At 75.5% G+C, this 57671-nt stretch carries 14 protein-coding genes and 1 pseudogene (2 of these 15 cut by a window edge); 7 read left to right on the top strand and 8 right to left on the bottom strand.

Annotated elements, in window-relative coordinates; genetic code table 11:
• The 6 genes from QWJ13_RS13325 to fabD form a co-directional block, all read left to right on the top strand.
• Positions 1-13945: the 3' portion of an SDR family NAD(P)-dependent oxidoreductase gene (locus tag QWJ13_RS13325; RefSeq protein WP_316524142.1), read on the top strand. The gene continues 902 nt to the left of window position 1, outside the view; 13945 of the gene's 14847 nt are visible here — the last part of the coding sequence; its start codon lies off the left edge, out of view; the stop codon is at positions 13943-13945.
• The gene (locus QWJ13_RS13330) at positions 13942-17400 is read left to right on the top strand and encodes an amino acid adenylation domain-containing protein (protein ID WP_316524143.1); all 3459 of its coding nucleotides are present in this window, start codon (positions 13942-13944) and stop codon (positions 17398-17400) included. The genes QWJ13_RS13325 and QWJ13_RS13330 overlap by 4 nt, the downstream gene beginning before the upstream one ends.
• A gap of 56 nt (positions 17401-17456) precedes the next feature.
• Positions 17457-18590, top strand: coding sequence for an adenine nucleotide alpha hydrolase family protein (locus QWJ13_RS13335; RefSeq protein ID WP_316524144.1), 1134 nt, complete (start codon positions 17457-17459; stop codon positions 18588-18590).
• A gap of 20 nt (positions 18591-18610) precedes the next feature.
• Entirely contained in the window at positions 18611-21220 is a 2610-nt protein-coding gene (locus QWJ13_RS13340; RefSeq protein ID WP_316524145.1) for a type I polyketide synthase, read from the top strand.
• Positions 21221-21363: 143 nt separating this feature from the next.
• The gene (locus QWJ13_RS13345; RefSeq protein WP_316524147.1) at positions 21364-39282 is read left to right on the top strand and encodes a non-ribosomal peptide synthetase; all 17919 of its coding nucleotides are present in this window, start codon (positions 21364-21366) and stop codon (positions 39280-39282) included.
• On the top strand, positions 39279-42644 hold the full coding sequence (fabD, locus tag QWJ13_RS13350) for an ACP S-malonyltransferase (RefSeq protein ID WP_316524148.1): 3366 nt from the start codon (positions 39279-39281) through the stop codon (positions 42642-42644). The genes QWJ13_RS13345 and fabD overlap by 4 nt, the downstream gene beginning before the upstream one ends.
• 165 nt (positions 42645-42809) lie before the next feature.
• On the opposite strand, the gene QWJ13_RS13355 is transcribed toward fabD, so the two are convergent.
• From QWJ13_RS13355 to QWJ13_RS13390, 8 genes and pseudogenes are all read right to left on the bottom strand, one after another.
• Positions 42810-44081: a cytochrome P450 family protein gene (locus QWJ13_RS13355; RefSeq protein WP_316524150.1), complete on the bottom strand. Its 1272-nt coding sequence runs from the start codon at positions 44079-44081 to the stop codon at positions 42810-42812.
• Positions 44082-44163: 82 nt separating this feature from the next.
• Positions 44164-45081, bottom strand: a complete 918-nt coding sequence (locus QWJ13_RS13360) for an MBL fold metallo-hydrolase (protein ID WP_316524152.1) — start codon at positions 45079-45081, stop codon at positions 44164-44166.
• Positions 45082-45347: 266 nt separating this feature from the next.
• A pseudogene (locus QWJ13_RS13365) lies at positions 45348-45989 on the bottom strand (sigma-70 family RNA polymerase sigma factor); the annotation flags it as partial.
• Between the two features lie 463 nt (positions 45990-46452).
• Positions 46453-49257 (bottom strand): ATP-binding protein, encoded by a 2805-nt coding sequence (locus QWJ13_RS13370; RefSeq protein WP_316524154.1) that lies wholly within the window; start codon positions 49255-49257, stop codon positions 46453-46455.
• A 154-nt stretch (positions 49258-49411) separates the two neighbouring features.
• Positions 49412-50152: an alpha/beta fold hydrolase gene (locus QWJ13_RS13375; RefSeq protein ID WP_316524156.1), complete on the bottom strand. Its 741-nt coding sequence runs from the start codon at positions 50150-50152 to the stop codon at positions 49412-49414.
• A gap of 84 nt (positions 50153-50236) precedes the next feature.
• The gene (locus QWJ13_RS13380) at positions 50237-50623 is read right to left on the bottom strand and encodes a cupin domain-containing protein (protein ID WP_316525145.1); all 387 of its coding nucleotides are present in this window, start codon (positions 50621-50623) and stop codon (positions 50237-50239) included.
• Positions 50624-50950: 327 nt separating this feature from the next.
• Positions 50951-52096 carry a hypothetical protein gene (locus QWJ13_RS13385; RefSeq protein WP_316524158.1) on the bottom strand — a complete coding sequence of 382 codons (1146 nt, stop codon included), beginning with the start codon at positions 52094-52096 and terminating at the stop codon, positions 50951-50953.
• A 12-nt stretch (positions 52097-52108) separates the two neighbouring features.
• Positions 52109-53449: a cytochrome P450 gene (locus QWJ13_RS13390; protein ID WP_316524160.1), complete on the bottom strand. Its 1341-nt coding sequence runs from the start codon at positions 53447-53449 to the stop codon at positions 52109-52111.
• 861 nt (positions 53450-54310) lie between these two features.
• On the opposite strand from QWJ13_RS13390, the gene QWJ13_RS13395 reads away from it, so the two are divergent.
• Positions 54311-57671, top strand: partial view of a polyketide synthase gene (locus tag QWJ13_RS13395; protein ID WP_316524162.1) — the 5' portion only. It continues 1841 nt past the right edge of the window; 3361 of the gene's 5202 nt are visible here — the first part of the coding sequence; the start codon lies at positions 54311-54313; its stop codon lies off the right edge, out of view.

The raw sequence follows: 57671 nt of genomic DNA on the forward strand, positions 1-57671 counted from the left end.
GGAGGCGCACGCCGTCTCCGGCGTCGACCCGCGCACGATCGGCTACGTCGAGGCCCACGGCACCGCCACCCGGCTCGGCGACCCGGTCGAGGTCTCCGCCCTCACCAAGGCCTTCCGGGCGGGGACCCGGGACACCGGCTTCTGCGCGATCGGCTCGGTGAAGTCCAACATCGGCCACCTCGACGCCGCCGCCGGCGTGGCCGGGGTGATCAAGACCGCGCTGATGATGAAGCACCGCACCCTGGTGCCCACCCTCAACCACCGCACCGACAACCCCGCCATCGACTTCGCCGCCGGGCCGTTCCGGGTCAGCGCCGCCACCGCGCCCTGGACTGCCGAGGGGCCGCTGCGCGCCGGGGTCAGCTCCTTCGGCATCGGTGGCACCAACGCCCACGCCGTGCTGGAGGAGGCCCCGCCCGCCCCGGTCACCGGGCCGTCCCGCCCGGAACAGGTGCTGGTGGTCTCCGCGCGCACCGCGACCGCGCTGCGCGCCGCCGCGGACCGGCTCGCCGACCACCTCGACGGGGACGACCCCGCCCCGCTCGCCGACATCGCCTACACCCTGGCCGTCGGCCGGCGCGCCCACGAGTACCGGCTGGCCGTCACCGGCGGCGAGCGCGGCGAACTCGCCGCCGCCCTGCGCGCCGCCGACATCCCCGCGCAGTCCGGGCCCGTCGAGCTGTCCTTCGCCTTCGCCGAGGGGATCGCCGACGCCGGCGCGCTGGCCGAGCGGTGGTCCGCCGCCGAGCCCGCCTTCGCCGAGCGCCACCAGGAGGCCCTGGCGGCCGGCGCCGCCGAGCACGGCGAGCGCGGCAAGACCTTCGCCCTGCAGTACGCGCTGGGCCGGCTCTGGCTCGACTGGGGCCTGCGCCCGGTCGCCATCCACGGGGACGGCGTCGCCGCCCTGGCCGCCGCCTGCGTCACCGGGGCGCTCGCCCTGGCCGACGGTGCCGCCGCACTCGCCGAGGAGGCACCGGAGCCGCCCCTGGTCAAGGCCCGTGGTCCCCGGATCGCCCTGCGCACCGCCCAGGAGGAGGCCCGCGGCCTGGTGCTGGGCGCCGCCGACGGGCCGTGGCAGGGCGTCGCCCGGGTCTGGCAGGCCGGGGCCGAGGTCGACTGGGAGGCCTGGTTCGCCGCCGAGGAGCGCGGCCGGGTGCCGCTGCCGACCTACCCCTTCGAGGGCCGCCGGATCTGGATGACCGGGCCCGGCACCCCCTCCCGGCCCGCCGTCGCCGGGCCCGGCCCGCACCCGATGCTGGACGAGAACGTCTCCACCCTCGACACCCTCGCCTACCGCGGCAGCCGCACCGGCGAGGAGTTCTACCTCGCCGACCACCGGGTCGGCGGCGAGCCGGTGATGCCCGCCGTCGGCTACCTGGAGCTGGCCCGCGCCGCCGGCGAACTGTCCACCGGCCACCCGGTGCGGCTGCGCGGCGTCGCCTTCGAGCAACTGCTCTCCTACGCCGACGGGCCGCGCACCACCACCGTCCACCTCTGGCGCGAGGAGGACGCCGTCGGCTTCGAGGTCACCGCCGACGACACCGACGGCACGGTGCACGCACTCGGCGAACTGCACTCCGGGCCCACCGAGCCCGCCGCCCCGGTCGACCTGGCCGCGATCACCGATCGCTGCGCCGACGCCCTCGCCCACCAGGACTGCTACACCGAGCTGCGCTCGCGCCGCCTCGACTACGGCCCCCGGATGCGCGCCCTGGCCGAGGTGGCGCTCGGCGACGGCGAGGCCCTGGGCATGCTCGAACTCCCCGAGGGCGCCGCCCTGGACGGAGCGCTGCTCAACCCCGCCCTGCTGGACGGCGCACTGCACGCCCTGGTGGTGCTGCTCGCCCGCCGCTACGGGCCGGCCGCCACCGGCTTCCTGCCGCTGGCCCTCGGCGAACTGACCGTTCACGCCCCGGTCACCGGGCCCTGCTGGGTGCACGTCGTCCTCGACCGCACCACCGAGCGTTCGGCGACGGCCGGGCTGAGCCTGCTGGACTCCGACGGGCAGGTCCTGGCCCGGCTGGACGAGCTCGCCGTCCGGATCCTGACCGGCTCCACCGAGGGCGCCGCCCTGCTGACCCGCCGTTGGGTGGACTCCGCCGTCGAGCGGGAAGGCGCGGCGGCGCTCGGCGCCGTCACCGTCCTCGCCGCCGAGGAGGCCCGCCGCACCGAACTGGCCGCCCTCCTCGGCGCCCACGGCGCCGCGGAGGTCACCGCCTCGGCCCTCGACCCGGACGCCGTGGACGCCACCACCGCCCTGGTCGTGGACGAGCCCGAGGCCGAGCAGGCCCTGCGTCTGGTCCAGCGGCTGCTGCGGGCCCGGCCGACCGCGCCGGTGCGGGTGCTGATGCTCCACCGTCACGAGGCGGAGGGCGCCCGTCCCGAGCGCGCCGCGCTGGCGGCCTTCGCCCGTACTCTCCGGGCGGAGAACCCGCTGCTCGCCGTCCAGGTGGTGGGCCTCGCCGAGGGCGTGGACGAGTCCGTGGCGCTCGCCGAGGAACTGGCCGGGGACGGCCGGGACACCGAGGTCCGGTACACCACCGCCGGCCGTCAGGTGCCCGTGGCCGTACCCGCCGAGGCCGCCGAGCCGGTGGCCGTCCGGGACGGCGGGGTCTACGTGGTCACCGGTGGCGCGGGCGGTCTCGGCCGGGCCGTCGCGGGCCGGCTGCTGGAGCGGGCCGACGCCCGGGTGGTGGTGCTGGGCCGGAGCGGGCGACCCGCCGCCGAACTCGACGAGCGGGTTGTCTACCGGGTGGCCGACGTCACCGACGCCGAGCAGCTGAACACCCGACTCGCCTCCGTGCGCGAGGAGTTCGGGCCGATCAACGGTGTCGTGCACGCGGCCGGGGTGCTGCGCGACGGCTTCGCCCTCGGCAAGAAGGAAGAGGACTTCGCCGCCGTCCTGGCACCGAAGATCGACGGACTGCGCGCCCTGGAGGCCGCCACCGCCGAGGACGGGCTGGACTTCCTCGTCGCCTTCTCCTCCGTCGCCGCGCACTTCGGCAGCGCCGGGCAGTGCGACTACGCCTACGCCAACGCCTACCTGGAGGCGGCCGCCGAGCGCCGCCCCGGCCTGACCGCGATCGCCTGGCCGATGTGGGCCGAGGGCGGGATGAGCCAGAGCGCCGAGGCCGCCGCCGAGGTCGCCGACCGTACCGGCTTCGGCGTCATGCCCACCGCGGTCGGTCTCGACCTCCTCGACCGGGCGCTCGGCCGGCCCGGCCCACTGGTGGCCGGCTACGGCGACCTCGCCCGGATCACCACCGCGCTCTACGCTCCCGCCCCGGCCGCCGGGAGCACGGGCTCCGGCGGCACCGGCCCTGACGGCACCGGCCCTGAGGACACCGGCTCCGACGGCACCGGCCCGCGCGCCGCGGCCGTGGCGCTGCTGCGCGGGCTGATCGCCGAGCAGACCGGCCTCGCCTCGGAGGAACTCGCCGAGGAGGTGCCGTTCGACCGCTACGGCATCGACTCGCTGATGATCACCCGGCTCAACCGGGAGCTGGAACGCCGCTTCGACGGCCTGTCCAAGACCCTCTTCTTCGAGTACGCCAACCTCGGCGAACTGGCCGAGTACTTCGCCGGGCACCACGCGGCCGAACTGCGCGGCGCCGAGCCCGGACCCGCCGCCCCGCAGCCGCGGCAGGCCGGCGCCGGCCGCACCCGGCCCGCCGCCGAGCGCGCCGTCCGCACCCTCCGGCGGCCCACCCGCACCGAGGACGTCCCGGCGGAGGAACGGGACGAGGCGGTGGCGATCATCGGCCTGGCCGGCCGGTACCCGATGGCCGACGACGTCGAGGAGTTCTGGACCAACCTGGTCGAGGGGCGCGACTGCGTCACCGAGATCCCCGAGGACCGCTGGGACCGCGACCGCTGGTACGACCCGGACCCGGCCGCGCCCGGCCGCGCCCACACCCGCTGGGGCGGCTTCCTGCGCGACGTCGACCGCTTCGACCCGCTGTTCTTCGGCATCTCCCCGCGTCAGGCCGAACTGATGGACCCGCAGGAGCGGCTCTTCCTGCAGAACGCCTGGCACGTCCTGGAGGACGCCGGCTACCGGCGCGCCGACCTGGCCGGCCGCCCGGTCGGCGTCTACGTCGGCGTGATGTACGGCGAGTACCAGTTCCACGGCGCCCTGGACGCCCTGCGCGGCGGCCGCCCGCTCACCGGCTCCTCCTTCGCCACCATCGCCAACCGGGTCTCCTACGCGCTCAACCTCTCCGGGCCGAGCCTGGCGCTGGACACCATGTGCTCCTCCTCGCTCACCGCCATCCACCTGGCCTGCGAGTCGCTCCGCCGGGGCGAGAGCGAACTGGCCCTCGCCGGCGGCGTCAACGTCTCCGTCCACCCGTACAAGTACGCCTTCCTCAGCCAGGGCCGCTTCCTCTCCTCCGACGGCCGCTGCCGCGCCTTCGGGGCCGGCGGCGACGGCTACGTGCCCGGTGAGGGCGTCGGCGCCGTCCTCCTGAAGCCCTACCGGCGGGCGCTGGCCGACGGCGACCGCATCCACGGCGTGATCCTCGGCAGCGCGGTCAACCACGGCGCCCGGACCAACGGCTACACCGTGCCCAGCCCGCACGCCCAGCAGCGGGCGATCACCGACGCGATGACGCGGGCCGGCGTCCGGCCGCAGGACATCGGCTACATCGAGGCGCACGGCACCGGCACCTCGCTGGGCGACCCGATCGAACTGACCGGCCTCACCAACGCCTACCGCCCGGCCGTCGCCCAGCCGGGCCACTGGCCGATCGGCTCGGTCAAGTCCAACGTCGGCCACCTGGAGTCGGCCGCCGGCATGGCCGGACTGACCAAGGTGCTGCTCCAGTTCGCCCACCGCACGCTGGTGCCCTCGCTGCACTCCGCCGAGCTCAACCCCAACATCGACTTCGACCGCTCGCCGTTCCGGGTGCAGCGCGAACTCGCCCCCTGGCCCGGAGACGACCGGCCGCGCCGGGCCGGGCTCAGCTCCTTCGGCGCCGGCGGCGCCAACGCCCACCTGGTGCTGGAGGAGTCCCCGAACCCCGACCCGACCGACCCCGTCCCGGCAGGTGAGCAGCGCACCGTGGAACCCGTCCTGTTCCTGCTCTCCGCCCGCGACGACGAGCGGCTGCGCGCCTACGCCGACCGCGCCGCGCGGTTCGTGGCGACCGAGCACGTCCCGCTCGCCGACCTCTGCCACACCAGCCAGGTCGGCCGCGAGGCGCTGAACGCCCGGTTCGCCGTGCTGGTCACCGAGGGGGCCCAACTCCTCGCCGAGCTACGGGCGTTCGCCGACGGCGGGGCGCGGCCCGAGATCGCCGACGGCGGTCCGCTGGGTGAGCACGCCCGCCGCTGGCTGGCCGGCGCCGAGGTGGACTGGGCCGCCTGGCACGCCTCCCGCCCCGGCCCGGTGCCGCGCCGGGTCCGCGCCCCGCGCTACCCCTTCGCCGAGGAGCGCTACTGGATCCCGCTCGACCCGGACCTCGGCACCGCCGCCCCGCACCCGCTGGTGGACGCCAACGAGTCCACCGTCCGCGAGTCCCGCTTCCGCAAGACCCTGCGGGCTGGTGACCCGCTGCTGCGCGACCACGTCATCGAGGGCCGCCCGCTGCTGGCCGGTGCCGCCACCCTGGCCTTCGTCCGGGCCGCTGCCGGCCTGGCCGAACCGGGCGTGCGGCACACCCTGCGCGAGGTGGTCTGGGGCCGGGCGATCGAGCTGCCGCAGGGCGAACTCGCCCTCTACACGGCCTTGCGCCCGCAGGGCGCCGCGCTCGCCTTCGAGGTGTACAGCGAGGGACCGGACGGCCGCGCCACCCACGCCCGGGGCCTTGCCGTACCCGCGGTCGAGGGCGGGCAGCCCCCGACCGCCGACCTCGCCGCGCTGCGCGCCGCCCTGCCGGTGGTGCGGGAGCGGGCCGGCGTCTACGCCGACTACCGGGCGGCCGGCTTCGGCTACGGGCCGTCCTTCCAGGTCGTCGAGGAAGTGCGCAGCGGGGCCGGGCAGGCACTGGTGAAGCTGGTCGGCGAGGCCGGGGCGGAGCTGCCCCCGGCGCTGCTCGACGGCGCCCTGCGAGCCTGCCACTGGGCCGACCGCGGCACCGCGCCGACGCCCGGGGAGCTGGCCGTGCCGTTCAGCCTCGGCGCGCTGGAGGTGTACGGGCCGCTGACCGGCGTCTGCTGGGCGCACGCCCGGCTGGTGGGCGAGGCCGGCGGGGTGCGCCGCTTCGACCTCACCGTCCACGACGAGCAGGGGCGGGTGTTGGCGGTGCTGACGGACTTCGCCGGCCGGCTGCCGAGCGCCCCGCCCGCCGCGATCTCCGCCGCCGCCGCCACCGCTCCCGCGGTCCCGGCCCGGTTCGACGGCCCGTCACCGGCCGGGTTCGACGGCCCGTCACCGACCGCGGGCGAGGTCCGCCTCTACGAGCCCGCCTGGCGCGCCGCCGCCGAGCCTGAGCCCGGCACCGCCGCCGGGACGCTCGCCCTGCTGGGCGGCACGCCGGAGCTGGCCGCCGCGCTGACCGCTACCGGCACCTGGCGACGGGTGGTGACCCTCCCCGAGGACGCCGAGGGCCTGGCCGCGCACGCCGACCCGGCCGGCCTCGATGTGCTGCTGGCCCCCGGCCTCGGCGCGCCCGCCGCCGAGCCCGACCCCGGGACGCTGGAGCGGCTCGGCTTCACCCTGCTCGACCTGGTTCGGGCGGTGGCCGCCGAGGAACTCCCCGGTCGAATCCGCGGCCTGCTGCTCCACCCGCAGGACGACGGCGCCGACCGCCCCGAACTCGCCGCCCCGGCCGCCTTCGGGCGCTCCACCGTCGCCGTCGCCCCGCGCCTGGAACTGCTCACCCTGGGCCTGCCGGCCGGAACCCCGGCCGCCGCCCTGGCCGCCGCCGCGGCCGCGGAGCTGGTCGCCGCGCCGCGCGCCGCCGGACTGGAGGTGCGCCGCACCGCCGACGGCCGTCGCGAGGTGCGGGTGCTGCGCCCGGCCGGGGGCACCGCGCAGGCGGGCGCCGCGACCCTGCGTGAGGGCGGGGTCTACCTGCTCACCGGCGGCAGCGGCGCCATCGGGCGAGTGCTCGCCGAGTATCTGGCCCGGACTCACCGGGCCCGCCTGGTGCTGGTCGGCCGCTCCGAGCCGGACGCCGGGCAGCGGGCCTGGCACGAGCGGCTCACCGCCCTCGGGGCGCAGGTGCTCGCCGTACGGGCCGACGTGGCCGACGCGGGGCAGTCGGAGGCCGCGCTCGGCACGGCTCGGGAGCACTTCGGCGCGCTGCACGGGGTGTTCCACCTGGCCGGGGTCGTCGAGGAGGGCCACGCCACCGACGGCGACCGCGACCGCTTCGCCCGGGTGCTGTCCGCCAAGACCCGGGGGCTGGCGCACCTGGACCGGCTGACCCGTGACGACGACCTCGACCTGTTCGTGGTCTTCTCCTCGGTCTCCTCGCTGGTCGGCGACTTCGGTGCGGCCGCCTATGCGACGGCGAACCGCTTCGCCGACCTGTTCACCCTGTGGCGCGAGGCCCAGGTGCGCCGGGGTTCCCGCCGGGGCCGCAGCCTCTCGCTGGGCTGGCCGCTCTGGGCGGTCGGCGGAGTGGACGGCCTGGTCAGCGAGCAGGAGCTGGCCGCCTACGTCCGCCGCACCGGGATGCGCCCCCTCACGGCCGAGCAGGGCATGGCCGCCTTCGAGCGCGCGCTGGCCCTCGGTGCGCCCTGGCTGCTCCCGGCCTACGGCGAGCCGGCCGTCCTCGACGCGGCCCTGCTGGAGGCCGAGCCCACTGGGACCGAGCCCGCTGGTACCGGGCCCACTGGTACCGGGCCCGCCCCGGCGGCCGGGCAGCCGGCCGATCCGTCGGGCCGGGCGGTGGACACCCGGCGCGTCCGGCTGGTCGAGCACCTGAGCGGCGTGCTGTCCGGGGTGCTCAAGCTGCCCGCGGGACGGCTGGACAGCCGGGTCGCGTTGGACGACTACGGGCTGGACTCGGTGCTGGTGATGGAGTCCAACGGGCTGCTGGGCAAGGACTTCCCGGGGCTGCGCGGCACGGTGTTCTTCGAGTGCCGCACGGTGGACGAGCTGGCCGCCCACATCCTCGCCGAGCACCCGGACGCGGTCGCGCGGCTCTTCCCCGAGGCGGCACCGGCCGCCCCCGCGCAGCCCGTACCGGCACCGGCCGCCCCCGCGCGGCCCGTCGCGCCGCAGGCCCGGCCCGTCGCCGTCCGGGCGCCGGTCCGCCGGGAGCCGGCCGAGGACGAGCCGATCGCCGTCATCGGCATCAGCGGCCGCTACCCGCAGGCCCGGAACCTGGAGGAGTTCTGGCGCAACCTGGCCGAGGGCCGGGACTGCGTGACCGAGGTGCCCGCCGACCGCTGGGACGCCGAGGCGCTGTTCGACGCCGACCCGAGCGCGCCCGGCCGCAGCTACAGCCGCTGGGGCGGCTTCCTGTCCGACGTGGACTCCTTCGACTCGCTGTTCTTCCAGATCTCGCCGATGCAGGCCCGCACCATGGACCCGCAGGAGCGGCTGTTCCTGGAGACGGCCTGGTCGGCGCTGGAGAACGCCGGCTACCCGCCCTCGCGCATCCCCGCGCCGCGCTTCGGCGGTCAGGGCCACGACGTGGGCGTGTTCGTCGGTGTCATGTGGGACGACTACGCCGTCCTGGCGGCCACCGAGTCCGCGCGCGGCAACCACCAGGTGGTGCTCGCCAACCGTTCCTCGATCGCCAACCAGGTCTCCTACTTCGGGGACTTCCGCGGCCCCAGCGTGGTGGTGGACACCGCCTGTTCGGCGTCCCTGGTGGCGCTGCACCAGGCCTGTGAGAGCATCCGCCGGGGCGAGTGCTCCTACGCGGTCGCGGGTGGCGTCAACGTCGCCGCGCACCCGGACAAGTACGTCCACCTCAGCCGCAAGACCATGCTCTCCGCCGACGGCCGCTGCCGGGCCTTCGGGGCGGGCGGCAGCGGCTACGTGCCCGGCGAGGGAGTCGGCGCGGTGCTGCTCAAGCGGCTCTCCGAGGCCGTCCGGGACGGCGACACCGTGCACGCGGTGATCCGCGCGACCGCCGTCAACCACGGCGGCCGGACCAGCGGCTACACCGTGCCCAACCCACACGCCCAGCAGGCCCTGGTGGAGCAGGCGCTGGCCGCCGCCGGGGTGGACGCCCGCACGATCGGCTGCGTCGAGGCGCACGGCACCGGCACGTCGCTGGGCGACCCGATCGAGCACACCGCGCTTGCCCAGGCCTTCGCCAAGCACACGGCGGACACCGGCTTCTGCGCGCTGGGCTCGGTCAAGTCGGCCATCGGCCACCTGGAGGGCGCGGCCGGGATCGCCGGCCTCACCAAGGCGGTGCTCCAGCTGCGGCACGGCACCCTGCTGCCCACCCTGCACGCCGAGGAGCCCAACCCGAACATCGACTTCACCGGCTCGCCGTTCACCGTCCAGCGCGAGACCGCGCCCTGGCCGCAGCCGTACGACGCCGACGGCCGCCCGCTGCCGCGCCGGGCCGCCGTCAGCTCCTTCGGCGCCGGCGGGACCAACGCGCACGTGATCGTGGAGGAGTACGTCGCGCCGGAGCCGGCGCCGCACTCCGGGCCGGAACTGATCCTGCTCTCCGCCCGCGACGAGGACCGGCTGCGCGCCTACGCGGCCGAGCTGGGCGCGGCGCTGGCCGCCCCCGGGGCTCCCGGGCTCGCCGACGTCGCCTACACCCTGCGGGTCGGCCGGGAGCCGATGGCCGAGCGGCTGGCCTTCGTCGCCGCCGACCTCGCCGAGGCGGCCGCGCGGCTCACCGCCGTCGGCCGGGGCGAGCCGGGGCAGTGGCTGCACCGCGGCAACGTCCGTCAGCACCCGCCGCTGGCCGACCTGTTCACCGCGGGCGTGGGCGGCCGGGACTTCCTGACCGCCCAGGTGCTGGCCGGGGACGACGATCTGCTGGCCCGGCTCTGGGTCTCCGGCATCACCCTGGATTGGGACGTGGTGCACGGCGTCCGGGCCGCGGAGCGTCGGCGGGTGCCGCTGCCGACCTACCCGTTCCAGCGGGTCCGCCACTGGCTGGACCTCACCGCCCCCGCCGGCGTGCCCGCCGTCGCCGCGAGCGTCGCGCCGGCTGCCGACCAGGGCGCCGTGCCGGCTGGGCCCTGGCACCGCACGCTGGCGGCCGAGGCCCCGGTCCTGCGCGACCATGTGGTCGCCGGCCGCCCGATCCTGCCGGGTGTCGGGCACCTGGACCTGGTCGCCGAGGCCCTCGGCGGGCTGACCGGCCGGGCGCTCACCGAGGTGCGCTGGATCGCGCCGCTGGCCGTCGAGGGCGCCGAGGCGACCGTCGCGGTCCGCTTCGACGCGGACCGCTACGAGGTGCTCGGCGAGGACGGCGCGCCGCGTTCCTGCGGCCGCCTGGACACCGCCCCGGCCGCGCCGCCCGCGGTGGACCTCGCCGCGCTGCGCCCGACCCTGGAGGCCGGGCCCGACCGGGCCGCCTTCTACCGGCTGCTGGAGGGCCAGGGCCTGCCGTACGGGCCGTTCTTCCGCCGGGTGGAGCAGGTGTGGACGGGCGCCGACCAGGTGCTCGGCCGGATCGGCGCGGCCACCGAGGAAGCCGCCCACCCGCTGCACCCGGGCGTGCTGGACGCCGCCCTGCACACCGTCGCCGCGCTGCTGGTGCGCCGCCGGGGGCCGTTGGCCCGGCCGATGCTGCCGTTCGCGGCGGACCGGGTGGAGGTCTTCGGCCCGGTGCCCGCCACCGGCTGGTCGCACGTCCGGGAGACCGGCGCCGACCGCTGCGACGTCCTGCTGCTCGACGAGGACGGCGCGGTGCGGGTGCGCTTCACCGGCCTGACGTACCGCGAGGCGAAGCCCGCCACCGTGACCGGCTACCGCCCGGTCTGGACGGCCCGCCCCGCCGAGGGCACCGCCGGCCCGGCCCGGAAGGTCCTGCTGGTCGGCGAGCGGCTGGCCGCCGAGCCGGCCGCCGGCCTCGCGCTGGCCCACCGGGACGCCCAGCTCCGGCGGCTGCCGATCGGCCCGGGTGGGCTGACCGACGCCGAACTGGACCGCGCCCTCACCGAGGACGGCGGACCGGACCTGGTCTACTTCGTCGGCACCGGGCCCGAGCGGCAGCCCGCCGACCGCGCCGCCGTGCGGGCTCTGATGGACCGCGGGGTGGTCTCGCTCTACCGCCTGGTGCGCGCCCTGGACCGGCACGGTCTGCTGGAGCGCGAGCTGCGACTGAAGGTGGTCACCACCGACGTCCACCCGCTGGAGGCCGGGGACGACTCGGGCCCCTGGCCGGCCGCGCTGGCCGGGTTGGCGACCGTGGTCGGCAAGGAGTACCCGACGCTGCGGGTCTCGCTGGTCGACGTGCGTTCCGCCGAGGCCGCCGAGGCGGTCGCCGCGGTGGCGGCGGAGCCCTTCCCGGCCCGCCCGGTGCCGGTCTCGCTGCGCGCCGGGGTCCGCCGGGAGCGGAACCTGGAGCAGGTCGAACTGCCGCTCGCCGACACCCGGTTCCGCCGGGGCGGGGTGTACCTGGTGATCGGCGGCCTGGGTGCCGTCGGCCGCGACACCTGCCGCCACCTGGCCGAGCGCCACGGCGCCAAGCTGGTGGTGGTCGGCCGTTCCCCGCTGGACGAGCCGCGCCGCGCCACCCTGGCCGAGCTGACCGCGCTCGGCGCCGAGGTCCGCTACCTCGCGCTGGACGCCACCGACCCGGCTGCCCTCGGCGACGCGATCGCCCTTGCCAAGCGGGAGTTCGGCGCCCTGCACGGCGTGGTCAACGCCGCGATGGTGCTGGTCAACCAGGTCGTCCGGGAGCTGCCGGAGGAGCGGCTGCGCGCCGCGCTGGAGTCCAAGACCGATGCCACCTGGAGCCTGCTGGAGGCGGTGCGCCGGGAGCCGCTGGACTTCGTGCTCTTCTACTCCTCCGGGGTCGCCTTCGAGGGCAACCACGGCCAGGCCGGCTACGCGGCCGGCTGCACCTTCGCCGACGCCTACGCCCTGCACGCCGCGCGCACCCTGCCCTTCCCGGTCCGGGTGCTCAACCTGGGCTACTGGCACGCGGGCGGCGACGCCGAGCGCGAGCGGGTGCTGCGCCGCTTCGAGGCGGCCGGCATCCGGCCGATGTCCGCCGAGCAGGGCATGGCCGTGGTCGAACGGATGCTCGCCGGGGGCCTGCCGCAGCTGCTGGCCCTGGACGCCGATCAGCGCATCCTGGCCAACCTGGGCGTCGTCGCGGACCGCACCCTGGCGGTGCTGCCCGGCGCCGACCCGACCGCGCTGCCGGTGGTCCGTGCCCGGCAGGAGGGCGGCGACGACAGCGACCTGGCCGCGCACCAGCTCGCGGTGGCCGAGGTCGAGGAGCTCGCGGTGCGGCTGCTGGCGGCGGCCCTGCACCGGCTCGGGGTGTTCGAGCAGCCGGAGCGCCGCCACGGCCGCGCCGACCTGGCCGCCCGCCTGGGCGTGGTGGCCGAGCACTCCGCGCTGTTCCAGGTGCAACTGGACGTCCTGGCCGCCGCCGGCCTGCTCAAGGCCGAGGGCGACTGGGTGCGGTCGGCCGGCGCGACGATCGCGACGCAGGACCGACTCGACCGTGACGTAGCCGAACTGACGCGGCGTCAGCCCAGGGTGGAGCCGGTGGCCACACTGCTGCGGGACTGCCTGGCGGCGCTGCCCGAGGTGCTCACCGGCCGGCGCGGCGCGATGGAGGTGCTGTTCCCGGACGGCTCCTCCGAACGGGTGGCCTCCGTCTACCGGGGCGATCCGGTCACCGACCGCTGCAACGCCGAGGTGGCCCGCCTGGTGGTCGAGCAGGTCGAGGCCCGGCTGGCCGCCGAGCCCGGTGGCCGGGTGCGGATCCTGGAGGTCGGCTCCGGCACGGGCGGCACCAGTGCGACGGTGCTCGCGGCGCTGGCGCCGTACGCGGACTCGGTGGAGTACGTGTTCACCGACCTCTCTCCGGCCTTCGTCCGCAAGGGGCGCACCCGGTTCGGCGCTGACCACCCCTTCGTCCGCTTCGAGGTCCTGGACATCGAGGCCGACCTGGCCGGCCAGGGCGCGGCACTCGGCGGGTACGACGTCGTCCTCGGCACCAACGTCCTGCACGCCACCCGGTCGCTGGCCGCCACCCTGGGGCAGGCCAAGCTGCTGCTGCGCCGCGGCGGAGTGCTGCTGGCCGTCGAGGGCACCCGGCCCCGGCACCAGCTGGCGCTGATCTTCGGCCTGACCGCCGGCTGGTGGCTGTTCGAGGACGCCGAGCAGCGGATGCCCGGCTCGCCGCTGGCGAGCGAGCGGCAGTGGCGCGACGTGCTGGCGGCCTGCGGCTTCGGCGGCATCAGCGTGGGCTCGCCCACCACGGAGGCCGGACCGGCGCACCAGAGCGTGATCGCGGCGGTCAGCGACGGCCTGCTGCCGGCGCCGCGCCCGCACGCCCCGGCCCGGCCGGCCGCCCCCGCGGCGCCGGTCGACGCCCGCGCCGCGACCCCGGCGAGCGCCCCGGCCCCGGTGGTGGAGGCCCCGGCGCCGGCGGCGGAGGACGACGCCCTGGAGCAGGTGACCGCCGTCTTCGCCCGGGTGCTGGAGATGGCCCCCGAGCAGCTGGACCCCGACCTCACCTTCGAGAACTACGGCGTGGACTCGCTGGTGGTGCTGGAACTGACCCGGGGCCTGGAGGCCGTGTACGGACCGCAGCCCGCGACCCTGCTGTTCGAGCGGATCACCATGCGCCGGCTGGCCCAGCACTTCCGCGCCACCCGGCCCGGAGCACCCGCCCCGGCCACCCCGGCGCCGCCGCGGGCCGTCGCGGCGCGGACGGTCGAGCCGGCGCCGGCCGCTCCGCCCGCCCCGGCGGCCGAACCCGGCGCCGCAGCTGCCCCGCTCGGCGAGACCGAGCGCCTGGTCGCCGGACTGTCCGACGCCGCCGTCGAGGAACTGCTGGCCGAACTGCTCTCCCAGCGCGGAGAGTCCGAAGGAGGCACACGATGACCGCCGAGCCGTTCAGCTGCGTGGTGGTGGGCGAGGAGGCTCTGCTGGTGGAGTGCACCCGCGTGCTGCTGGCGCGCGGGCACACGGTGGCCGCCGTGGTGTCCCCCTCCGCCGAGCTGACCGCCTGGGCGCGGGGCGAGGGGCTGAACGCCGTCCCGTTCGGCCCCGACCTCGCCGAGCGGCTGGCCCCGCTGCGCTTCGACTACCTGTTCAGCATCGCCAACCTGCGGATGCTGCCCGACAGCGTGCTCGCCCTGCCCGCCCGGCTGCCGGTCAACTTCCACGACGGGCCGCTGCCCCGGCACGCCGGCCTGTTCGCCACCAGCTGGGCGATCCTGGACGGCGACAAGCAGCACGGCGTCACCTGGCACGTGATGACCAGCGAGGCCGACACCGGTGACGTGCTCAAGCAGCGCGAGGTGCCGGTCGACCAGGCGGCCACCGTGCACGACCTGGACGTGGCCTGCTTCGACGCCGGCATCGAGTCCTTCGCCGAACTGGTCGACGAACTGGCCCTCGGCACCGCCGTGCGCACCCCGCAGGACCTCTCGCTGCGCAGCTACCACGGCCGCTTCGACGGCCCGCCGCGCGGCGGCGTGTTCGACCTGCGCCGCCCGGCCGCCGAACTCGACGCGCTGGTGCGGGCCACCGCCTTCGGCCGGCGGCGCAACGACTTCGGCCTCCCGCTGCTGCCGCTCGGCGGGCGCCTGCTGGCCGTCCAGGGCGTGGAGCCGACCGACCGGCTCTCCACCGCCGAGCCCGGCACGGTGATCGACGCCACCCCGGAGGCGCTCACCGTCGCCACCGCCGACCGCGACCTGCGGCTGACCCGGCTGGCCGACCCGGCGGGGGAGCGGGTCGACCTGCCCGCCCTCGCCGACGCCCTGGCCCGCGCCCACGACGGGCGCTTCCCCGCGCCCACCGAGGACCAGGTCGCCGAACTCGTCGCCGCCGGCCGGGCCGCCCACCGGCAGGAGGGGCGCTGGCTGCGCGCCCTGGAGGCGCTGGAGCCCGTCCTGCCGCCACGCTTCGGGCGCCTGGCCGAACCGACCCGTCCGGCCGGCCCGGTGCCGCTGCCCGCCGCGCTGGCCGGTGGCGGCCGCGCGCCGGAGTACGCCGCCCTGGCCGCCGTGCTGGCCTTCCTGGCCCGCCTCACCCGGGACGGCGAGCGGGACGTCGCGCTGCTCGCCGCCCGCTCGCCGGTGCCCGGACTGCTGGCCTCCGAGGTGCCGCTGCGCGCCCCGGCGGACCTGCTGGAGCACACCCTGACCGGCCTGGCCGAGCTGCTCGGCAGCGAGCTGGAGACCCTGCGCGCCCGCTCGCCGTACCGGCGCGACCTGCCGCTGCGCCACCCCGCGCTGCCGGCCGTCGCCCGCGCCGCCCTGCCGGTGGCCGTCCGGCTGCCCGGCGCCGCGCCCGAGGAACGGACCGGCCGGCCGCTGACCGTCGGCATCGACGAGCGGGGCGCCGTCACCTTCCAGGGATTGACGGACCGTCAGTGCGCCTGGCTGGCAGAGCACTTCGCGCTGCTGCTCGACGGTGCGGCGGCCGACCCCGCACAACGGCTCGCCGCCCTGCCGCTGCTCGCCGCCGGGGAGCGGGAGCTGCTGGACGGCCGCTGGAACGACACCGCCGAGGAGTACCCGCGCGATCGCACGGTCAGCCGGCTGTTCGCCGACCTCGCCTGCGCCGCCCCCGACAACCCCGCGGTCCGGCACCTGGACCGCGAGCTGAGCTACGCCGAACTCGACCAGGCCGCAGACCGGTTGGCCCACCGGATGATCGAGCTGGGGGCCGGCCCCGGTACCCTGGTGGGCGTCTACCTGGAGCGGTCCGTCGAACTGGTGACCGCCCTGCTGGCCGTCATGAAGAGCGGCGCCGCCTACGTCCCGATCGACCCGATCTACCCGCCCAACCGGATCGGCCACATGCTGGCCGACTCGGGTGCCCGCCTGGTGCTCACCGACGAGAGCCTGCGCGCCACCCTCGCGGAGTTCCCGGTCACCGCCGTCCCGGTCGTCCCGGCCGAGCCCGGGGCGCCCGCCGCCGCACCGGTCGACCGCTCGGCGCCGGACGCGCCCGCCTACGTCATCTACACCTCCGGCTCCACCGGTGTCCCCAAGGGCGTCCAGGTCGGCCACCGTGCGCTGGTCAACTTCCTGTGGACGATGGCCCGCCGACCCGGCTTCGACTCCCGGGACTCGCTGCTCGCCCTCACCACCGTCTGCTTCGACATCGCCGGGCTGGAGCTCTACCTCCCGCTGGTGCGCGGCGGCACCGCGGAGGTGCTGCCCGCGGCGGTGGCCGCCGACGGCTTCGCCCTGCGCGAGCGGGTCGAGCAGGCCGCGCCGACCGTGCTGCAGGCCACGCCCACCACCTGGCAGATGCTGATCGCCGCCGGCTGGCCGGGCGACCCGGCGCTGCGCGCACTGTGCGGCGGCGAGCCGCTGCCCGCCGGGCTGGCCGGGCAACTCGCGGGCCGGGTCGGCGCGTTGTACAACATGTACGGCCCGACCGAGACCACCATCTGGTCCACCGTGGACCGGATCCGCCCCGGCGATCCGGTCACCATCGGCCGCCCGATCGGCAACACCGGCTGCCACGTCCTCGACGAGCGCGGCGAGCCCGTCCCCCCTGGCATCCCCGGTGAGCTGTACCTGTCCGGTGACGGTGTCGCCGACGGCTACCTCGGCCGCCCCGAGCTGACCGCCGAGCGCTTCGTCACCGCCCCCGCCGGGCACGGCCGCGCGTACCGCACCGGCGACCTGGTGCGCCACCTGCCGGACGGGCGCCTGGAGTACCTGGAGCGGATCGACGGTCAGATCAAGCTCAACGGCTACCGGATCGAGCTGGGAGAGGTCGAGTCGGCGCTGCGCCGGCTGCCCGGGGTGAACGCCGCGGTGGCGCTGGTGCGCGAGGACCGGCCCGGCGAGCGCCGGATGGTCGCCTACGTGACCGGCACCCCGGAGCCGGCCGGCCCGGCCGAGCTGCGCGCCGCGCTGCACGAGGGCCTGCCCGGGTACATGGTCCCCTCGGCCGTGGTGGTGCTGCCCGCGCTGCCGCTCACCCCGAACGGCAAGATCGACCGCAAGGCGCTGCCGAAGCCGGGGACGGACCGGATCGCCGGCGGCGCGGCCGCCGTCCGCACCGATCTGGAGCGCCGGATCGCCGAGGTCTGGTGCGCCGCGCTCGGCCTGGAGCAGGTGGGCGCCGAGGACAACTTCTTCGACCTGGGCGGCGACTCGCTGCGGCTCACCTCGGTGGCCGCCGCGCTGCGCGAGCGGCTCGGCCGCCCGGTCACCCGCCTGGACATGTTCGGCCACCCGACCGTCCGGGCCATGGCGGCGCACCTCACCGAGGACGCCGGGCCCGCCACCGCCCCACCCGCCGCACCGCGGCGCGGCCGGGACGTCGCCGCCCTGGCGCAACGGCGCGGCCGCAGGGGGCGCGGATGAGCGCCACCGCCGCCCACACCGGAAATCGATCCCAGACGGGTACTACAGGGGGAACCGTGTCCAGTTGCAAGGTCTGCTCGCTCAAGGCCGACCACCCCGGCGTGGTCCTCGACGACCAGCAGGTGTGCAATCTCTGCAACCTGGACTTCGCCGAGGACCTGCTGACCAACTACCGCTACACCAACGAGGTGTTCACCGAGTTCCAGCAGGCCCCGCCGGCCTCCGGCGAGTTCGACTGCCTGTTCATGTACAGCGGCGGCAAGGACAGCACCTACATGCTGGACAAGTTCGTCAACGAGTACGGCAAGCGGGTGCTCGCCTTCACCTTCGACGTGCCGTTCGAGAGCGTCCACGCGGCGCAGAACATCGCCCTCGCGCGCGAGAAGATCCCGGCCACCTTCGTGCTGGACTCCGACGACGACAACATCAAGCTGATGATGCGCGAGGTGTTCAACCGCCCCGCGCCCAAGAAGCCCGGCAAGTACCTGGACGAGAAGCTGCCCTGCGTCTCCTGCCGGACCTTCTTCGTGCTGCGGGCGATCCTGATGGCGTACCGCCAGAAGATCCCGTACATCGCGCTGTGCGCCGACCCCCAGCAGATCCTCACCATGGAGTCCAACGTCCGCGAGGTGGTCAAGGACTTCTACAAGACCTTCGGTGAGCGGCTGACCGACACCCTCTTCGGGGGGCAGCTGGAGGAGCTGCTCTTCGACGAGGACGAGAACCTGCCGAAGATCGTCTTTCCGTTCATCGCGATGCGGCACGAGTACGACCCGGACCGGATCGTCGAGGAGCTGCGCGCGAAGGGGCTCTACCAGTCCTCGCCGCTGGAGACCCACTGCACGCTCTTCCCGCTCTTGAACTACTACTCGTTCAAGAACTGGGACTGCATGTTCTACAAGCTCAACGCGGCCAGCCACGTGCGGTCGGTCCAGCGCAACGCCGACTACGACCGCAACACCTTCAGCATCAAGTTCCCGCGCTCGCTGGACCTCGCCGGCGTCGAGCAGCGGCTCGGAGAAGTGGTGATGGCGATCGCCGCGGGCGAGGGCGAGCGCGCCGACCACGAGGCCGCGCTCGTGGACCTGTTCCAGCGGATGGACGCCACCGAGGACGCCGCCCGCTTCGTCGCCCAGAGCTTCCTCGACATGCGCTCGGTCGCCGCCGACCTCGGCATCCGGCTCAGCTGAACCACAACAGGGAGACCATCGTGACCATTTCCGACTCCGACGTCGCGATCATCGGCATCAGCTGCCGCTTCCCGGGTGCCGACTCGGTCGACAAGTTCTGGGAGGTGCTGCGTGAGGGTCGCGAGACCCTGACCCGCTACACCGACGAGGAACTCCTGGCGGCAGGGGTGCCCGCCGAGCGGCTGGCCGACCCGCGCTACGTGAAGGCCGGCCAGACCATCCCGGACGTCGACCTGTTCGACTCCGAGCTGTTCCAGTTCACCCACGACGAGGCCGAGATCCTCGACCCGCAGCACCGGATCTTCCTGGAGTGCGCCCTGGAGGCCCTGGAGCGCGCCGGCTACGACCCGGACCGCCACGAGGGCCACATCGGCGTCTACGCGGGCGCCGGCATGAACACCTACCTGCTGCACAACCTGGGCGAGCGCTACCGGGCGGCCTCCTCGGTCGACCACTACCGGCTGATGCTGGCCAACGACAAGGACTTCCTGGCCACCCGCGCCTCGTACAAGCTCAACCTGCGCGGCCCCAGCATCAACATCAACACCGCTTGCTCCACCTCGCTGGTCGCGGTGCACACCGCCTGCCTGGCGCTGCTGAGCGGCGAGTGCGACCTGGCGCTCGTCGGCGCCGTGCACCTGGGCCACCCGGGGCAGGGCTACCAGTACCAAGAGGGCATGATCTTCTCGCCCGACGGGCACTGCCGCGCCTTCGACGCCGAGGCCCAGGGCACCGTCATCGGCAGCGGCGCCGGCGTGGTGGTGCTCAAGCGGCTCAAGGCGGCGCTGGCCGACGGCGACTGGATCCACGCCGTGGTCAAGGGCTCGGCGGTCAACAACGACGGCTCGCTGAAGACCGGTTACACCGCGCCGAGCATCGCCGGGCAGGCCGAGGTGATCGCCGACGCGCAGGAGGTCGCCGACGTCGACCCGGACACCATCGGCTACGTCGAGGCGCACGGCACCGGCACCCCGCTCGGCGACCCGATCGAGGTCGCCGCGCTCACCCGGGCCTTCCGCCAGGGCACCGAGCGCGCCGGCTACTGCGCGCTCGGCTCGGTGAAGACCAACATCGGCCACCTGGACACCGCCGCCGGCCTGGCCGGCCTGGTGAAGACCGCGCTGATGCTGGAGCACGGCACCCTGGTACCGAGCCTGCACTTCACCCGGCCCAACCCGGACATCGACTTCGCCGCCAGCCCGTTCTACGTCAACACCGGGACCACCGCCTGGCCGGCCGGCGACGGCCCGCGCCGGGCCGGCGTCAGCTCCTTCGGCATCGGCGGCACCAACGCCCACGTGGTGCTCCAGGAACCGCCCGTCCGCACCGCCGCGCCGCGCGGGCGTGAGCGCGAGCTGCTGGTGCTCTCCGCCCGCTCCGAGGCCGCCCTCAAGCAGGCCGCCACCGCGCTGGCCCGCCACCTCAAGCAGCACCCGGACCTGGACCTCGGCGCGGTCGCGCAGACCCTCGGCCTCGGCCGGCGCCGCCACGCCCACCGGCTGGCGCTGACCGCCCGCAGTGTCCGGGACGCCGCGATGGCCCTGGCCGTCGGCGACGAGGAGCGGCTGCACCAGGGCGTGACCGGCCCGGAGACCGGCGGTGCCGTCCTGGTGCTGACCGGGGACGGCGCGCCGGAGGAGGACACCGCCGAGCTGTACCGGACGGTCCCCGCGTACCGCGCCGCCGCCGACGCCTGCGCCGAGGCACTGGGCCGCAGCGGCCAGAGCGGGGCGGTGCTGCGCGAGCACGGCACCGTCCACGAGTACGCGCTGGCCGCCACGCTGACCGCCTGGGGCCTGGCCCCGGCCGCCCTGGCGCCGAGCGGCGCCGGCCTGGCCGTGGCCGCGGCCCTCACCGGGGCGCTGTCGCTGGGCGAGGCACTCGCCCTGGGCCGGGGCGAGGCGCCGGCCCGGCTGGAGGTGCCGCGCCTGCCGGTGCTCAACCCCGCCACCGGCCGCTGGATGACCGAGGACGAGAGCCGGCTGCCCGACAGCTGGAGCAGTGCCGCGGGGCCGGTGGCCGACCTGGACGCGCTGCTCGCCGCCGAGGGCCACCACGCCCTGCCGCTGGCCCCGGCCGAGGACGGGGCGGCGGGGCCGGCCCACCTGTTGGCGCTCGCCGGGCAGGCCTGGGTGCGCGGGGCCGAGCTGGACTTCACGGCGCTGCACGAGGGCAGTGAGCCGCGCCGGGTGCCGCTGCCCACCCACCGCTTCGAGCGGCGCCGGCACTGGGTGGAGCCGGGTGGCGCCACCGCTGCCGCCCCGGCCGGCGCGGACCGGCTGCTGGCCCGCTTCGACCAGGAGGACCCGGCGCACAACGTCGAGCTGGTCACCGACTACCTGGCCGAGGAGATCGGCAGGGTGCTGGGCGGCCGTCACCTCGCCGCTCTGGACACCAACCTGTTCGACCTGGGCCTGGATTCGCTGGTGCTGATCGAGGTCGTCGCCAAGCTGAGCGAGGAGCTGGACTTCGCCGTCCCGGCCACCTCCTTCGTCGAGTTCCCGACCATCCGCGCTTTCGTCGACAACCTCGCCGAGCTGATGGAGTTCGGCCCGGCCCAGGACGCCGCCCCGGCCGCCGCCGCCCGTACCTCCCGGCGGGCCCAGCGCGCGGCGGGCCACCGGCCGTAACCCCCCCCCGGGCCCGCCCCGGTGGATCGGCCCCGCCCGCGCCGATCCACCGGGGGCCCCGGAGTTCTCGCGCCCGCCCGGCGCAGCAGCGGTACGCACCAGGCCCGTCGCGGCCGACCGATGACCTGTGAGAGAGAGCAATTGTGGACGACAAGCGCAAGCTGCTGCTGAACCTGCTGGCCCAGGCGGGGGCCGGTGCCAAGGCCGCGACCCTGGCCGACGAGGGCGTGGCGGTGGTCGGCGTCGCCGGCCGGTACCCGCTGGCCGACACCGTCGGCGGGCTGTGGGACAACCTGGTCGCGGGCCGCAACTGCATCCGCGAGGTGCCCGCCGAGCGCTGGGACGCGGACGCCCACTGGGACCCTGCCGGAGTGCGCGGCGGCTACAGCAAGTGGGCCGGGTTCATCGACGACGTCGACAAGTTCGACCCGCTGTTCTTCCAGATCTCCCCGGCCGACGCGGAGGCGATGGACCCCCAGGAGCGGCTGTTCCTGCAGACCGCCGCGCTCACGCTGGACGACGCCGGCTACCCGGCGGCCCGGCTGGCCGCCCAGGGCCCGGTCGGCGTGTTCGTCGGCGTGATGAACGGCAACTACGAGTGGATGGGCGGAGAGGCGAGCGCCCTGGGGGTGCGGACCGACGCGCACTCCAACTACTGGTCGATCGCCAACCGGGTCTCGTACACCTTCGACTTCACCGGCCCGAGCCTCGCGGTGGACACCGCCTGCTCGGCCTCGCTGACCGCGATCCACCTGGCCTGCGAGAGCCTGCGCAACGGGGAGTGCGCCGCCGCGATCGCCGGCGGTGTCAACCTGATCCTGCACCCGATGCACCTGAAGACCCTGGCGCGGCGCGGGATGATCTCGCACGACGACAGGCTGAAGAGTTTCGGCGAAGGCGCGGACGGCTTCGTCGACGGCGAAGGCGTCGGCGCGGTGCTGCTCAAGCCGCTGCGGACGGCGATCGCCGACGGCGACCGGATCCTCGGCGTGATCCGTGGCTCGGCCATCAACTCCGGTGGCAAGACCGGTGGTTACACCGTTCCCAGCTCGGCCGCCCAGGCCGGGGTGATCCGCGGCGCGCTCGGCCGGGCCGGGGTGGCGGCCGACACCGTCGGCTATGTGGAGGCGCACGGCACCGGCACCCCGCTCGGCGACCCGATCGAGGTCTCCGGGCTGGTCGAGGCCTTCGGCGGGCGGACCGACCCGGCCCGCCGCGCCGAGCTGCCGACCGTCGCGCTCGGCTCGGTGAAGTCCAACATCGGCCACCTGGAGTCCGCCGCGGGCATCGCCGGGCTCACCAAGGTGCTGCTGCAGTTCCAGCACGGGCAGTTGGTGCCCTCGCTGAACTCCGCCCGGCTCAACCCGGAGATCGACTTCTCCACCACCCGCTTCGAGGTCCAGCAGGTCCTGCGGCCCTGGCAGCGCCAGGAGCGCACCGGCGCGGACGGCGCCCGCGAGCAGCTGCCGCTGCGCGCGGTGGTCAGCTCCTTCGGCGGCGGCGGCGCCAATGCCTGCGTGGTCGTCGAGGAGTACCTGCCGGACGGCGCGCCGGAGGAGGTCCAGGCGGGTCAGCCGCAGCTGCTGGTGCTCTCCGCCAAGGCCGAGGACCGGCTGCGCGCCGCCGCCGGTGAACTCGCGGCCTTCCTGCGCCAGGACGCCCCGGCGCGGCCCGCCGCCGACCCCGGCGCGCTGGCCGACTCCCAGCAGCTCTGCCTGCGGCTGGCCGCCGAAACCGTGGGCGTGGCACCGGAGTTCCTCGACCTCGGCAGCGAACTCGCCGACTGCGGCTTCGGGGTGGCCGAACTGGCCCGCTACCACGCCCTGCTGGCCGCCGAGACGGGCACCGAACTGCCCGCCGCCGCGATCGCCGCGGGCACCGTCGGCGCGGTCGCCGAGGCCATGGCCGGGGCGCTCCCCGCGGCCGCCCCCGAGGCCGGCGGGCCCCGGCTCGCCGATGTCGCGCACACCCTCCAGTCGGGCCGCACCGGCCACGAGTTCCGGCTTGCCCTGGTGGCCGCCGCGCCGGAGCGGGCCGTCGAACTGCTGACGGCGTACGCGGCCGGGCAGGTGCCCGCCGAGCTCGTGCTCGGCCGCGCCAAGCGCGCCCGGGTCGACCTGACGGACGATCAAGTCGCCGCGCTGGAAGGCGCTTTGGCCCGCCGTGACCTCGCGGCAGTGGCCGGGCACTGGGTGGCCGGAGCGGTCGTCGACTGGTCGCGCACCACCCCCGCCGCCGCCCGTCGGATCGCGCTGCCCGGCTACCCCTTCGCCCGCCGCCGCTACTGGATCCCGCAGCCGCCCGCCCCGGCCGCCCCCGCCGCCACGGCCGAACCCGGCCAGGACGGGCCCGCGTCCTACCGCCCGCTCTGGGTGCGCGCCCAGGCCCCGGCCGAGGCCGCCGCCCGGCCCGAGCGGATCGTCGCCCTGGTCACCGCCGCCTCCCGCCGCCTCGGCGAGGCCGTCGCCGCCGCCCGCCCGTCCGCCCGGGTCGAACTGGTGGACCTGGACGACGCCGACTGGCTGACCCGTACGGGCGGCGCGGACCTCGTGCTCCACCTCGGCGGCGCCGGACTGCGCATCGCCGAGGGCACCGGCGAACGCGAGGCCGACGAGCACCTGCGGTACGGCTCGCTCTCGCTCTTCCGGCTGCTCAACTCCGGCCGCGCCGACCGGGTCGCCGTCGTCACCACCGACGCGCAGCCGGCCGCCGGCAGCACCGTGGCCAACCCCTTCGCCGCCGGCCTCCACGGCCTGCTCCAGGTCGCGCCCAAGGAGCGCCCCGACCTGCGGGTGGTGGGCATCGACCTCGCCTCCGCCGAGACCGAGGACGACACCGCGCTGCGCGCCCTCGCCGAGGCCGTCCTCGCCGAGCCACTGGACGGCGCCGGCCGCACCGTCGCCCTGCGCGGCGGGGTGCGGTACCACCGCCGGCTCGGCCGGATCGACCTGCCCGAGGGCGGGCCGGTCTTCCGCGACGGCGGGGTCTACCTGCTGGTCGGCGGCACCGGCGGCATCGCCCAGGAACTGAGCCTGCACCTGGCCCGCCGCCACCGTGCCAAGCTCGTCTGGTTCAGCCGCGGCGCGCTGGGCGCCGAGCACGAGGCCCGCGCCGAGGAGATCCGTGCCCACGGCGGCGAGGTCGCCCACGTGCGCGGCGACGCCTGCTCCCGTGCGGACCTCGCCGCCGCCGTCGCCGAGGCCCGCCTCCGCTTCGGGGCGCTGCACGGCGTGGTGCACGCCGCCATGGCCTTCGACAACCACCTGATCGCCGACCTCGACGAGGCCGCCTTCACCGCCGCGACCCGGGTGAAGACCGCGGGCGCCGCCGCGCTCGCCGCCGCCGTCGCCGACCAGCCGCTGGACTTCCTCACCTACTTCTCCTCGGCCGGCTCCTTCGGCAGCTTCGCGGGCAACGGCGCCTACATCTGCGCCTCCGCCACCGAGGACGCCTACGCGCTGTTCCTGCGCGAGCGCCTCGACGCGCCGGTCACCGTGATCAACCAGGGCTACTGGGGCCAGGTCGGCTCCGGCACCCAGCCCGGCCTGGAGGACATCTTCGCGGGCCTGGGCATCACCCCCTTCACCGCCGCCCAGGGCCTCGCCGCGATCCGGCGCATCCTCGCCGCCGGCCTGCCGCAGGCCATGCCGATCCGGGCCAACCGCCGCGCGCTGGAGGCCATGGGACACGATCCGTCGCTCGACGGCGAGCTGCTGCCCGGAGGTCACCCGGCCGCTCTGGCCGACGCCGCCGACCGCCTGGCCGCCGCCGTGGAGCCCGACCCGGCCGCGCGCCGGGTGCTGGCCGGCTACGACGAGCTGGAAACGGTCTCCGCGGCCATGCTGCTCGGCGTCTACCAGCGGATGGGCGTCTTCCGCCGCTCCGGCGAGCGCCATCACCCGGGGGAGCTGCGCACCGCGCTGGGCATCCTGCACAAGTTCGACCGGATGCACGAGGCGCTGCTCAACATCCTCACCGCCGCCGGCTTCCTCACTCGTGACGGCGAGCGGATCACCACCCTCGCCGCCGTGGACACCGTCGACCAGGCCGAGCTGGCACCCCGCTGGGAGGCCGAGTTCGACCGGCTGGCCGCCGAGTACCCGGACATCGAGCCGACCGTCACCCTCAACCGGCTGTTCCTGCAGTCCTACCCGCAGATCCTGCGCGGCGAGGTCGGTGCCACCGAGATCATGTTCCCCGGCTCGTCGATGGAGCTGGTGCAGAACTTCTACAAGGGCAACCCGCTCACCGACTCCTTCAACCTGCTGGTGCACGAGACCGTCCGCTGCTTCCTGGACCTGCGCCTGCCGCAGCTGCCGGCCGGCCGCACCGTCGAGGTGGTCGAACTGGGCGCCGGCACCGGCGCCACCAGCGAGCGGGTGCTGCCCGCCCTGGCCGCGCACCCGGGCCGGGTCGGCTACACCTTCACCGACATCTCGCCGCGCTTCCTGGAGTACGGCCGCGAGCGCTTCGCCGACCGCTACCCGTTCACCCGCTACCAGGTGCTCAACCTGGACCGCGGCCTCGCCGAGCAGGACTTCACCCCGGCCTCGGCCGACCTGGTGCTCGCCACCAACGTGGTGCACGCCACCCGCAACCTCCGAGCCACCCTGCGCAAGGCCAAGGCGCTGCTGCGCCCCGGCGGCTGGCTGGTCCTCAACGAGCTGACCGAGGTGCGCGCGCTGCTGACCATCGGCGGCGGCGTGCTGGAAGGCTGGTGGGTCTTCGACGACGGCGAGCTGCGCATGCCCGACTCGCCGCTCGCCTCGCCCGACGGCTGGACCAGGCTGCTGCACGAGGAGGGCTTCCGCCCGGTCCGCGCGCTCGGCGCGGGCGACCTGGGCCAGACCGTGCTGGTCGCCGAGAGCGACGGCGCGGTGCTCGGCGCCGTCCCGACGGCCGCCACCCCCGCCCGTACCGGCACGGCGCCGGAAACCGCCCAGGCGGCCCCGGCGCGGGACGTCCGGGCCGATGCCGCCGGCGCGGTGGGCGAGCGACTGCGCGAGCTCGTCGAGCGGGTCCTCAAGCTGGACGAGCGGATCGACCCGGACCGCCCGCTCGCCGACTACGGCTTCGACTCGCTCAGCGGGATGAAGATCGTCACCGCGGTGGACGAAGCCTTCGGCGTCACCGTGCCGCTGGGCGACTTCTTCGAGCGGCCCACCCTGCGTGAGCTGGCCGACCACCTGGCCTCCGGCTGGCTCGCCGACGCCGTCGCCGCGGCCGCGCCGGCCGCCCGGACCGCCCCCGTCACCCCGCCCGCCGCGCCGGCCACGCCCGTCGCCCCACCCGCCGCCACGCCCGTCGGCGCCGCCGCCGAGCTGGTGCTGCGCCCGCGCGGCGACCGCGAGCTGACCACGCACCGGCTCTCCGAAGGCCAGCGCGCCCTGTGGGTGATCGAGCAGATCGCCCCCGGCAACTACGCCTACAACCTGCCGCTCGCCCTCTGGTTGGACGCCGAAGCCGACGTGCTCGCCCTGCGCGTCGTCCTCCAGGACCTGCTGGACCGCCACGAGGAGCTGCGCGCCACCGTCCGCACCGGCGAGGACGGCCCGTACGCGCGGATCGCCGCCGAACCCGAGCTGCCCTTCCAGCAGATCTGGCTCACCACCCGGAACGAGGCCGACCTGCGCGAGCGGATGCGCGAGGACCTGCGGCGCACCTTCGACCTCGCCGCCGGCCCGCTGCTGCGCGCCACCCTGTACACCCTCGGCGACGGCCGCCAGGCCCTGCTGCTGACCTTCCACCACCTGGTCTTCGACGGCCTCTCCATCGCCGGCCTGCTCACCGAACTCGAAGGCGGCTACCGCACCCTGCGCGCCGGCCGGCCGCTGCCCGCCGACCGCCCCGCCCGCAGCTACGCCGACTTCACCGCCTGGCAGCGGGACCTGCTGGCCGGCCCCGAGGGCGAGCGGCTGCGCGCCTACTGGGCGGAGCGGCTGCGCGGCCGCCGCACCACCGTGCCGCTGCCGCTGGACCGCCCCCGCCCGGCCGTCCCCGGCTTCCGGGGCGCCAGTGTCGACGGGCACATCCCCGCCGAGGTCGCCGAGCGCGCCCGCGCCCTCGCCGCGGCCGAGCAGACCTCGCTCTTCGGTGTCCTGCTGGCCGGGTACTTCGCCCTGCTGCACCGCTACACCGACCAGGCCGACCTCGCCGTGGGCACCCCCACTGCCGGCCGCCCCGCCGGCGGCTACGAGGACGTGTTCGGCTACTTCATGAACATGGTGGTCCTCGCCGAGCGGATCGACACCCGGGAGGCCTTCCGCACCCTGGTCCGACGGGTCCACCGCACCGTCCTGGACGCCCTGGACCACAGCGCCTACCCGCTGCTCAGCCTCGCCGAGGACCTGCGCCGGGAGGACCCCGCCGCTTCCGCCCCCTTCAACACCGCCTTCTACTTCCAGAACTGGACCCGGGCCGCACAGCAGGGCGGCGTCGTCCTCGGCCCGGTCGAAGGCGTCCACCAGGAGGGCGAGTTCGATCTCACCCTGGAGGTCGTCGAGCAGTCCGAGGGCTGCCGCTGGACCCTCAAGTACGACCCCGAGCTGTTCGACACCGCCACCGTCGAGCGGATCGGCGAGCACTTCACCACCCTGCTCGCCGCCGCCGTCGCGGGCCCCGAGACCGCCGTCGGCGACCTCGACCTGCTGACCGCCGACGAGCGGGCCGCCCTCGCCGCGCCCGGGGCTGCCGACTACCCGGCCGACACCCTGGTCTGGGAGCTGGTCCGCCGCCAGGCCGAGGCCCGGCCCGGACAGGTGGCCGTCCGCCACCGCGACACCGAACTGACGTACCGTCAACTCGTCGAGCAGGCCGAGGCCCTGGCCGCCCGGCTGCGCGCCGCCGGGGTCGGCCGGGGCCGCACCGTCGGCGTGCTGCTGCCGCGCGACGCCGGCCTGCCGGTCGCCCTGCTCGCCGTCCAGGCGGCCGGTGGCGCCTACGTGCCGCTCGACCCCGCCTACCCGCGGCAGCGCCTCGCCTACATGGCCGAGGACGCCGGGCTGCATCTGATGCTCACCCACTCCTCGATCCCCGGCGGGTACGGCGCGGTGCCCCGGCTGCTGGTCGACGGCGAGGAGCAGCCGCCCCAGGCCCCCTCGCCCGGTCCGGCCGAGCCCTGCGACACCGCCTACGTCCTCTACACCTCCGGCTCCACCGGGCAGCCCAAGGGCGTCGCCGTCCCGCACCGCGCGCTGGTCAACTTCCTTTGGTCGATGGCCCGCGAGCCCGGCTTCGGTCCGGGCGACACCCTGCTCGCGCTGACCACCGTCTGCTTCGACATCTCCGGCCTGGAGCTCTACCTCCCGCTGATCAGCGGCGGCACCGTCGAGGTGCTCGACACCGAGACCGCCAAGGACGGCCTGCGGCTGCGCGAGGCGCTGGAACGCTCACGGGCCACCGTCGTCCAGGCCACCCCGGCGACCTGGGGCATGCTGCTCGCCGCCGGCTGGAAGGGCGACCCGGGCCTGACCGTGCTCTGCGGCGGCGACGCGCTGCCCGCCGACACCGCCGAGGCCCTGATCGCGGGCAACCGTGCCGTGTGGAACCTGTACGGCCCCACCGAGACCACCATCTGGTCCACCGCCGCGCGGCTGCGCCGGGGCGAGAAGGTCACCATCGGCCTCCCGATCGCCAACACCCTGCTCCACGTGCTCGACAGCTCCCGTCGCCCGGTGCCCACCGGTGTGGCCGGCGAGCTGTACATCGGCGGCGACGGCGTGGCCTCCGGCTACCTGGGCCGACCCGAGCTCACCGACGAACGCTTCCTGCCCGACCCCTTCGCCGACGGCCCCGCCGCCCGGATGTACCGCACCGGCGACCTGGTCCGCCGGCTCGCCGACGGCCGGCTGGAGTACCTCGGCCGGATCGACTCCCAGGTGAAGGTGCGCGGCTTCCGGGTCGAGCTGGAGGAGATCGAGGCGACGCTGCGCCGGCTGGACGGCGTGCGCGAGGCCGTCGTGGTGGCCCGCGGCAAGGACGGCGCCCACCACTCGCTGCTGGCCTGCTACGTGCCGGTCGAGGGTGCCGTCGAGCCGACCCGTGAGCAGCTCGCCGCCTGGCTGCCCGGCCACATGCTCCCGGACCTGCTGGTCCCGGTCACCGGCTTCCCGCACACCCTCAACGAGAAGGTCGACCGGGCCGCCCTGGCCACCCTGCCGGTCGCCGAGCTGCGCGCCCGCTACGGCACCGGCACCGGCGCCGTCGACCCGGCCGCTCCGGCCGCCACTTCGGCCGCCACTCCGGCCGACCGGGTCGGGCTGCTGGTCGCCGAGCTCGCCGCCAGTGTCGCCCGGATCGCCGGGACCAGTGCCGAGGAGATCGGCCCGCGCACTCCGCTCGGCGAGGTCGGCATGAACTCGGTGAGCTTCACCGAACTCAGCACCGAGCTGCGCAAGCAGTACGGGATCGAGGTCTACCCCACGCTCTTCTACCAGCGCGGCACCCTGCTGGCGCTGGCCGAGCACCTGTGGCAGCACCACAGCGCCGAGCTGACGGCCCGCTTCGGCACCCTCCCGGCCGCGGTCGCGCAGGCGCCCGCCACCGCGCCCGCACCGGCCGCCGAGCGGGCGCGCGGCACCGGCATCGCCGTCATCGGCATGGCCGGCCGGCTGCCCGGCTCCACCGACCTCAAGGAGTTCTGGCAGCACCTCGCCGCCGGGCACGACCTGGTCGGCGAGATCCCCGCCGAGCGCTGGGACTGGCGCGACCACCCCGGCACCCGTTCCCGCTGGGGCGGCTTCGCCCCCGACGTGGACCGCTTCGACGCCGCCTTCTTCGGGATCTCCCCGCGCGAGGCCGAGCTGATGGACCCGCAGCAGCGGCTCGTCCTGGAGGTCGTCTGGTCGGCCATCGAGGACGCCGGGTACCGTCCGTCCGAGCTGGCCGGCAAGCGGGTGGGCGTCTTCATCGCCGTCACCAACTCCGACTACCTGGAAGTCCAGCGGGCCGCCGGGCGGGGCACCGAGGGCCACACCATCACCGGCGCCGCGCTGTCCATCGTCCCCAACCGGGTCTCCTACCTGCTGGACCTGCGCGGCCCCAGCATCGCGGTGGACACCGCCTGCTCCGGCTCGCTCACCGCCGTCCACCAGGCCGCCGCCGCCCTGCGCGACGGCACCTGCGAGCTCGCCATCGCGGGCGGCGTCAGCCTGATCCTGTCGCCGGGGGTGTACGAGGCGCTGAGCCGGGGCGAGATGCTCAGCCCCGACGGCCGCTGCAAGGCCTTCGACCGCCGGGCCGACGGCTACGTGCGCGGCGAGGGCGCCGGCGTGGTGCTGCTCAAGCCCGAGGACCGGGCGCAGCGCGACGGCGACGCCGTGCACGCCGTCATCCGCTCGGCGGCACTCAACCACGGCGGCCGCACCACCTCGCTCACCGCCCCCAACCCGGACGCCCAGGCCGACCTGCTGGTCGAGGCCTACCGTTGCGCCGGGGTCCCGCTGGAGAGCGTCGGCTACATCGAGGCGCACGGCACCGGGACGGCGCTCGGCGACCCGATCGAGACCACCGGGCTGAGCACCGCCTTCCGCCGGCTGCGCGCCGAGCAGGGCGGCACCGCCGCGCCCGGCTGTGCGATCGGCTCGGTCAAGACCAACATCGGCCACCTGGAGGCCGCCGCCGGCATCGCCGGGCTGTTCAAGGTCGCGCTCGCCCTGCGGCACGCCACCATCCCGGCCAGCCTGCACTTCCAGGAGCAGAACCCGTACCTGGAGCTCGACGGCGGCCCCTTCGAGGTGGCCGCCACCGCCCGACCCTGGCCGCGCCCGCGCGATGCCGCCGGGAGCGACCTGCCGCGCCGCGGCGGGGTCAGCTCCTTCGGCTTCGGCGGGGCCAACGCGCACATCGTGCTGGAGGAACCGAACGTGCCGGACACCCGCGAGGAGAGCGCGACGGAGCAGCTGTACGTGCTCTCCGCCCGCGACGAGGAAGCGCTGCGGCGGACCGCCGAGCGGCTCGCCGACCACCTGGCGCAGCAGGACGTGCACGCCGCCGACCTCGCGTACACCCTCCAGGTCGGCCGCGAGCCGATGGCCCACCGGCTCGCCGTCGTCGCCGACGGCCCGGCCGCGCTGCGCGCCGAGCTGACCGCCCACCTGGCCGGCCGCCCGTCGGCCGTGCGCACCGGGCAGGCCGAAAGGGCCGTCACCGCCCGCCCGGCCACCGGGGGCACGGACCTGACGGCGCTCGCGCGGGACTGGCTGGCCGGCGCCGAGGTCGACTGGGCGGCCCTGCACCGCGGCGCCGCCCGCCGCCGGGTCCATCTGCCGGCGTACCCGTTCGCCCGCACCCGGCACTGGGTTGCCACGGCCCTGGCCGTCCCGGTGCCCCAGGCCATGGCGGCTTCCGCGCCTTCCGCGCCTTCGGCGGGGGAGTCGGCCGGGCGCCTGCACCCGACCCTGCTGGACGCCAACCTCTCCACCTTCGGCGAGCAGCTCTTCGGCAAGACGCTGACCGGCGAGGAGTACTTCCTGCGCGACCACGTGGTCGGCGGCGAGCGGGTGCTGCCCGGCGTCGCCTACCTGGAGATGGCCCGGCTGGCCGGCGAGCTGTCCGCCGGCGGGACCCCGGTGCGCGGGGTGGACGGCCTGGTCTGGGCGAGCCCGGTCCGGCTGCCGGTCGGCACCCACGAGCACCGGCTGCTGGTCAGGCTGACCGGCGAGCGCGCCGGGAGCGCCGTCGAGCGGGCCTCCTTCGAGGTGCGCACCGCCGGGGCGGGCGCCCCGGTGCACGCCCGGGGCACCCTGCTGTTCGGCGAGGCCGGGAACCGCCCGGCCCCGGTCGACCTGGGCGCGGTGCGCGAGCGCTGCACCACCGTCCACGACGGACCGGACTGCTACCGGGCCTTCTCCCGGCTCGGCTTCGACTACGGGCCCGGCTTCCGGGTGATCGACCGGCTCGCCCAGGGCGCCGGCGAGGCCCTGGCGACGCTGCGGCTGCCCGAGGCGCTGCGCGCCGAGGCCGGCGGGTACGCCTTCCACCCCTCGCTGCTCGACGCCGCCCTGCAGACCGCCGGACGGCTCGCGCCGGGGGCGGGCGACCCGGCCGTCCCGGTGCCGTACCTGCCCTTCTCGCTGGGGGCGGTGCGGCTGTACGCCGACCTGCCCGAGCGGGTCCACGCGTACGCCACCCCCTCGGCGCGCCCCGCCCCGACGGGCACGCTCTGCTTCGACGTCGCCCTGCTGGACGAGGCCGGGGCGGTCCTCGCCTCGATCGACACCTTCACCCTGCGGGCCGTCCCGGCCGCCGCCCCGGCGGCCTCCGACACCGTCCACGCCTTCGAGCCGCTCTGGCGCCCCGCGCCCGCCGCCGCCCGGGAGCCGGCCGGCACCGTACTGGTGCTGGACGCCGGCACCCGCGGCCGGGCCGTGGCCGCCGTGCTCACCGAATCCGGGGCCGAGGCCCGGGTGGTCGCCCTCGGCACCGGCTTCGACGCCGACGCGACCGTCCGCGCCCTGCCGGCCGGCCCGGTCGACGTGGTCCACCTGGCCGACGAGGACGCCGGCACCGCCAGCGCCGTCGAGCACGGCTTCCACGGCGCCCTGGCCTTCCTGCAGGCCTGGCAGCGCGAGCGGCGCGGGGCCCTGCGCTACCTCTACGCCCACCGCGAGGCCTCGGCCTCGCCCGTCCACCCCGCGATGGCCGGCTTCGCCCGTACCGTGCGCCTGGAGCACCCCGCGGTGGACTTCGGCGTGCTGACCGTCGCCGCCGGCCCGCTCGCCGAAGCGGTGGCCGCCGAGCTGCGCGCCCAGGGCGAAGCCGAGGTGCGCACCGGGGCCGACGGCCGTACCCGCCGCGCCTGGCGGCAGGCCGAACTGCCTGCCGCCGAGCCGGCGTTCACCGGCACCGGGGCCCACCTGATCACCGGCGGCACCGGCGCCCTCGGCCTGCTGCTCGCCGAGCACCTGGCCGCCGCCCGTCGTGGCGCCGGTGCCACCGCGGGCGGGATCGTGCTCGCCGCCCGCACCGCCCCCGGCCCCGTGGCGCTCGCCAGGGCCGAGGCGGCCGGCGCCCGGGTCGTCCTGGCCGACATCGCCGACCCGGCCGGCGTACGCACCCTGATCGCCGAGGCCCGCCGGGCCCACGGCTCGGTCAGCGGTGTCCTGCACGCCGCCGGGGTGCTGCGCGACGGCCTGCTCGGGCGCAAGGAGCGGGCCGACGCCGAGGCCGTCCTGGCCGCGAAGGTGCACGGCACCGTGCTGCTCGACGACGCCACCCGGGACGAGCCGCTGGACTACTTCGTCGCCCTCTCCTCGGCGGCCGCCGCCTTCGGCAACATCGGCCAGGGCGACTACGCCTTCGCCAACGCCTTCCTCGACCACTTCGCCGAGCAGCGCGAGGAGCGGCGCCGCCAGGGCACCCGGCGGGGCCGCACCCTGGCCGCCGCCTGGCCGGTCTGGGCCGACGGCGGCATGCGGATCGACGCCGCCGCCGAGGAGTTCATGGGCCGCACCTTGGGAATGCGCCCGGTGCGCACCGCCCCGGGCGTGGCGGCCCTGGAGCGCGCGCTGAACGGCACCGCGCCCCGGCTGCTGCTCGCCCCGGGCGACCCGGCCCGGATCCTGGCCGCCCTCGACGGCCGCCGGGCCCCCGAGCCGGAGGCCGGGCCGGCCGCCTCGGACGCGCTCGCCCCGGCTTCGGCCGAGCAGGGCGGCACCGGGCGGGAACGGGCCGAGGCGCTGGTGCTGCGGCTGCTCGCCGAGGAGCTGAAGCTGCCCCAGGCCGAGATCACCGTCACCGAGCCCTTCGAGTACTACGGGGTGGACTCGCTGATCACCATGAGCCTGGTGCGGCGCCTGGAGGAACGGGTCGGGCCGCTGTCGAAGACGCTGCTCTTCGAGTATGTGACGGTCGCCCAGCTGGCGGAGCACCTGGCCACCGCACACCCGGAGGCCTTCGCCGCGCCGAGCGTGCCCGCCGTGCCCGCCGAGCCCGCCGAGCCGGTTTCGCCCGCCGAGCCCGCCGCCGCGCCCCTCGCCGTTCCCGCCGCTCCCGCCGCCCCGGCGGACGCCGCCCCCGCCGGGGACGACATCGCCATCATCGGAGTGGCCGGCCGCTACCCGCAGGCCGACGACGTGGACGAGTTCTGGCGCAACCTGCGGTCCGGCCGGGACAGCGTCGAGGAGATCCCCGGCGAGCGCTGGGACCACGCTCGCTTCTACGACGCCGACAAGTCCGTCTTCGGCAAGACCTACGGCAAGTGGGGCGGCTTCGTGCGCGGCGCCGACCGCTTCGACCCGCTGTTCTTCCGCATGTCGCAGATCGAGGCCGAGCACACCGACCCGCAGGAGCGGGTGTTCCTGGAGACCGTCTGGCACCTGCTGGAGGACGCCGGCTACACCCGCGAGCAACTGCGCGGCACCCGCACCGGCGTGTTCGTCGGCATGATGTACGGCCACTACCAGCTGTACGGCGTCCAGGAGGCGCTTCGCGGCAAGGGCTTCGCGACCTCCTCCTCCTACGCCTCGGTGGCCAACCGGGTCTCGTACTTCTTCGACTTCGCCGGGCCCAGCGTTGCCCTGGACACCATGTGCTCCTCTTCGCTGGTCACCATCCACCAGGCCTGCCTGGCCATCCGCAACGGGGACTGCGAGGTCGCCGTCGCCGGCGGCGTCAACATCTCCAGCCACCCGGTGAAGTTCCTCCAGCTCGCCCAGCGCGGCTTCCTGGCCGAGGACGGCCGCTGCCGCAGCTTCGGCGAGGGCGGCACCGGCTACGTCCCCGCCGAGGGCTCCGGCGCCGTCCTGCTCAAGCGCCTGGACGCGGCGCTGGCCGACGGCGACCGCATCCTCGCGGTGGTCAAGGCCTCCACCGTCAACCACGGCGGCGCGGGCGCCGGTTACAGCGTCCCCAACCCGCAGGCGCAGGGCGACCTGGTCCGGGTGGCGTTGGAGCGCGCCGGGCTGCGCCCCGCCGACCTCGACTACCTGGAGGCGCACGGCACCGGCACCGCGCTCGGCGACCCGGTCGAGGTCAACGGCATGCTGCGGGCCTTCAAGGGCGACCTGCCCGAGCGGCTGCCGATCGGGTCGGTGAAGTCCAACATCGGGCACGCCGAATCGGCGGCCGGCATCGCGGCGATCACCAAGGTGCTGCTCCAGCTGCGCCACGGCGAGCTCGCCCCCTCGCTCCACGCGGACCGGCTCAACCCGAACATCGACTTCGGCGCGACCCCGTTCGAGGTGCAGCGCGAGCGGGCGCCCTGGCCGCGCAGGGCCGACGCGGACGGCACCGTACGGCCGCGCACCGCGGGCGTCAGCTCCTTCGGCGCGGGCGGCACCAACGCCCACATCATCCTGCAGGAGTACCTCGGCGCGCCGCAGACCCCGGCTGCCCCGGTCGGCCCCCAGCTGGCCGTGCTCTCCGCCCGGGACGCCGACCGGCTGACCCGACAGGCCCGCCGCCTGGCCGCCCACCTGAGGGCCGCGGCCGTCGAAGGCGCCGCACCGGACGCGCAGCAGATCGCCTGGACGCTCCAGAGCGGCCGCGAGCCGATGGCCCACCGGTTCGCGGTGCTCTTCCGCGACCCGGCCGAACTCGCCGACCGCCTGGAGGAGTTCGCCGCCGGCCGCACCCCCGCCGAGAGCTGGACCGGCGCCGTCGACCCGCGCCGTCCGGCCGCCGGCGACACCCTGCCGGCCGACCCCGCAGCGTACGCCGCCGCCTGGACCACCGGCCGCAAGGTCGACTGGTCGGCCCTGCACCCGGGCACCCGGCCCGGCCGGGTCGCGCTGCCCGGCTACCCCTTCGACGGCGAGCGGATCTGGCTGGCCGCCGCCGAGGCCGAACTGGCCGCACTGGACGGCGACCGTGCCCGGCAAGGCCTGCTGCTGACCCGGCAGTGGACCCCCGCCGAGCCCGCCGCGCGGACCGCGCCGCCCGCCCGCACCGCCGTCCTGGCCGCGCCCGGCACCGAGGCGTCGGCCGCCCTGCTGGCTGCTGCGCTGCCGGCCGCCGAGGTGCTCACCGTCGACGCCCTCACCGCCGAACTCGCCGACCCGGCCACCCGCTGGGACCGCTTCGACGCGGTGGTCGACCTGGCCGGCTGCGCCGACCCGTCGCTGCCGCCCGCACACTCCGTCCTGCCCACCTGGCTGCGCTGGCTCCAGCAGCTGGTCGACCGGGGCAGCCGCGAGCTGACCGCCCTGATGGTCTCCCGGGGCGCGACGCCCGCCGCCGACGGCGGCCCGGCCGCCCTCGGCGGCGCAGCCCGCGTCGGCCTCTACCGGATGCTCCAGAGCGAGTACCGCCACCTGCGTTCCCGCCACGTCGAGCTGGAGCGCGGCACCCCGGACGAGCAGCTGGCCCACTGGGTGACCGAGGAGCTGACCTGCGGCGACGAGCCCGCTGAGACCGCCTGGCGGGCCGGTGTGCGGCACCGCGCCGAACTGCGTGAGCTGCCCGAGGGCCCGGCACGGAAGCTGCGCTTCCCGGAAGGGCACGTGCTGTGGGTCACCGGTGGCACCCGGGGCATCGGCCTGCTGACGGCGCGGCACTTCGTCGCCGAGCACGGCGTGCGCAAGCTGGTCCTCACCGGCCGCGAGGAGCTGCCGCCGCGCGGCGAGTGGCCCGGACACATCGCGGCCGACGGCCCGCTCGGGCGCAAGCTCCGCCCGCTGGCCGAACTCGCCGACCAGGGCGTGGAGCTGGAGGTCGTGGCCGTGCCGCTGGAGGAGCGCGAGGCGCTCGCCAAGACGCTCGCGGACGTCAAGCTGCGGCTCGGCCCGGTCGGCGGCGTCGTCCACAGCGCCGGTTTCACCGACTTCGAGAACCCGGCGTTCGTCCGCAAGCCGCAGACCGGCATGGCCCGGGTGATCGGCCCGAAGGTGTTCGGCGTCGACGCCCTGGTGGAGGTCTTCCGCGACGAGCCGCTGAGCTTGTTCGTGCTCTACTCCTCGGTCGCCGCCACTGTCCCCGCGCTCGCCGTCGGCCAGAGCGACTACGCGCTGGCCAACGCCTACCTGGACGCCGTTGCCGAGGCCCGCCCGTACGGGCTGCCGCTGGTCAGCGTGCAGTGGCCGAGCTGGAAGGACACCGGCATGGGGGAGGCGCGCAGCGGCGCCTACCAGGCCTCGGGCCTGGCCACGCTCACCGACCGGCAGGGTCTCGACCTGCTGGATCGGGCGCTGGCCAGCGGCGCCCGGGTGGTGCTGCCGGCGATCGCGCGGCCGGACGCGCCGTGGCACCCGGAGCGGCTGACCGACCGCCGGCTGGAGGCCGCGGCCCCCGCGGCTCCCGTCGCCGCGGCCACCCCGGCTGCGGTGGCGGCGGCCCCGGCCGCCGACGGTTCGAAGGCCCTGCGGGGAGCGGCCGCGGCGGCGTCCTCCTGGCTGCTCGACCGGCTCGCGGAGGAACTGCGCTTCGAACGGGCCAAGTTGACGGGTGACGTGCCGGTGCACGACTTCGGCATCGACTCGATCATGGTCTCCCAGCTCGTCCAGACCGTCGCCAAGCGGCTGGACGTCACCGTCGACCCCTCCGCGCTGCTGGAGCACCCCACCGCGGACGGTTTCGCGCAGTACCTCGCCGAGGAGCACCCGGCGGAGCTGTCGGCCGCCTTCGGCGAGGCCGCACCGGCAGGACCGGCCCCGGCCCCGACCGCGCCTGCCGCCGCCCCGGCTACGACCGCTCCCGCCTCCCCGGCCACCGCGCCCGCCGCCCAGGCCGTCGCCCCCGGCACGGCACCCTCCGCGCCCGCCGTCGGCACCGACATCGCCGTGGTCGGCCTGTCCTGCCGCTTCCCGGACGCCGCCTCCGCCGAGGGGTACTGGGAGCTGCTGCGCCAGGGCCGCTCGGCCCTGCACCCGATCCCCGAGCGGCGCTTCGGCCGTCCGGTCGGCTACCACGCCGGCCTGCTCCCCGAGGTGCTGCGCTTCGACCCGAAGGCCTACCTGCTCTCCGAGTCCGACGTGGCGGCCATGGACCCGCAGGCGCTCCTGCTGCTGGAGGAGGTCCACCAGGCGATCCACCACGCCGGCTACCGCCCGGCCGACCTGAAGGGCCGCAAGGTCGGCGTCTACGTCGGCGGCCGGGCCACCCACACGCCGGACGCCCTCGCCCTGGAGCAGGCCAAGAACCCGGTCGTGGTCACCGGCCAGAACTACCTCTCCGCCAACGTCTCGCAGTTCTTCGACCTCCGAGGCCCCAGTGTGGTGGTCGACACCGCCTGCTCCTCGGCGCTGGTGGCGATGGACATGGCCGTGCAGGCGCTGCGGGCCGGGAACCTGGAGGCCGCCGTGGTCGCCGGGGTCAACCTGCTCGCCGACGACCGGGCGCACCAGGTCTTCGGACAGCGCGGCCTGCTCAACCCGGGCGCCGAGTTCCACGTGTTCGACCGTCGGGCGGCCGGCCTGGTGCTGGGCGAGGGGATCGGTGTCGTCGTCCTCAAGTCGCTGGCTCGGGCCGAGGCCGACGGCGACCGGGTGCTCGCCGTCCTGCGCGGCATCGCCATCAACAACGACGGCCGGACCGCCGGCCCGGCGACCCCCAACCTCCAGGCCCAGAAGGACGTCATGGTCGAGGCGCTCGCGCGCAGCGGCCACGGCCCGCAGGACATCGGCTGGGTGGAGGCCAACGGCTCCGGCTCGACCGTCACCGACCTGCTCGAACTCAAGGCGGTGGAGTCGGTCTACCGCAAGGACTCGCGGCAGCCGGTCGCGCTCGGCTCGATCAAGCCGAACATCGGCCACCCGCTGGCGGCCGAGGGCATTGCCGCGTTCATCAAGGTGGTCCTGATGCTGCACCACGGCCGGCAGGTGCCGTTCGGCTCCGGACAGGTGCCGCTGGATCACTTCGACATGGACGCCTCGCCGCTGTACTTCCCGCGCGAGGCCCGTCCGTGGCCGGACTCGGCGCAGCTCGCCGCGCTCAACTGCTTCGCCGACGGCGGCACCAACGCCCACCTGCTGCTCGCCCCCGCCCCGGCCGGGCACCGCGGCGGCCGGGCCCCGCTGCCGCGGCCCACGCTGGACCGACGGGTGATCATCCGGGGCACCGCGGAGCCGTCGACCACCGGGGCTCCGGCCGCTCCCGCCGCCGGCCTGTTCTGGGACACCTACCGATGAGGGGGCCGACGGCCGAGCAGGCCCGCACCGCTTCCCTGCCCGTGGTGTTCATGTTCTCCGGCCAGGGCTCGCAGTACTACCGGATGGGCAAGGAGCTCTTCGACGACAACCGGGTCTTCCGCGACGAGCTGTGCCGGCTGGACGCCGAGGCCGCCGAGGCGCTCGGCGACTCCGTCCTGGCCCGGGTCTTCGACCCGGCGATGCGGAAGAACGACCTGTTCACCGACACCAGGTACACCCACCCGGCGATCGTCATGATCGAAATCGCCCTGGCGCAGACCCTGCGGACTGCGGGCGTCGAGCCCGACCACCTGCTCGGCTCCAGTCTGGGCGAGTACGCGGCGGCCGTCGTCGCGGGCAGCATCTCCTCGCGGGACTGCCTGCGGCTGCTGGTCCGCCAGGCCGACGCACTGCGGGCCGGCCCGCGCGGCGGGCTGCTCGCCGTGCTCGCCGGGCCCGAGGTGCTGGACCGGGTGCCCGCACTGCGCGCCTGTGAGGTGGCTGCCCGCAACCACCCGGGCCACTTCGTGGTCGCCGGCACCGACGCGGCGCTCGACCGCGCCGAGTCCGAGCTGCGCGCCGCCGACGTGATGCACCAGAGGGTGCAGGTCGAGTACGGATACCACTCCAGCATGATGGACGAGGTGATCGAGGCCTGCCGCGGCGCCTTTGACGGGATCGCGTTCACGCCGCCGCGCCTGCCCTGGACCTCCAGCGTGGACGGCCGCCTGGTCGAGCGGCCCGACGCCGAGCACTTCTGGCAGGTCGCCCGCCGGCCCATCGAGTTCGAGCAGGCGATGGCCGCCATGCGAGGCCGCGGGGAGTTCCTCTATCTGGACCTCGGCCCCTCCGGCACCCTCCACAACTTCGCCCGCGGCAACCTGCCGGCCGGGAGCCGTTCGGTCTCCCTACCGCTGCTGAGCCCCTTCGGGAACGACCCGGGCCTGTTCGCCAGGGTCCTCGCGGCCGCCGGCCCGAGGCCGGCTCCCGCGCCCGGGCCGGCTCCCGCGCCCGGGACGGTTCCCGTATCCGGCACGGCCCCCACTCCCGCAGCGGCACCTGCCCTTGACGTACCAGCACCGAGGAAGGCACACGGAATGAAGGTCTACGGCTTCCCTGGCCAGGGATCCCAGCAGCGGGGCATGGGCAAGGGACTGTTCGAGAAGTTCCCCGAGCAGACCGCGATCGCGGACCGGGTGCTCGGCTACTCCATCGAGGAGCTGTGCGTCGCCGACCCCGAGCGCAAGCTCGGCCGTACCGAGTACACCCAGCCGGCCCTCTACGTGGTCAGCGCGCTGACGTACCTGGACCGCCTCGCCGAGGACCCGGAGCCTGCCGACTACCTGATCGGCCACAGCCTCGGCGAGTACGTGGCCCTGTTCGCCGCCGGCGTCTTCGACTTCGAGACCGGCCTGCGCCTGGTGCAGCGCCGCGGCGCGCTGATGGCGGCGGCCGACGGCGGCGGGATGGCCGCGGTCGTCGGCTGCGACGAGGACACCATCACCCGGACCCTCGCCGACTCCGGTATCGACGGCCTCGACCTCGCCAACCACAACGCCCTGGACCAGTTCGTCCTCTCCGGCCCCCGGGACCGGATCGACGAGGCCTGCCTCGCCTTCGAGGCCGCCGGCGCCCGCGCCGTCCGCCTCAACGTCAGTGCGCCGTTCCACTCCCGCTACATGCGAGGCACGGCGGAGGAGTTCGCCGTCTTCCTGGGCGGGTTCACGCTGCGCCCGCCGACCGTCCCGGTGCTCGCCAACGTGGACGCCCAGCCGTACCGGGCGGACGCCATCGCGCCGACCCTGACCGCGCAGATCGCCTCCCCGGTCCGCTGGACGGAGACGGTGCGCCGGCTGATGGGGCACGGGGACTTCGAGTTCGTCGAGCTGGGCCCCGGCAAGGTGCTCAGCCGGCTGGTCACCAAGATCCGCGACGCCGCCGAGCCGCTCCCGGCGCCGGTGCTCCCGGCGCCGGTGCTCCCGGCGCCGGTGCCGCCGGTCGCCGCGGCCCCGGTCGAGCCGGAGCCTCAGCCGCTGTCCGCGTCCGTGTCCGTTCCCGGGGCCGTGCTTGCGCCCGCGTCCGGGCCGGTGCCCGCGGCCTCGTTCGCCGTGGACGCCGACAGCCTCGGATCGCGCGGCTTCCGCGAGCGGTACGGGCTGCGCCGCGCCTACCTGGGCGGCTCGCTCCACGGCGGCATCTCCGGCCGGGAGATGCTCCGCTCGCTCGCCAAGGCGGGCCTGCTCGGCTTCCTCGGCACCGGCGGGCTCACCCTGGCCGAGGTGGACCAGCAGCTGCGCGCCATCACCGCCGAGCTGGGCCTCGGCGGCACCTTCGGCGCGAACCTGCTCTACCGCCACGGCGCGCCCGAGGAGGAGAACGCGCTGGTCGACGTGCTTCTGCGGCACGACGTCGACCTGATCGAGGCCTCCGGCTTCCCGCTGATCACCCCGGCCCTGGTGCGCTTCCGACTCAAGGGCGGCCGGATCATCGCCAAGGTCTCCCGCACGGACGTCGCCGCCGAGTTCCTCGCCCCGCCGCCCGAGCGCGTGGTCGCCAGGCTGCTCGCGGACGGTCTGGTCACCGCGGAGGAGGCCCGCGCCGCGGCCGGCCGGCCGATGGCCGACGACCTGTGCGTCGAGGCCGACGGGGGCTGGCTGAACAGCACGGCCGACCTCCTCACCCTGCTGCCCGCGGTGCTCCGGCTGCGGGACCGGCACGCTCTGCCCGGCCACCCGGTGCACGTCGGCTGCGCGGGTGGCATCGGCACCCCGGAGGCCGCGGCCGCCGCCTTCCTGCTCGGCGCCGACTTCGTCCTGACCGGCTCGGTCAACCAGTGCTCCGTCGAGGCCGCCACCAGCCCCGAGGTGAAGGACATCCTCCAGGAGATGCGCGAGTACGACGTCGAGACCGCCCCCTGGGGCGAGATGTTCGAGCTCGGCGTCCGTGCCCGGTACGTCAAGCGAGGTCTGTTCTTCCCCGCCCGCGCCTCCCGGCTGCATGAGCTGTGGCGCCGTCACGGCTCGCTCGCCGAGCTCGACGCGGAGACCAGGAGCCAGGTGTTCGACCGATACCTCGGCGGGGAGCCCGTACCGGCCCCGGCCCCCGACGCCGATCCCAAGGCCGAGCTGGCAGCCGTCTTCCGCCGCTACTTCCAGCGCGGTTTCCGCCTCGCCGTCAGCGGCGACCAGCGCGCCCGGGTCGACTACCTGGTGCACAGCGGCCCTGCCATGGGGGCGTTCAACCAGGTCGTCGCGGGCACCGCACTGGAGCCGTGGCGAGCCCGAACCGTCGAGGCCATCGCCGATGCCCTCCTGGAGGGCGCCGCAGCCCACCTCACGGAGCGTCTGAGCACCTTCCGCTGACTTGCCGAACCGCAGGTGTAGGCCGTCTCCACCGGAGGGTGGGGACGGCCTTCCTCCGTGGGTGGTCGTTGATCGCGAACCCGGGAGAGCGGCACAATCCTGCGGGCTTGGAGCCCGGCCGTGCCCGGCCCGGGCGAGCGGGCCGGGGGCGGCCGGGGCGCTCCGTCAGGACGCCGGCGGGCCGAGTAGCACCGGCAGTTCGCGGTGCCCGTTGGAGATCAGCGAGTCGACCGGCTCCAGCCGCGCGCCCGGGGCGAACGCGAGGTCGGGGAAGCGCGCGAACAGCCGGCTCAGCGCGGTGCGCCCCTCCAGGCGGGCCAGTGGCGCGCCGAGGCAGAAGTGCGGGCCGTGCCCGAAGGCGAGGTGGTCCTTGGCCGGGCGGGTGACGTCGAAGCCGGCGCCGCTGTCGCCGTAGCGCACCGGATGGCGCCCGGCGGCCTGGTAGGCGCCCAGGATCGGCTCGCCCCGGCGGACCGTCACCCCGCCGGGCAGCTCGATGTCCTCCACCGCGAAGCGCATCGGCAGGTGCGCCAGCGGGGCGTTGCGGCGCAGCGCTTCTTCGACCACGTCGTCCCAGCCGGCCCGGCCCGCGCGTACCAGGGCGAGCTGGTCGGGGTGGGCGAGCAGGTCCGTGATGCCGTTGTCGATCAGGTTCACGGTGGTCTCGTAGCCGGCCGAGACGATCAGCAGCAGGGTGTCGCGCAGCTCCTCCTCGCTCAGCGCGGCGGGGCCGGCGCCGGACTCGGTGTCGCGGGCGGCGATCAGCAGGGAGGTCATGTCCTCCCCCGGCTCGCGGCGCTTGACGGCGATCAGCTCCTCCAGCAGGGCCTGGAACGCCACACCGTTGGCCGCCGACTCCTCGGGGGCGAGGGTGGTGGCGAAGACCTTGTCGACCATGTCCCGGAAGCCGGCCGTCACCTCCCGTGGCACGCCCAGCAGTTGGGAGATGACCTGGATCGGCAGCGGGTAGGCGAAACGTTCGCGCAGGTCCACCACCTCGCCTGGGGCACCCCCGGCCAGGTCGTCCAGCAGGGCGTCGGTCAGCTCCTCCACCCGCGCGGTCATGGCGACGACCTGGCGGGGCGTGAAGGCGCTGCTCACCAGCCGGCGCAGCCGCCGGTGGTCGGCGCCGTGGGCGTTGAACATGTTGCGCACGCTCACCCACAGCGCCAGCGGCCAGGTCCGCACCACCCGGTCGTAGTCGGGCCAGTGCCGCAGGCCGTCCTTGGACACCCGAGGGTCCTTGAGCAGTTCCTCCAGCAGCAGCGGGTCGGACACCGCCCAGGCTCGGACGCCCAGGATGTCGACCGGTGTGGCCGGACCGCGCGCGAACAGCTCGGCGGTCTCGGCTTCACGGGCACGCCCGGTCGGGTCGAGCACGATCGGGTCCGGCACGTTCGGGTCGAGCACGTTCGGGTCCAGTACGGGACGCTCCACAGGGATCCTCCAGTCGATGCGGTACGAGGGCGCGGTCGTCAGCCGCCGGGGACCCGGGCGCGACCCCGCCGGGGGCAGGCGGTCAGTAGTCCCAGACCACCGGTACGAAGCGGAAGGTGCCGCTGCCGGCATCCGCCACGTGGCAGACGGACGGGAAGGGCAGGTGGGTGGCCACCAGTTGCTCGCCGGTCGCCGCCATCTCCCGCAGGAGGCGGGTCCGGACACGGGCCGACTCCTCGGGGTCGTGATCGAAGCCGTTGTGCCAATCGGGCTTGTCGAACCCGCACTGGAACACGGCGTCGCCCGCGAACGTCAGCCGGTCACCGCCGGACTCCAGACGCACGACGCTGTGGCCGGGCGTGTGACCGCCGGTGCGGCGGACCAGGACGCCCGGCGCCACCTCGTACTCCTTCTCGAACGGCCGCAACTGGCCGCGGTACACGTCCAGGAATTGCGAGGCGGTCCTGCGGAGCACGTCCGGGACCGGTGCGGGCATGTCGGTGCGGGAGAAGTCGGGCGCTGCCCAGAACTCGGCCTCGGCCGCGGCCAGGTGGACCCGCAGGTCCGCGCGCAGCCGACCCCGGAACCCCTCGACGAGCAGCCCGCCGATGTGGTCCATGTGCAGGTGGGTGAGCACCACGTCGGTCACCGAGGCGGGGTCGATCCCGGCTGCGTCCAGTCGCGTGGCCAGCTGCCCGGCCCGCGGGAAGCCCGGGAACTCCGTCCCCAGGCCGGAGTCGATGAGCACGGTCCGGCCGCCGCTGCGCACCACGGCCACGTTCAGCGGCCAGTTCATCGACTCCAGCGGCAGGTACATGTCGCCGAGCCAGGCCTTCAGGTCGGCCGCGGGGGCGTTGGTGGCCATGGTCACCGGGGAGATCGGCAACACCCCGTCGCTGATCACCAGCACGTCGATGTCGCCGACCTTCAACGCGTAGCGCGACGGGACCGGTTCGTCGCGTCCCGGCGCATCGGGACGGGCGGGGTTGAGCTGGGTCATGGGGTTCTCCTGTCGAAGGGCGTCTACCGGAGGCCTCGACGGCGCCGCCGTGGGCTGCGCCGCCCGGTCATCCGTATAGACAGACGGGTGGTCCGGTTCGTGACAGTCGCCCCGGTCCGAAGCCGGTCTTCCTGCGGGGGAGCGGACGCCCGGCTCCCGGTACGGCTCCGCCGGCCGGGCGGTGCGGGGTCGGGCGGTGCGGGGTCGGGCGGTGCGCTCCCGGCGGTGGCCGGAACCGCGGCGGGCGGCCCCGGTCACCGCACGGCCAGCAGCGACTCCAGGGCGGCGATGTCCCCGGTCCGGGCGGCCGCGACGAAGGCCGCCAGCAGCCGCCGGTGCTCCGTCGGGTCGACGGGCCGCCGCTGCTCGGCGGCCAGGCGGCGGCGGGCCCGGCTGGAGATCTGACGGATGTTGACGACGCTGAGCCGCAGAATTCCGGCGATGTCGCCGTAGGCGTACTCGAAGGCCTCGCGCAGGATGTACACCGCCCGCTCCGTGGGCGTCAGCCGCTCCAGGACCACGAGCAGCGCGGACGCCAGCTCCTCCACCCGCTGCATGCCGGCCTCGGGGTCGCCGCCGGTGTCGACGAGCTCGGGCAGCCAGGGGCCGAGCGGGGTCTGGCAGCGCGACCGGGCGGACTGGACCACGTTCAGGGCCAGCCGGGCGGTGGCGCGGGACAGGAAGGCCACGGGGCTGATCACCGCCGAGCGGTCGGTCAACTGCCAGCGCAGCCATATGTCCTGGACCACGTCCTCCGCCTCGACCTCGCTGCCCACGATCCGGTACGCGGTGCCGAAGAGGCGCGGCCGCAGTCCCTCGAAGGCGGCGGCGGCCGCCACCAGGGTGCCGTCCCCGGCGGCCGGCCGGGTGTCCGGACGCCTGCCGGGCAGGTCTGTCAACACGCCCATCACGGCTCCGTTTCGCCTGCGGTCTCCGTCGATGCCCTCGGGAACACGCTCCCGCCGCAGCCCCCGCCGTGACGCCCCGGAGGATGCCTGGTCCGCCGCCCGGGTGCCCCTGGTCCCCTGCCCCCGGGGCCCCGGGAGGACGGCGCGTCGGGGCGTCCGAAGTCGCTCCAGTACCCCGCACTCACGGCTGCGCCCCGGTATCGGCTCCTGCGTCATGGGCCGACCTCCCTTCGGTCCCCGCCGGGCCCGGGTCCAGGGCCCGGCGGGCGGTCGCGTCCCGGCGCGGACCGCGGCGCCGTCCCCGGGGCGGCCGCGTCCGCGCGCGACGCCGGTCGGCGCCGCTCGGGCCACTCTGCCGCCGCGGCCCGCAGCCCGTCGCCCGGGAAACCCCGGGTCGACCCCCGGGTGCTGCCTCTCCCGGGGCTCCCGGGGGCCGGCCCGGGGGCCGAGGGAGGGCAGGCCGTCAGGCGTCGGCCAGGGTGGTGCGGAGCCTGGTGCGGGACGTGACGTCGAGCTTGCTGAACACCTTGCCCAGGTGCCACTCCACGGTGCGGGGGCTGATGAAGAGTTCGGCACCGATCTCGGAGTTGGTCAGACCGTCGGCGGCCAGCCGGGCGATCTGGCCCTCCTGGGCCGTCAGGGCCTCGCGTCGCGCCCCGTTCGCGTCGGCGGGGCGCGGCCGGACCGTCTCCCCGGCGGCCAGTAGTTCGCGCCGGGCGCGCTCGGCGAAGGCCGCCGCCCCGAACCCCCGCAGCAGGTCGTGGGCGGTGCGCAGGTGCCCGCGCGCGTCGCCGCGTCGGTTCTCGCGGCGCAGCCACTCGCCGTACACCAGGTGGGTGCGGGCCAACTGGACGGCGATGCGGCCGCGTTCGAGGCGGGTCAGGGCCTCGCGGTAGAGCCGCTCGGCACCCGGGCCGTCGTCCAGCAGGGCGCGCGAGCGGGCCAGCACGCCGAGGGCCCAGTCGGTGCCGGCCGCCTCCGCGCGGTCCTCCAGCCGGCGCAGCGCCGCCGCGGCCCGCTCGGGGGCGTCGGCGCGGGCGGCCGCCTCGACGAGTTCGGCGAGGGCGAAGCCGTGGACGGCCACGTCCTCGTGCGCGACGGCCCGTTCCGCGTGGGCCAGGGCGTCCTGGTAGCGGCCGAGGCCGTTGTGGAGCACGGCGACGAGGTAGTCCCCCTGGCCGATCGCGCGCCCCTCGCCCCACGAGGTCGCCTCCCGGACGGCGCCGCGGATCACCTCGGCGGCCCCCGCGTCCTCCCCGCGCCAGGCCGTCAGCAGGAGCGCGGGGTACGCCATCGGGGAGTGCCCGGTCGCCTCCGCGATGCTGTCGGCCTCGTCGACGAGCGCCGCCGCGAGGTCGAAGTCCCCGGTGTGCACGGACAGGGCGGCCCGGTAACCGAGCGCCAGGGGGAGGACGTTGAGGGCGCCGGCCTCGCGGGCCGAGCGGACCGCGTGCTCGGTCATCCAGTGCCACGCCTCGTCGTCCCACAGCTCCCCGGCGACCAGCCAGGTCAGCCAGAGCCAGCGCATGGCGTCGCTGTTTCCGTGCCCGGCCTCGCCGCTCCCGCCTGCGGTGGCCTGCCGGAAAGCCCACAGGGCGGACCGCAGCAGCGGTCCGCCCTCGGCGCGGCCGTCGAGGAACCAGGCCGCCAGGCCGTCGAGGAAGAGGTCCGTGGGCCGGGCGGGCAGCGCCCCGGGCGGCGCCATGCGGGCGGACTCGGCGACCTCCCGCACCCCGGTCCGCAGGCCCAGGCGGCCGGCGAAGACCGCCGACCCGAGGGCGTCCAGGTACGCCTCGCGCGCGGATGCGTCCCCGGCCCGCGCCAGCCGGTCGGCCGCGTCGAGCAGCAGGGGCAGCGCCTCTCCGCCGCGCCGCCGGGCGAAGGCGATCTGGGCGCGGAGCCGGGCCAGCCGGGCCCGCTGTGCCTCGTCGAGCGGGCCGAGCCGGGCCGCGGCGAGGAGTTCGAGCGCCGTGTCGGGGGAGCCGGCGTCGAAGGCGGCCTGGGCGGCGGCGCCCGCGCGTGTGCCCCGCAGGGCCGGATCGGGCGTCAGTTCGGCCGCGCGCCGCAGGAAGGCCGCCGCCGCCGCGATCCCGCCGCGGGCCTGGGCCCGGCCGGCCGACCGCTCCAGCTCGCCCGCCAGGGCCTCGTCCGGGTCCACCGCCGCGTGGGCGCGGTGCCACGCCCGACGGTCCGAGTCGACGGCGGGGTCGGTGGCTTCGGCCAGCGCGCGGTGCACGTCCCGGCGCAGGGCGGGGTCGGCGGCGCGGTAGACCGCCGAACGGACCAGTGGGTGGCGGAACCGCACCCGGGTACCGAACTCGACCAGCCCGGACGCCTCGGCCGCTCCCGCGGCGTCCGCGCCGAGGCCGAGCCGCTCGGCGACCCGCCGCAGCAGCGGCACGTCCCCCACCGGCTCCGCGGCCGCCGCCAGCAGCAGCCGCTGGGCGTCGGCGGGAAGCGCGCCGACGCGCCGCACGTAGGCCTGTTCGATCTGGCCGGCCAGCGGGCGGACGTCCGGGCGGGCGAACCCGCCGGCCAGCTCGGCCGCCGACAGCCCCCGGGTCAGTTCCAGCAGGGCCAGCGGGTTGCCACGGGTCTCGGCGACGACGCGGTCCCGGACCCGCTCGTCCAGCCGCCCGGGGACCACCGATTCCAGCAGCGCCCGCGCGTCGTCGTCGCGCAGGCCCCGGACCGCGATCTCGGGCAGCCCCCCGAAGGGGTCGCCGCCCGCGTCGGGCGCCGTGGTGCGCGCCGCGAACACCAGCGCCACCCGCTCCGCCAGCAGCCGCCGGGCGACGAAGGCCAGCGTCTGGGCGGAGACCCGGTCGAGCCAGTGGGCGTCGTCCACGACGCAGACCAGCGGCTGCTCCTCCGCCGCCTCGGCCAGCAGGCTGAGCACCGCGAGGCCGACCAGGAAACGGTCCGGCGCGCTGCCCGCGCTCGACGCGCTCAGGCCGAACGCGACGGACAGGGCGTCGCGCTGGGGGCCGGGGATGCGCTCCAGCCGCCCCAGCAGGGGTACGCAGAACTGGTGCAGTCCGGCGAACGCCAGTTCCATCTCGGACTCGGCGCCGACCGCCCGCAGGACCCGGCACCCGCTCGCCCGCTCCACCAGGCACTCCACGAGGGCGGACTTGCCGACCCCCGGTTCACCGCGCAGCACGAGGACCTGGCCCCGGCCCTCCCGGGCCCCGGCGATCACCTGGTCCAGCGCTCCGCACTCGCTGCGCCGGCCGCGCAGCCCGCGCCCCGGAGCGCCGCCCGCCATCCGCCACCACCACACAGGTCAAGGTCCGGACCCTGATCGTTCCGGGCCGAACCCATCATGCACCAGCCCGCGCGGGGCGGACAAACCCCTGCCGGGCGCGGCAGCAGCCGTCCTGACAGGCCGTCACCGCGCCTGGCGGCCCGTCACACGCGGCTCACCGGCCCGGGCCCCGGTGCGCCGTCCAGTGCGCCTCGACGGCCGCGGCGACCTCTGCCGGCCGCTGGAGCAGCGGCCAGTGGTTGCAGTCGAGCGCGACGACACCCGGGGCGCGCAGAGCGGCGGCGAGCCGCCGGCCGGACGCGATCGGGCAGGCGGGATCGCGAACCCCCCAGAACACCAGGCAGGGCGCGGTCACCCGGGCAAGGCCCGGCTCCCACTCGGCCCCCACGGTCACGGCCGAGCGGTAGAGCCCCAGGATGCTGTCCTTCATGGACTCGTCCACCCGGGAGGCCGCCTCCCCGGCCAGGTCGGCCGGCACCTCGAAGCCGGCCGCGAGGTCGGCCGCGAACGCTCCCGGCCGCAGCTCACGCATGAAGCGGTCGCCGTCGACGGGGTGCTGCCAGACCTTGGCGAGCGGGTGCCACGTGTACGCCGCGTCGACCGGGCCGTTGCCGCCGGCCCAGGTGCGGACGAGGTCGGGCCGCAGGGAGGCGACGCGCGCGGTGAGGATGCAGCCCCAGTCGTGGCCGACCAGGTCGACGGGTTCGCCGACACGCTCCAGCCGGGCGATCAGCCAGTCGACGTACTCCTCCTTGGTGGAGCGGAAGCCGTCCGGGCGCGGGGCGCCGAACCCGGGCAGGTCCCAGGCCTCGACGTCGGTGCGGGTCAGGTGGCGGCGCACGCCGTCCCACACCCGATGGGTGTCGGGAACGCCGTGGACGAGGATGGCGGGCATACGGCGGGCTCCTCCGTCGTGCGAGGGGGCCGGCGGGCGGGGCGGGGCCGTCCGCCGCGGGGTCGGTGGCCGGGCGAGGTGCGCTCACCCGGCGGGGCGCGGGGCCCGCAGGTGGGCGCGCCGGGCGAGCTCCTCCTCGGGGACGAGTTCGAGCATGGGCCTCCCGGGGGCGCACAGCATGGTCACCACGAACCGGGTCCGCGCGTCGGCCAGCGCGTTGCCGTCCTGGTAATGGATCACGTCGCCGCCCGGCTCCCAAAACGTGCCGCCGGCCTCCACGACCCGCTCCGGCTCGCCCTCCAGCTCGAAGCGGACCGCGCCCTCGACGACGTACCCGAACGCGGGCCCGGAGTGGCGGTGCGGCGGGGTACCCGGGTCGCCCGGCGCCCACTCGATGTGGACGGTCATCGCGGAGGCGCCCTCGGGGACGGTGAACGGTCCGGCGTCCTGCAGCACCTGCGCCGCGGTCATCCAGCCCGCCGGAGCCGCCGGGTCGCCGCCGGCTCCGTGCACGTGTCCTGCGTGGTGGTTCGCCACTGTGGTGCCCCTTCCTCGGGTGTCCGGATGATCGGGCGGGGGCCGTCGCCCCGCTCCCGTCCGCAGTATTGACCGGACACCCCGCCGATCTGTGACACCCGGGACAAGCGAAGGCCCGCCTCATCGAGGTGTACCGGGCCCGCGGGAACGCCCCGCAGAGGCGGCGCAAGGCGGAGCGGATCCCGAAGTACGGCCGATGCGGTTCGAGCCCTGCGTCGAGGAGTGGAAAGCCGGTCAGCGCCACCTCGGCGGTCGGGCCGGTCACCCGTCGGCGATGACCTCGTTGACGACCGCGGACAGCGTGTCGTTCATGGGAAGGCGAGTCATCCGGCGGCGTTCGAGGTAGCGGTCGACGAGTCTGGCGTAGGAGAGCGAGACCCGGGAGTAGCGGTCGTAGACGACACCGGCGAGGTCGGCGGCGTTGTGCAGCTGGGCAGTCAGCCGCAGGAAGGTGCGGTAGATCGCGGTGCGCTGCCGGGCATTCTCCGGTTCGCGCCGACCGGGCCGGACACCGAAGTTGGTCACCTCCTTCACACCGATGCCGTACTGGTCCTTGGAGATGTCCATCCCGAGGGTCTGTGCCACGCCGGCGGCGAGAAAGGCGGCACGGTCGCACTCGTCGAAGGGGAGGCGGAAGTAGTAGGCGATCAGGCCCATGACGGGCAAGGTCTCGGCCGCGTACGTCCGGAGGATGCTCGCGCGCAGGATGTCCGGCTCCCGGACGTACGCCTGGATCGCGTCGAAGCGAGCCGGTGGTGCCAGGCCCGGTCCCGCGGCGGACCACTTCTCGTGGAACTGGATCCGCGCGCTGAACAGCGTCTCCCGGTAGGCCTCGGCGAGCCAACGCCGGTCCCGGTCCCCGCCGAGGGCGTGCACCCTGTCCAGCACCTCGGCCAGGCTCTCGCCCCCGAGCCGGTGCGCTCCGCTCGCTACGTCCTGCGGGGGAACGACGACGTCGTCCAGGACGGCCAGCAGCGCCACGGCCTTGGCGATCGCGTGCCACAGCGGATCCCGCCGGTAGCCGGCCGACCACAGCGTGAGCCACTGCACGGCGTCCCGGACGATGTACCGGTGGACGTCGTCGAGCGAGGTATCGCCCTTCCGGGTGCAGATCAGCTCCGCGGGCCGCGCCCCGGCCAGCCATGCGGCGAAGGCCCGTCCCTGCGCGCTGTGCAGGTACGCCTCGTCGGTGGCGTCGAGCAGCGCGAGCCGGTCCCGGCGGCACTCGGCCTCGACGGCCGGCAGCTGCGCCAGGTCCGACGCCGCGGCTCCTCCGAGCGGTCCGGCCGGTGCCTCGCCCATCGGTCCGGCCGCCTGCGGGACGAAGCGGGCCAGTCCGTCCAGGTGGGGGTCCAGCGACCGTGCGGTGTCGAACAGCCCGATCTCGTCCAGATGGAACTCCAGCATCGCTCCTCCCGCTCAGCGCGCCGTGCGCGGGGTGACCGACATCGGCAGGGCGTCGGGGCGGATCTGGGCGTCGGCGACCGCCCGGACCCGGTGGCCCGGCGTGGGGTGCAGGTGCCAGCGGGTGGTGACGGCGGCGAGTACGGCGAGCATCTCCGCCCAGGCGAAGCCGTCGCCGATGCACTTGCGATTGCCGGCCCCGAAGGGCAGGTAGGTGCCGCGCGGCAGGCTCTTCTCGGGCCTGGCGAGCCACCGGTCGGGGTCGAAGCGCAACGGGTCGGGGAAGCAGGCGGGGTCGCGGTGAAGGGTCGCGGCGCTGTAGACCACCTCGGCGCCCTCCGGGATCTCGTATCGCCCGACCCGCACGGCCTCCAGGGCGCGCCGCCCCATGAACCACAGCGGCTGGTAGAGGCGCAGCACCTCCTGGACGAACCGGGTGGTGTACGGAAGGGCGGCGGGAGTGGCGGGGCCCGGTCCGGCGGCCCGCGCCTCGTCGTGCATCCGGTCGGCGGCTTGCGGGTCGCGGGCGAGTGAGTGCAGGGCCCAGGCCAGGGTGGTGCCCGTGGTCTCGACTCCGGCGACGAGGAGGGTGAGGAGTTCGTCGCACGCCTCTTCGTCCGACATGCCGTCCTCGTGCGTGAGCATCAGCGCGAGGATGCCGTCGTGCTGCGGGCTGCGGCGGGCCTGTCGCACCGCCGCCTCGGCCAGCCTGCGCAGGGACGCCGCCGAGGCGAGGAACTCCCGCCGTCCCGGGGTCGGCAGTTCGGCCAGCGCCGGCGGCAGCACGGTGGCCCGGAGTACGCCACGCACGAGGATTCCGAGGTCCTCGCCGACCCGCGCGCCCAGCTCCTCGACGGTCCGCCCGGTCCCGGACCCGTCCGCGGACGGGAAGAGGGTCGGCAGCATCAGCGCGACGGCGAGTTCGCGCATCTCCCGTTCCATGGCCAGAGTCCGCCCGGTGCGCCAGCGGCCCACCCGCTGTTCTGCGACGACCGCGAGGGTCTCGGCGTACCGGGTGATCCGTTCCCGGTGGAACGCGGGCTGCAGGGCGCGCCGCTGCCGGAGGTGGAAGGTCCCGTCGGAGGTCGCCAGGCCGTTCCCGATGTACGGGCGGACGCGGTCGAACAGCATCCCTTTGCTGAACTTCCCGCTCTGCGTGACCAGCACCTCGTGGATGGCCTCGGGGGCGTTGAGCACGTAGAACGACCGCCGCCCGAGCCTCATCTCGACGATGTCGCCACCCGTCCGCAGCCCCTGCAGGAACACCGCCCGCCCCCGCGCCAGTCCGAGCAGGTGCCCGAACAGCGGCAGTCCGCCTACCGCGAGCGGGACCTTGCCGGCGCCTGTCCTGTCCACTTCGACCTCCGGAGCCCTCTCATGACCGTGACATGACTACCGCAGCCTAGATACGGAAGAGGCATGGGAACACTCGCGTTTCAGTCGATCACCAGATCGAAATCCAGCCTCCGTCGTGGCACGACGGGCCCGTACCGGTGCGGGGTGAATCGGCGTCGCCGGGATGCCCGACAGCGCACGGTCAGCGAGCGCCGCCCACCGCGCCGTTGCCCTCCGCGGGCGCGACCTGCCGGTGCGTCACGAAGGGTGGCCCGTGCACTCATATCGAAAGACCGCGCTGACTTGCGGCGATTTCTTTTAAAGTGCCCGGCTCCGCTGACTCCATGGCTCGCGGCGCTGCTCGCCACCAGCGGGATCGATAACGCGGCGGCCGGCGGCATCCTACGCCGGGTGCCCGCCCGGGCGGCCACCCCGGCTATCCGCCACGAAAGCCGCCCCACCCGGAATAGTGGAATCCGGGGCTCAGGGCGCGACAATATTGCAGCCCGAGAATGGCGCTGAGCATGACAATGCATCCATGGCGCGGCCGCCGTCCCGCGCTCCGGCCCGACCGGCCCGAGCGTGCGACTATATCCTCTACTCCCCTGTCTCGCATGCCAGTTGGACAGGCGAAAGCGGAGGGGGCGGTCCACGAGGGTGTCGGGGAGGGCCTTCGCCAGGAATGCCGGATATGGCCGGCCTCCATCGCGGAGTGTCGTGGTCAAGTTCCTTGACACTGCCGCCGGCGCGAGACTAGGGTGAGATTCAAAATTCTCTGTAATGCTCGCATTGCCGAGATACATATCGCTTCACTTGACAATTACGGGGGTAGTGTCAGTGTTAACCGCGCGAAATTCGACCTCTGATTCTCTCGTGCCGGAAATGCGCAGAGTCCTGGCCGAGTTGGTCGGATGTGCAGTGGAAGACTTATCCGACGACGAACAGTTCGTGCGGCAGGGTCTCGATTCATTGAAGGCGAGCCGGCTGGTCGCAACCCTCGCGGAGTTGCTGGACCGGCCGCTGTCTCCCGCCGTCGCCTGGGCGCATCCGACGATCAGTTCGCTGGCGGCGCACCTGCTGGACGACGCGGCGCCCACGGCCCGCGCCGGGGATGCCGCGCACACCGCTCCGGCCCCGTCCGCGGCCGAGCCGATCGCCGTGGTCGGCATCGGCTGCCGCTTCCCCCAGGCCGACGGCGTGGACGCGTACTGGGAGCTCCTGCGCAGTGGCACCGACGCGGTGCGGGCCGTGGCGGAGCGCTCGGGGCAGGACGCACTGGACCGGCTCCCGCAGTCGGTGCTGAACCGGATGCCCACCGAGGCCGGCTACCTCGACCGGCCCGGCGACGAGTTCGACCCGCTGTTCTTCGGCATCTCGCCGCGCGAGGCGGCCGAGATGGACCCGCAGCAGCGGCTCTTCCTGGAAGTCGCCTGGGAGGCACTGGAGAGCGCCGGGGTCTGCGCGAGCGAACTGGCCGGCAGCCGCACCGGGGTGTTCGCCGGTGCGATCTGGCACGACTACGCCGACCTGCGGCCCGGTCCGCTCACCTCGCACTCGGCCACCGGCCAGGCGCTGAACATGGTCGCCAACCGGCTCTCGTACGTTCTGGGGCTGCGCGGTCCGAGCCTCACCGTCGACACCGCCTGCTCCTCCTCGCTGCTCGCGGTCCACCTCGCCTGCCAGAGCATCCGGTCCGGCGAATCGTCGATGGCGATCGCCGGCGGGGTGAACCTGCTGTTCAGCGCCGACACCATGGTCGCGCTCACGCTGTTCGGCGGGCTCGCCCAGGACGGGCGCTGCAAGGCCTTCGACGCGAGCGGCGACGGCTTCGGCCGCGGTGAGGGCTGCGGCGTCGTGGTCCTCAAGCCGCTGTCCCGCGCGCTCGCCGACGGCGACGACGTCTGGTGCACGATCCGCGGCTCGGCGACCAACAACGACGGGCTGAGCAACGGCCTCACCGCCCCCAACCCGGTCGCCCAGGAGGAGGTGCTGCGCGCCGCCTACCAGCGGGCCGGCGTCGCGCCGAGCGAGGTGCACTTCGTGGAGACTCACGGCACCGGGACGGCGCTCGGCGACCCGATCGAGGCCAGCGCGCTCGGCGCGGTCTTCGCCGAGGGCCGGGACGCAAAGCTCGTGCTCGGCTCGGTGAAGACCAACCTCGGGCACCTGGAGGGCGCGGCCGGCATCGCCGGGCTGATCAAGACCGCGCTGGTGCTGCGCCACCGCGCGGTGCCCCCGAACCTGCACTTCCACGACCCCAACCCGCACATCGACTTCGACGGCCTCGGCCTGCGCGTGCCCACCGAGCTGGAGGAGTGGCCCGCGGACCGGCGAGCGCTGGGCGGGGTCAGTTCGTTCGGGTGGGGCGGCACCAACGTCCACGTGGTGCTGGAGGGCCACGACGAGCCGGAGCCGTGGGACTTCTCCGCGCTCGATGGCCCGGCCGCCGCCGTGTCCGCCCCCAAGGTCGCGTTCGTCTGCTCGCCGCACGGCCACCAGTGGTTCGGCATGGCCCGCGCGATGCTGCGGACCGAGCCGGTGTTCCGGGCCGTGCTGGAGCGGTGCGACGCCGAGCTGCGCCCGTACACCGGCTGGTCCCTGCTCCAGGAACTGCACGTCGACGAGGACCGGACCCGCTGGGACGACGTCTCCGTCACCCAGCCGGTGCTGTTCGCGATCCAGGTCGCGCTGGCCGAGTGGCTGGAGGCCGGCGGCGTCCGCCCGGACGCGGTGACCGGGCACAGCCTCGGCGAGATCGCCGCCGCCGTCATCGCGGGCATCGTGGACCTGCCGGACGCCGTCCGGCTGGTCCACCACTACAGCCGGCTGCAGGCCGCGATCGCCGGCCGCGGCGGCGGCATGGCCATCGTCGACCAGTCCGCCGCCGACCTGGCCCGCTTCACCGACGGCGGCCGGGCGGTGGTCGCCGCCCTCAACGGGCCGCGCTCCACCGTGCTGGCCGGCGAGGTGACCGCCCTGGAGGCGGCGCTCGCCGAGCTCAAGGCCGACGGCGTGCTCGGCGCGATGGTCAAGGTGGGCCTGCCGGCGCACAGCGCGGCGATCGACGAGATCCTGCCGGAGCTGAGGGCGTCGATCGAGGGCATCCGGCCCCGGCCGGGCCGCATCCCGATGTACTCCACCGTCACCGGCCGCCCGATCGCCTGGCAGGACGTCACCGCCGAGTACTTCTGCCGGAACCTGCGCGAGCAGGTCGTGCTCGCCGACGCCATGGCCGCGCTGCTGGAGGACGGCCACACCGTCTTCCTGGAGCTGAGCGCCACGCCGGTGCTGACCGCCGGGCTGGAGCAGTGCGTCGCCGACTCCGGCCGCGAGGCCGTGGTGCTGGGCACGATGCTGCGCGCGGCCGACGACCGGCAGGGCCCGGCCGAGGCGCTCGCCGCGCTGCACGCGCTCGGCCTGCCGGTCGTGCGGCCGGGGCACGGGGCCGACCGCGTCGAGCTGTTCACGGTGTCCGCGCGCTCCGCGGCCGCCCTACGGGAGCTCGCCGACCGCACCGCCGACCAGGTGGCCGCCACCCGGGCGGACACCGCCGACACCAGCCTGGCCGACCTGTGCCGGGCGGCCGTCTCCCGGGCGGACCACCCGCATCGGCTGGCCGTGGTCGCGCGCTCCACCGCCGAGCTCGCGAAGCGGCTGCGCGTGGCCGAGCCCGGCCCCACCGGGGTCGACAGCCGCGCCGGCGTGGCCTTCGTCTTCCCCGGCCAGGGCTCGCAGTGGATCGGCATGGGCACCGAACTGCTGGCGACGGAGCCGGTGTTCCACGCCGCGATCCGGGAGATCGACGCCGCGGCCCGCGCGTATCTGGACTGGTCGATCCTCGCCGAGCTGCAGGCGGGCGAGGACAGCTCCCGGATGGACCGGATCGACGTGATCCAGCCGGTCATCTTCTCCGTCCAGGTGGCGCTGGCCGCGCTCTGGCGGTCCTGGGGGGTCGTCCCGAGCGCCGTCGTCGGGCACAGCATGGGCGAGACCGCCGCCTCCCACGTGGCGGGGGCCCTCTCGCTGCACGACGCGCTGCGCGTCATCTGCCTGCGCAGCGCCCTGATGCGCCGCGCCAGCGGGCAGGGCGCGATGCTCGCCGTCGAGCTCACCATGGAGCAGGCCGAGGAGATCACCGCGCCGTACGCTGACACGGTGTCGATCGCGGTCAGCAACAGCGCCCGCTCGACCGTGCTGTCCGGTGGCCGACCGGCGCTGGAGGAGATCGAGGCACGGCTGAAGG

The sequence above is a fragment of the Kitasatospora brasiliensis genome, assembly GCF_032654805.1.
Taxonomy (GTDB): Bacteria; Actinomycetota; Actinomycetes; order Streptomycetales; family Streptomycetaceae; genus Kitasatospora; species Kitasatospora brasiliensis.

Bases quoted from the DNA above. Each gene is read 5' to 3' on its own strand.
- QWJ13_RS13330 (WP_316524143.1), top strand. From the start codon at position 13,942: ATGACCGCCGAGCCGTTCAGCTGCGTGGTGGTGGGCGAGGAGGCTCTG.
- fabD (WP_316524148.1), top strand. From the start codon at position 39,279: ATGAGGGGGCCGACGGCCGAGCAGGCCCGCACCGCTTCCCTGCCCGTG.
- QWJ13_RS13360 (WP_316524152.1), bottom strand. From the start codon at position 45,081: ATGACCCAGCTCAACCCCGCCCGTCCCGATGCGCCGGGACGCGACGAA.
- QWJ13_RS13370 (WP_316524154.1), bottom strand. From the start codon at position 49,257: ATGGCGGGCGGCGCTCCGGGGCGCGGGCTGCGCGGCCGGCGCAGCGAG.
- QWJ13_RS13375 (WP_316524156.1), bottom strand. From the start codon at position 50,152: ATGCCCGCCATCCTCGTCCACGGCGTTCCCGACACCCATCGGGTGTGG.
- QWJ13_RS13380 (WP_316525145.1), bottom strand. From the start codon at position 50,623: ATGACCGCGGCGCAGGTGCTGCAGGACGCCGGACCGTTCACCGTCCCC.
- QWJ13_RS13385 (WP_316524158.1), bottom strand. From the start codon at position 52,096: ATGCTGGAGTTCCATCTGGACGAGATCGGGCTGTTCGACACCGCACGG.